Source organism: uncultured Brachybacterium sp. (assembly GCF_947500705.1).
Classification (GTDB): domain Bacteria; phylum Actinomycetota; class Actinomycetes; order Actinomycetales; family Dermabacteraceae; genus Brachybacterium.
On record NZ_CANMSY010000012.1, the window covers coordinates 55530 to 113200 of the forward strand.

Genomic DNA, 57671 nt, shown 5'->3' on the forward strand with positions numbered 1-57671 from the left:
GTGTGGGCGATGCGCCGCGCGAGCTCCGGAGCGTGGGTGATCAGCGGCTGGGCGCTGAGCAGGGGAGCGGTCTGCGACTCCGGCAGGCCCCAGGAGAGGAACATGCTGAAGGGCACGTGCACCCAGCACATGTCACCGGTGCGGGAGTCGACGAGGCCATGGGGCTGCGCCGCCCAGAACACGGCGATCTCGCCCTCGCGGATCGTCAGCGGCTGCCCGCCGAAGAGGTAGTGCAGCTGACCATCGAGCACCACGTTGATCTCGACATCGTCGTGGCGGTGCATCGAGACCATCGGCGGCGGGGACCCGCGGCGGATCCATAGGCCCGCGGGCATCTCCTCGACCGCGTCGCTGAGCGTCCACTGCGTCATTCCCGCACCATAGCCCGGCACCTGCCACGAGCACCGTAGGATCCTGGAACCTTCGCCAATGATCCCGGGAGACCTCCGGCCCTCTGCGCCCCTAGCGTGAAGGCATGACAACGACGTTCGTGAAGAACCCCAAGATCACCCTCATCGGCGCCGGCGGTTTCGTGTTCCCGTTCCGCCTCATCGGGGACATCCTCTCCTTCCCCGCGCTGCGCGATTCGACCCTCACCCTGATGGACGTGAACCCCGACAAGCTCGGCCCCGTCGCCGCCGCGACCCGCGAGCTCGTGGACCACCACGGCTTCGGAGCCACGGTCCAGGAGACCACCGACCGCCGCGCGGCGCTGGAGGGGGCGGACATCGTGATCATCACCTTCCAGGTGGGCGGGGTGGAGTCCTATAAGCACGATGTCGAGATCCCGCGGAAGTACGGAATCGACCAGACCGTCGGCGACACCGTGGGCCCCGGCGGCGTGTTCCGCTTCCTGCGCTCGGTGGCCGCTTACGACGAGATCGCGGCCGACGCCCTCGAGGTGTGCCCGGACGCCACCTTCATCAACTACGCCAACCCCATGGCGATGGCCACCGCGTACCTGAACGCGAAGGGACTGCGCACCGTGGGGCTGTGCCACAGCGTCCAGGGCACCACCCGGATGCTCGCCCGCACCCTGGGCCTGCCCTACGAGGAGATCTCCTACCGCTGCGCCGGCATCAATCACCAGGCCTGGATCCTCGAGTTCATGCACGGCCAGGAGGATCTGTACCCGCAGGTCCGCGAGGTGATGGCCGCGAAGCATCAGCGCGGCCGCGGCGCTGAAGACCTCGCGGGGGATGACGGCGACCACTCGGAGGCGGCCGACGCAGCCAGCACCTACGAGGGCGGCAACGAGCAGGTGCGCACCTCGATCATGAACGCCTTCGGCTTTTTCCAGACCGAGTCCAGCCACCACGCCTCGGAGTACTTGCCCTACTTCCGAAAGACCCCCGAGCTGGCCCGGGAGTTCATCCCCGAGCGCTGGGACTACTTCGAGATCTGCGTGGCCCACGACGACCAGGGCGATATCGACGCCCAGATGACGAAGCTGAAGGCAGAGCTCGCGCCGAGCGTCGAGTACGGCGCGCAGATCGCGAACTCGATCGTCTCCGGCACCCCGAGCGTGGTCCACGGCAACGTGCCCAACCACGGCGCCCTGATCACGAACCTCCCGGCCGATGCCTGCGTCGAGGTGCCCTGCCTGGTCGATGCCCGCGGGGTCCAGCCCACCGCCATCGGGGACCTGCCGCCGCAGCTGGCGGCGCTGAACCGCACCAACGTCAACGTGCAGACCCTCGCCGTGCGCGCGGCGCTCGAGGGGAACGTGGAGAACGTCCACCACGCGGTGGCGCTGGATCCGCTGACCGCCGCGCTGCTCACCCTCGAGGACGCCCGGGCGATGACCGACGAGATGCTCGCCGCGCATGCGGACCGGCTGCCGGAGCGGTTGCGGCAGGGCTGACCGAGCAGCTCGCGTGCCGTGAGTAGCGTCGAGCTGAAGCCGATGGCGGCCCCGCTGAGGGTCGGCTGGCCGAGAGCGCGTCAGCCCTGCTCCAGCTCCCTCCGCGCGGTCTCCAGCACGGCGTCCGTGAGCGCATCGAGCAGCGCTGAGGGGGTCTTCGCCACCTGCCAGAACAGGGCGGAGGTGACCGGGTCCCCGCCGATCGCGAACAGCTCGCCGCTCGCGAGCTGGGGTTCGGCCTGCATGGTCAGCAGCATCCCCCAGCCGAGCCCGGCGAGGACGGCGCCCGCGAGCTCGTGCGTGGAGGGGACCAGATGGCGCGGGGCGAGCGCGGGATCCACGCCCTGCCGACGCAGCCAGGTGGCCTGCAGGTCATCGCTCGCGTCGTAGTCGATCCGCGGAGCCCGGGCGAGAACGTCCGGGCCGACGGAGCCTGTCGACGTCCCGGACCAGCGCTCCCGCCACGCGGGGGAGGCGACCGCGACGTAGACGATGCTGCCCAGCGGCAGCGAGCGATACCCCGGCGGGGCCGAGGTCGCGGAGGTCACGGCCGCGAGGGCAGCCCCGGTGGTGAGCAGGCGTGCGGTCTCGTCCTGGTCCTCGCGCTGCAGCTCCAGCTGCGCGTCATGCTCCTCGGCGAACGTCGCGAGGGCCGGCACGAACCAGGTGGCGAGCGAGTCGGAGTTCACGGCGATCCCGATCCTCGGCTGCTCTCCCTGCGCCTCGAGCCCGAGTGCCGCCCGTGCCTCCTGCTCGAGGAGCGCCTGACCGCGGGCGAAGCGCACCACCACCTCGCCGGGCGCGGTGAGCCGCACCGGCTTCGCCCGCACCAGCAGGCGCTGGCCCAGCTGCTGCTCGAGCAGCCTCACCCGCTGGCTCACGGCCGACGGGGTCATGTGCTGGCGTCGAGCCGCGGCCTCGAGCGTGCCCTCTTCGGCGACGAGGCGGAGCGTCTCCGCGAGGGCAGGGTCGATACGCATGCCTGGATCGTAGATGAAGCACTGCTTCAACTGGTGCAGGAATGTTCGCTGGTGCTTCATCATGGGTGCCTCTAGTGTCGATCAGGTGACCATCGCACTGCACGGCCTCCTCGCCGGCCTCACTCTCATCATCGCGATCGGCTCCCAGAACGTGTTCGTGCTCCGCCAGGGCATCCGGCGTGAGCACGTGCTGCCCGTGGTGGCCGTATGCATCGCCTCGGACGCCGTGCTCATCACGGCCGGCGCCGGCGGACTCGGCGCCCTGGTACGGGCCGTGCCCGAGGTGGTCGTCGCCGCGCGCTGGGCCGGCGTCGCCTTCCTCCTCGGTTACGCCGTGCTCGCTGCGCGCCGGGCGCTGCGCGGCGGCGAGTCTCTGCAGGCCGACGGGGCCGGGCGGGGTAGCGGGCTCGGCGCCGTGGTCGCCACCGCGCTCGCGCTCACCTGGCTGAACCCGCACGTGTACCTCGACACCGTGCTCCTGCTCGGCTCCATCGCCGCCACCCACGGCGCACAGGCGTGGCTGTTCGCCGTCGGGGCGGTGGTCGGCAGCACGATCTGGTTCACGGCGCTGGGGTTCGGGGCGCGAGGGTTAGGGCGGGTGCTGTCGAGTGCAAGGTCCTGGCGGGTGCTCGACGGGCTGGTGGCGGTGACGATGGTGATGGTCGCGATGATGCTTGCGCGCGGGTGAGCTCCCCGCTGGCTTCCCCGTCGCGGTGACTGTCAGCTGGCTCAGGCGCCTCACCTCCGACAGACTTCGCGATACTGCCGTTCCATGATGATTACGCTGGCCGAGGGCCCGCGAGGGCTCTGAGCACCCCGCGTGCTCGACCACCAAGGCGAAGGAGCACCCACAAATGCGCGCACCACGGAACCCTCGATCGGCGCGGGCCGTCGACGCCTTCGCCGAGATCATGGGGAGAAAGCACGTCCTCACCTCGGCGCGCGCCACCGCCCCCTACGCCACGGGCGACCGCTTCGGCACGGGCGAGGTGCTCGCCGTGCTGCGACCGGGCTCGCTGGTGGACATGTGGCGCGCCCTGCAGGTGTGCGTGGACCACGACCTGATCGTCATCACCCAGGCCGCCAACACCGGGCTCACCGGCGGCTCCGGGCCCGGCGACCAGGACTACGACCGCGACATCGTCATCCTCTCCACCCTGCGGATCGACCAGATCCATCTGCTCCACGACGCCCGTGAGGCGATCTGCCTGCCCGGCTCCACGCTCTTCGCACTCGAGGAGACGCTCGCACCGCTCGGACGCGAACCCCACTCGGTGATCGGCTCGACCTCGATCGGGGCGAGCGTGGTCGGCGGGATCGCGAACAACTCCGGCGGCACCCAGATCCGCAAGGGCCCGGCGTACACCGAGCAGGCGATCTTCGCCCGGGTCGATGAGCACGGGAAGATCCAGCTGGTGAACCACCTGGGCATCGACCTCGGGACCGACCCCACGCACATCCTCGACCGTCTGCAGCGCGGCGAATGGGACGCCGCCGACGTCACCCCGCCACCGCCGGACTCCACCGGCACCGCCTATGCCGAGCACGTGCGCCAGCTCGCGAGCACCCCGGCCCGCTTCAACGCGGATCCGACCTTCCTCCACGAGGCCTCGGGCTGCGCCGGGAAGCTGATGGTGTTCGCGGTGCGCACCCGCACGTTCCCGCTCGAGAAGGACAAGGCCACCTTCTACATCGGCACCGACCGTCCGGCGGACCTCGAGGGTCTGCGCCGCGCCTTCCTCGCCGCGGACGCCCCGCTGCCGATCTCCGGGGAGTACATGAGCGCGCACGCCTTCGATCTTGCTGTGACGTATGGGAAGGACACGTACGTCTCCCTCAAGCACGCCGGCTCCCGCACCCTGGTGCGCATGTTCGCCCTGAAGGGCTGGGCGAACGGGGTCTTCTCGAAGGTGCCGGGTCTGGGGCCGTCGGTGGCCGACGCGATCTCCCAGAAGCTGTTCTCCCTGGTGCCGGAGAAGCTCCCGGCGCGCCTGGTCGAGCACCGCGACCGGTACGCCCATCACCTGCTGCTGGTGGTCAGCGGCAGCCAGCGGGAGGCGACCGCGCAGCTGCTGACGGAGTTCTTCACCGCGCCCGAGCACGAGGGCGCATTCTTCGAGTGCGACGCCGACGAGGCCGAGAGCGCCACCCTGATCCGCTTCGGCGTGGCCAGCGCCGCCAGCCGCTTCTTCGTCATGCACCGCAGCGAGGCCTCGGCGATGGTCACCTTCGACGTCGCCCTGCGCCGGGACGATGCGGACTGGCTCGAGGTGCTGCCCCCTCAGATCGCTGACCAGCTGCTGGAGAGCGTCTACTTCGGTCACTTCTTCTGCCACGTGCTGCACCAGGACCACGTGGCCAAGAAGGGCGTGGACCCGGTGGCGCTGAAGAAGATGATGACGGCGCTGCTTCAGAGCCGCGGCGCCGCCGTGCCGGCCGAGCACAACTTCGGCCGCATCTACCCGGCGCCCGAACCGATGGTGGAGCACTTCAAGCGGCTCGACCCGCTGAACATGTTCAACGCCGGCGTGGGGGAGACCTCGCCGCGGAAGCGGTGGGCGTGACGGCGGCGAGGATATGGGTGGTGAAGGGTCAGACCAGCCTCGAGTTCTTCCACCTGTCCCTGATGGCGATCTAGACCAGAACCCCGTGTGATCCCGAGCAGTTGTTCGCTCTTCACGGACGCGAGATGGATGCTCCTCCTCTCCGGGTGAGTGGAATGCCGGTCCGTGCTGGTGGCGGCCGGCGCGGGACCGATCCGCAATCGGCCGGCCGCACGCGGCGCTCGAGAGGCGCTCTGAGCGATCGGCGTGCCGGAACTGCTCATCCAGGGCAAGCTGGGCGCATGCGGACACTCGGCGTGTTGAAGCGGTACCCGGCTGTTCTCGTCACAGTCGTCGCCCTCGGCGGGGTGCTGCTCCTCCTCGCCGTCGGCGAGGAGCCCGTCGCGGCGAGCGTCGCCACCGTCTATGCGGCGGCCTTCGTCGCGTGGACCCTGGTGGGGATGGTCCGGGACGTGCTGCGCGGCCACGTCGGTCTCGACATCCTCGCCGTGGTGGCGATGGTCGCGACTCTCGCCGTCGGCGAGTACCTGGCCTCGCTGATCATCGTGCTGATGCTCTCCGGCGGCGAAGCACTCGAGGACTACGCGAGTCATCGCGCGAAACGAGACCTCTCGGCGCTGCTGGACCGCTCGCCGCGCATCGCGCACGTGCTGACGCATTCCCAGGCCTCCGATGCGGACACCACCGAGGACGTCCCGGTCGACGAGGTGAGGGTCGGCGACGTGCTCCTCGTGCGCCCCTCGGAGATCGTGCCGGTCGACGGCGTGCTGCTCACCGCCACAGGCTCGTTCGACGAGTCCTCCCTGACGGGCGAGAGCATGCCCGTGTCCCGGGAGGCCGGCGGCGAGGTGCTCTCCGGTGCGGTGAACGGGGCGCGCGCGGTGCGGATCCGTGCGGTGCGACGCAGTGCCGACAGCCAGTATCAGCAGATCGTCGCGCTCGTGCACGCCGCCGAGAAGTCCCGGGCGCCCGTCGTGCGTCTCGCCGATCGCTTCGCGATCCCCTTCACCGCGGTCGCTCTCGTCCTGGCCGGCGCGGCCTGGGGCATCTCCGGTGATCCGACCCGATTCGCCGAGGTCCTCGTCCTGGCGACCCCGTGCCCGCTGCTCATCGCGGCTCCCGTCGCCTTCCTCGGCGGACTCTCCCGTGCTGCCAAGGCCGGGGTGATCATCAAGGGCGGCGCAGTCATCGAGCAGCTGGCACGCGTACGCTCGGCGGCGTTCGACAAGACCGGCACCCTGACCCAGGGATCACCGACGCTCGTCGACGTCCGCCCCGCACCCGGCGTCACGGCCGAGGAACTCCTCATGCTGGCCGCGTCCGCGGAACAGTACTCCTCGCACGTCCTCGCCGCGGGAATCCGCAGCGCCGCCGCCGACCGCGGCCTCGTGCTGCGTGCGGCGAGCGAAGCGAGCGAGGTCGCGACGAACGGGGTGACGGCGGTCGTCGACGGCCGCACGGTCGTCGTCGGCAAGCCCGCCTACGTCGCCTCGGTCGCGCCGGAGACCGTGCGTCCAACTCTCAGCACCGGGGAGGCGGCTGCGTACGTCGCGGTCGACGGTCGGTTCGCCGGTGTTCTCATCCTCGCCGACGCCGCACGGCCCGAAGCCCCGGCCGTCGTCTCCTGGCTCCGCCGGAACGGTGTGGAGGACGTCATGATGCTCACGGGCGATGTCCGGTCGACGGCCGAGGCCATCGGCGACCAGGTGGGCATCGAGGACATCCACGCAGACCTCCTGCCGCCCCAGAAGGTGCAGCTCGCGGGGGAGTTCGAGCCGCGTCCGATCATGATGGTCGGCGACGGGGTCAACGACGCCCCCGTCCTGGCTGCCGCCGACATCGGCATCGCCATGGGTGCACGAGGCGCGACGGCGGCGGGCGACGCGGCCGCAGTGGTCATCCTCGTCGACTCCCTCGCGAAGGTCGTCGACGCCGTCTCCATCGGACGGCACACCCTGCGCGTCGCGCTCACCGCGATCTGGATCGGCATCGGGCTGAGCATCGGTCTCATGCTGATCGCGATGACCGGCCTCATCCCCGCCGTCGTCGGGGCACTGGTGCAGGAGGTCGTCGATCTGGCGACGATCCTGTACGCCCTGCGCGCGCTGCGCGGCCCGCGAAGCACCCTCGGCTCAGCCACGTAGGGTGCCGTCCGGTCCCGATCGACCTCATCGCGGGGGTGAGCTCCTCGAGCGGGACGGTGATCCTGCCCGGCGGCCGGCTCAACCCGTGCGAAGCCCGTCGGACCGCCCGAACGGCTGTGTCAGCCGTTCATCGCCATGACGACGCGGCCGTCGATCCTTCCGGCCTCCATCTCGGCGAAGATCTCGTTGCTGTCCTCGACGTCGACGGCCACAATCCGCAGCCCCATGGCCACCGCGTACTGGACAGCGACGTGGCCCAGCCCACCGATCCCCGAGACGAGCACCCACTGTCCCGGCCTGGTGTCGGTCACCTTCAGGCCCTTGTCGACGGTGACGCCGGCGCACAGGGCAGGGTTCCGGTGCATCGGGGAGCGATCTAGGATCAGGCGAAGAGCATCGACGCCCTGTCCTGTGCCGCGAAGTCCGCCTCCCTCAGCTGAAGGACCACGAGGCCGCCGAACGGGGCCATCGCAGAGGAGACCTCTATGAACAGCGGAAAGAAGCGTCATTGGAAGGACCTGACCGCGGGCCAGCAGGCAGCAGTGCTGACCTTGGCCTCGGTGCAGCTGTCCCTCGCAGTCACTGCCTGGACCGATCTGGCGATCCGGCCGGCGGACCAGGTGCGCGGCGGCAAGGCGACGTGGGCTGGCATCATCGCCATCAACTTCCTGGGCCCCGTCCTCTATTTCACTCGCGGTATCCAGCGCCACTGACCGCGCGATGGGTGCAGGGACGCTCTGCTCTATCGCCGGGGAGTCGACCGAGCGCACACTCGAGCCGCCCTCGTCCTGACCCACCTGAGCAAGAACGCGCGCATGCTCATCCTGGGCGACCGCGACAGCGCTGAGTCTTATCGGGGTTCGAGGTCGCGGCGCCGGAACAGCAGCAGCGCGGCGGCGCCGGTCGGGACCGCCAGCGCCGAGCATGACCGTGGAGGCCATTGCTCGGAGTCGGTCCATTCCGCTCGGCAACCCCGTAGTGAGGGGCAGGAGCGGATCGCCGCGACAACGGCTCCCACGCTGCCCCCACCGCATACCGGGCCGGGTGCGAACCCGGGTCGACGGGGAGCGCTCGTGCAGGATCGGACCTCGTGCCCCCGGCGCCGGCCCCGTCCGGTGGGGACCTCGGCCCCTTCCCAAGGAAGTGGTCGAAGCAGACAATCAAGGCATGAGCGATCACACATCGAAGCACCGCATCATCGTCGGCGTCGACGGCTCCGACTCCTCCATCGTTGCGCTTCAGCAGGCGGCCGAGCTCGCTGTCGCCCTGAACTGTCCCCTTGAAGCGATCATGACCTGGGACTTCACCTACGGATACGACCCGCGAGACTCCCAGTGGTCACCCGGCCGCGAGACATACCCCCAGAGTGAAGCAGAGAAGGCCCTGGCTGCGGCCATCGCGCGAGCGTTCCCGGAGGACCCCCCGCTCCCCATCGGCGCGCAAGTGATGCGCGGTCCCTCCGCCGGCGTCCTGATCCACGAGAGCAAGCGCGCGCGCATGCTCGTCCTGGGCAGCCGCGGCCACGGCGGCTTCATGGGGCTGCTGCTCGGGTCGGTCAGCGCAGCGTGCTCCGCCCACGCCCAGTGCCCCGTACTGATCGTCCACGCGCCGTAGGGCACCGACGCCGTGTCGACGGCCGGCCCTGCGGGCTGCTCACCGCGCCGAGGCCGCGTCCAGGTGGCGCAGCGTGGCGCGGGCGACCTCGTGGGGCTGTTCCTCGGGGGCGAAGTGCCCGCAGTCCTCGATCACGTGAAGACCGCTGCCGGGGATGGCGTCGCGGAGCCGGTGGGCCCGTTCGAGGACCTGCCAGGTGTCCTGCGCTCCCCAGATGAGCTGCACGGGGATGTCGGCCAGGCGGAAGAGGCGGTCGCTGATCTCCATGGTGTGTTTCGGGTCGTAGTGGGAGACCTGGTGCGCGAAGAAGCTGGGCTGCCCGATCGGTCCGCTGATGAAGTCCAGATACGTCTCGAGGGCCTCCGGGTCGAACCGTTCGGGCCTGGCATGGGTGGAGCGGAGCCACTCGCGGAAGTGCTCGCGGTGCTCGCCGTCGGGCGTCCTCGCCAGCGTCTCCAGCCCCGCGGCCATCTGCTGCCGGGTGCGGGAGGAGGGGTAGCTGTCGAAGCTGACGACGTCGATGAGGGTCAGGCTGCGGAGCCGGGGGGTGGACTCGACGGCGAACCGCTGGGCGATCCCGCCGCCGATGTCGTGGGCGACGAGGTGGAACGTCTCCAGCCCCCAGTGCTCGAGCAGCCCTTCCAGGATCGCGACGTTCCCGGTGATCGAGGTGTCCACCGCAGGGTCCGCGGGCCGCTCGGACACACCGTAGCCCAGCAGGTCGAACACATGCGCCCGGTACCCGGCGGCCACGAGCTCCGGCACCACACCGCGCCAGATCAGGGACGAGGAGGGGGTGCCGTGGAGCAGCACCACCGGCTCGCCCTCGCCGTGGATGCCATGGGCGATCCGGTGCCCGGCGATGACGGCGTGCTGATCGACGATCTGTTCCATGCGCGCTCCTCGGTTCCTCCGTGCCCCTCCCGTGCCACAGAGCGTGATTCCGGCTCTGCTGCACCGGCGCCGGCGCGAGCGCCGTCCGTCCGTCCACGATAAATAGACTGGTCTACCCAGCGCAATCACCCCGTACGACCTCGGCAGCAGCGCCCCGATCGCGATGCCGGAGCTCTTCTCCGCGGACGCCGCGGCGGTGGTCCGGGCCGGAGAGCGGCCACGCCTCCCGGTGACCACAACGGAGCCCTCCGCGGGCACGTCAGTGCGCGCAGAGGGCTCCGAGATGGCCTCGAGACCTGGCCGGGGTCAGCGTCCGAGGAGGCGGGCGAAGAATCCGGGGCGGGGGGCGTCGTCGGCGTGGCCGGGGCAGCGATCCCGGGGGGCGACGTTCTTCATGACCTGGTCGACGTGCTGGCCGCAGCCGGCCCAGGTGGTCTTGCCGCAGGTGCGGCAGGTGGTGGCTCGGCACATGGGGTGCTCCTTGAGGGTTGGGGAGGGGTCAGGCGGTCTGCGCGGGTGCCTTCTCGAAGAGGGCTGCGAGGGAGGGGTCCGGTGCGACGCGATTCCAGGGCATCTTCGAGAGGACCGAGGCCATGGCGCAGGAGTCGCCGAGGGCGGAGTAGGTCAGGCCCGCGCCGATGGCGCCGGCGACCATTCCCAGGCGGGGGTGGATCAGCTGACCGGCCAGGGTGCCGAGCAGGACGAGGGAGCCGGCCGTCATGCGGACCTGGCGGTCCATCGCCCAGCGGGTTCCGCGTCGCACCACGGTGCCGCCGGCTGCCTGGTAGGCGGCGATGCCGCCCTCGAGGACGTCGACGGTGTCGAAGCCGGCCTCGTGCAGTGCCGAGCAGGCCTTGCTCGCCCGGGCGCCGGACTGGCACACCAGCACGACGTGGTCGTGCATGCGCTCGGCGAGGGCCTCGGTGTGCTCGGTGAGGAGGTCCAGGGGCACGTTGTAGGAGCCGCGGATGTGGGTGGTCTCGAACTCGCCCGGGGTGCGGACGTCGACGATCATCAGCTCCGGATCCTCGGAGAGGCGTCGGGTGAGCTCGGCCGGCGCGACGGTACGGGGGGCGTTCTGTGCGGGGGTGGTCATCGGGCATCCTCCCCGGTGGTCGCGAGGTCGTGCTGCTGCGCGGTCCACTGGGACCAGCCGGCGTAGCTGCCTTCCAGCTCGACCACGTCGTGGCCGGCGCGGCGCAGCGCCGCGGCGGCGACGGAGTTGCGCAGACCGGACTGGCAGAAGGTGATCAGGCGGCCCGCACCGGGATCGGGCAGGTCGTCCTGGTGGAAGAGCACCTTCCCGGCCGAGAGCTGCTCGGCGCCGGTGATGGTGCCGTCCGCGTGCTCGCTGCGGTTTCGCACATCCAGCAGCAGGGCCGTGGAGTCCTTCGCGCGCAGCGCCTCAAGATCGGCAGGGGAGACCACCGCCGGGACCGTGGTGGGCAGGCCGTCGAGGGAGGTGACATAGCCGGTCAGGGAGTCCACCCCGACCCGCACGAAGTGTTCGCCGTACTCGGCGGCGTCCTCGGCGCCCTCAGCAAGCACCACCAGGCGGGCGTCGTCGCTCTCGGGATCGAAGGCCCAGGCGATGTGGGTGGCGGCCTTGCCGAGCGAGGGGATGCTCAGCGCGCCGGGCACCGTCCCGGCGTGGACCTGATCCACGCCCCGGGTATCGACCAGCGCGAGAGTGCCGTCCTCGAGGCCGCGCTCGAGCTCGCCCGCGTCCATCGGCCGCGGGGCGGGCCGGTCGCCGAGGATCGCGGGTCCCTGCTTGTTCTGGCGCTTCATCCGTGCGAAGTAGGCGTGCGCGTCGGGCTGCCCGTCCAGCAGTTCGTCGATGAAGCCCTGCTCGTCGTCGCGCTCGAGGTAGGTGGCCCACCAGGCGAACTTCCGCTCATAGCCGACGGTCGTCGACGGCAGAGCGCCCAGCGCCTTGCCGCAGGCCGATCCGGCGCCGTGGCCGGGGAAGACCTGCACATGGTCGGGCAGGGTGAGGAAGGCGCCCTTCAGCGAGGCGAACAGCTGCTTGGCGCCCTCGAACCGGGTGTCCTGCATGCCGGCGGCCTCGTCCAGCAGGTCCGGACGGCCCAGGTCCCCGGAGAACACGAAGTCACCGGTGAGGTAGTAGCCGGGCTCGTCGGTGAAGGCGCCATCGGTGATCAGGTAGGACAGGTGCTCCGGGGTGTGGCCCGGGGTGTGGCGGGCGGCGACGGTGATGTTGCCCAGCTGGATCGTGTCGCGATCGTGCAGCAGCTCGGCCTCGAAGCCGTAGGTCCAGTCCTCTCCACCCTCGCCGGAGACGTACGCGGTGGCACCGGTCGCGGCGGCCAGCTCACGGGTGCCGGAGAGGAAGTCGGCGTGGATGTGGGTCTCGGTCACCGCGGTGATGGTCATCCCGTGGTGGGCGGCAAGGTCCAGGTAGACCTGGATGTCGCGCCGCGGATCCACCACCAGCGCCACGCTCTGGGACTGGCAGCCGATGAAGTAGCTGGCCTGGGACAGGTCCTCGTCATAGATGCGTTCGAGAAGCATCGTTCCTCCTGAAAGAAGTGGTCTGCAGTATTGCGCTTCGTATACCCCCCAGGGTATCAGGTACCCCCGGGGGTATGCAAGGCGGCGGTGGAGAGTTGGTCGATCGCTGCGGGTCTCCTCGCGGCGCGATCCGGAGTCCCCGGGTTCGTGGCGCGCACCGTTTCGAGCATCCTCGTGAGGCGGGAGGCGCGGAGCCCGCCCTGATGGGTCCGCGCCAGCAGTCCGTCACGGAAGAGCATCAGTGTGGGCAGGGCCCGGATGTTCGCGGCAGCGGCCAGTCCGGGCTCGGCCTCGGTGTCGACGGCGGCGAACAGCACCTCCGGGTGCTCAGCGGCGACGGCAGCGAAGATGGGGGAGAAGCGCCGGCACGGGGCGCACCAGGAGGCCCAGAAGTCCACCACGACCAGCTCATGGGAGCGGATCGCGGAGCCGAACGTGGCCTCCGTCAGTGCGAGGACGTGCCCGGGTGCGTGGGGAGCGGAGGCGCTCATGTGGTTCTCCGCGTCGCGTGCAGGGGGCAGCTCGGCAGCAGGAACCAGCATCCGGCAGCCGCGAGGGCGAGCAGCACCGCTACCGCGCCGGCGATGGTGCCGGCGATCCCCGGCAGCTCCTGGACCAGGACGAACGCGCCCATGACCAGGACGAAGATGCCGAAGCCCTTGCGCAGGACGTTTTCGGGGATCCGCCCGGCCAGGCGCGATCCGAGCAGTGAGCCGAGGATCGCGGCGAGGGTCACCCCGCCCACCAGGGCCCAGTCCAGCGAGACCGAGGTGAGGTAGCCGGCGAGCCCTGCGAAGGACTTCATCGCGATCACCACCAGCGAGGTGCCTACGGCCACCGGCATCGGCAGTCCTCCTAGCAGCGCCAGGGCGGGCACCACCAGGAACCCTCCGCCCGCGCCGACCAGGCCGGTGGCGAGTCCGACCGCGAGCCCTTCGGCCACGATCTTCGCCGTGGGCAGGTCGCGCGGGGAGGGGTCCTCTGAGCGGGCGCTCTTGCGGCCGCGGATCATCGCGATCGACGTCGCGACCATCATCAGCGCGAACGCGATCATCAGCACGGTGCCGGGGATGTAGCCGCCGAGGAGGCCGCCGCCGAAGGCGCCGACCATCCCCGCTGCCCCGAAGATCAGCCCGGTGCGCCACCGCACCCGGCCAGCGCGGGCGTGGCTGATGGCGCTGACTGCCGAGGTGGTCCCGACGACGAACAGCGAGGCGGCGATCGCCTCTCTGGGCGGGAGCCCTGCCACATAGGTCAGGATCGGCACTGTCAGGATGGAGCCGCCGCCGCCGAGCAGTCCGAGCGAGACGCCGATCAGGACCGCCAGCAGCAGGGTGAGGACGAGGGTGAACGTCATGAAGGCCTCCTTCTGGGCTGCGGAATCAGGCCGTGGGCAGGCCGGCGGCGTGCCACGCGACCATCCCGCCACCCATCGTCGCGGCATCGAATCCGGCCGCCTCGAGCTGCTCCGCCGCGCGGGCGCTGCGCTGCCCGCTGCGGCACACCGTGATCACCGGCCGCTCCCGGTCCAGCTCTCCCGCTCGCGCGGCGAGCTGTCCGAGCGGGATGTGGATCGCGCCGGGGATCATCCTCTCGGCAACCTCCTCGTCCTCGCGGACATCGACGATCTGGTCCCGCACGCGACGGACATCGGCCTCGGCAACGGTGATCTCGGGCATGACTGCTTCCTCTCCACGTAGTCAGTCGCCCCCGTGGCCGGGCTGGCGACCGGCGGGTGCACTGCGCCCGCGCCACAGAGAATGACACATACCCCAGGGGGTATGCAAGACACCCCCGGGGGTATAGGATCGGGCCATCACCTTCAGTCAGGAGAACGCCATGGAACTCGACCCCTCGGACATGACTCCCGTCATCCATCGCCTCAAGCGGGCTCAGGGACAGCTCGCCGCTGTCACCCGGATGATCGAGGAGGGCAGTGAGTGCAAGGACGTCGTCACCCAGCTCTCGGCCGTCTCCAAGGCGCTGGACCGCGCCGGATTCGCGATCATCGCCAGCGGTATGGAGCAGTGCATGACCAGCCCGGACAAGGATCTGGACCGCAAGGAACTCGAGAAGCTGTTCCTGACCCTGGCCTGAGACTCAGGACCTCGAGATGATCGAGGTCCGGCACGACGACCCGAAGGAGAACGCGATGACCTACACCCATCACCTCACCCTCGACCAGCCGTACGCGCAGGCCGTCGAGAGCGTGCGCGCAGCGCTGTCCGAGCAGGGATTCGGGATCATCACCGAAATCGATATGCGGGCCACGTTCGAGAAGAAGCTCGACGCCGACGCGGCCGAGGAGATCGGCGACTACATCATCCTCGGCGCCTGCAATCCCAGCCTTGCTCGCCAGGCCCTCGGCGCAGAGCCGCAGCTCGGCGCACTGCTGCCGTGCAACGTGATCGTCCGGCGCGGGGCCGACGACGGCCACAGCATCGTCGAGGCGATGGATCCGAAGGTCATGGTCCAGCTCAGCGACAGCGATCAGGTCCGGACTGTCGCTGAGGACGCCGACAGCCGACTGCAGGGCACCCTGGCGGCGTTGCGCCGCTCCGCCTGACGTCCCTGAGCCCTCCCCGGCCAGCCGACCTGAGCACCGGACCACTCACTGACGACGTTCACCCGCCGAGAATCTGGAGGGCCTGCATCAGGCCCCGTGGCCTCTGCCGAAAGGGGAGGGTTCCCTCCGGTGGTCCGACCATGCGGGCAGCGATCACGCAGAGCGCCATCCACGCTTGTGGCCCGTGGTCAGCCCGCCATGGGCAGGCCGGCGCCGGCGGCGTCGTCGAAGTTGCCGTCGATGTGCACGACTTCGCGACCTTTGCGCTCGAGCAGGCTCGCAGTAGGAAGTCAGTCCGCACCCGGCAGCTCCGCCACGTCGGTGAGGCCGGCGGTGGCACCGCCCACGGTGTCGGAGGCCGCGGCGATCCGCTCCGCCATCACCGTGGAGGCCTGCTCTTCGACGGTGTCGTCGGTGTAGGCGATGTGCCACGAGGAGACCTGGTGGCAGCGATGGGTGCGCGCGGTGATTCCGGTTCCGGCCGTAGATCGTGGCGACCTCGAGACCGGTATCGCGCAGCCGCTCGCCCATCACCTCGGCGTCGTCGCGCGGCTCCACGACTCCCGCCGCGCGTAGCCCGGGGAGCACCGCGACATGGAGGCCTCGTCATGACCGCTCGCTCTGGAGAGCCCACTCACGAACCGTTCCCAGGACCTGGAAATCCGCCGGTCCCGCAGCTCGAGGACGACGAGACGACGGCGCCCCGCCCGGAGGAGGAGATCGCGGATCGGCTGCGGTCCGAGCCCGATCCGGACGGCCGCCCTCACGACGGCTGAGACGCACCGCACCGCACGAGCGCTGGTCGCTCCGGTGCTGTCGATCAGCTGTCCCGCACCGCCCGGACGGAGCAGGACTCCTCTCGCGGCGCAGCAGCACGCCATCTCGCGGCCAGGTTCTCGAGCGTCACGGCACGTAGCACGCTCCGGACACGGTGCGGGAGTCGCTGGCTCTGTTCCGGGGCGGCATGGGCGCGTTCTCAGTGGGCGAACCGATAGGCTCGATGGCGTGAAGGAGATCCCGCTGAACTCCCCGATTCGCATCGCACGCCCGTCCAGTGATCTTGACGCGGCCGAACGTTTCTGGGTCGAGGGCGTCGGCCTGCAGATGCTCTGGCGATCCGGCAAGGACGTCGAGGGCGGGCATCGGCTGACAATGGTCGGCCAGCCCGGTGCTCCCTGGCACCTGGAGCTCGTCGACGATCCCGAAGCGGCGGCGGCTTCCATGCCCGGCCCCGAAGACCTGCTCGTGATCTACCTCGGCGAGCCCGCGGATCCGGAGCTTCTCGACCGGATCACGGCCGCGGGCGGCCGCCTGGTGGCCGCTCGCAACCCCTATTGGGACCGCTGGGGTGTGACCATCGCCGATCCGGATGAGCACCTCGTCGTCCTGAGCGAGCGCACTTGGGGATAGTGACGAGCCGTCGACGCAGCATCTGAACGGTCGACGCCAGCCGCATCGCCCCTCTCTTCGACGGCGACGGTGCTGTTCGGGTGGAGCTCGGCGCTGGTCGTGGAGATGGCGGTGGGAGCGCGGTCGGGCACGGAGTGAGACGGACCTGCCCGTTCTTGGCTCACCGCGCCGAGGCCGCGTCCAGGTGGCGCAGCGCGGCGCGGGCGACCTCGTGGGGCTGTTCCTCGGGGGCGAAGTGCCCGCAGTCCTCGATCACGTGAAGGCCGCTGCCCGGGATGGCGTCGCGGAGCCGGTGGGCCCGTTCGAGAACCTGCCAGGTGTCCTGCGCTCCCCAGATGAGCTGCACGGGGATGTCGGCCAGGCGGGAAAGGCGATCGCTGATCTCCAACGTGTGCTTCGGATCGTAATGCGAGACCTGGTGCGCGAAGAAGCTGGGCTGCCCGATCGGTCCGCTGATGAAGTCCAGATACGTCTCGAGGGCCTCCGGGTCGAACCGTTCGGGCCTGGCATGGGTGGAGCGGAGCCACTCGCGGAAGTGCTCGCGGTGCTCGCCGTCGGGCTCCGACAGGGAGGCGAGCACCAGGATAGTTCGAGGCGGGGATCCGTTCAGCGGGCTCAGGGACGGCGCGCTTTCGTCGTGCCCGGTGTGGCGCCCTGCCTCACCCCACCCAGCTCAGGAACTCCTCCGCCGTGATCACGGGCTTGTCCCACTTCGCGGCATTCTTCGCCTTGCCGGACTGCGAGCCCGCCTCGGCAACGACCAGCACGTCGGTGCGGGTCTTGGTCAGCGTCGGCACGGCCACGAGCCCCCGTGCCACGGCCATGGCGTGGAGATCCTCCTTCTCCAGCCACCCGTGCCCCGGCGAGTGGACCGTCCCCGAGAAGCACACCCGCGCCCCGGCCACGAGCACGTCGGCCGCCGCCACGGGTCCGTCGGCCGCGAACCCCTCGGGCAGCACCTGCACCCCGAAATGGCGCTCCACCGCGCGCAGGCGCTCGACCACCTCGTCGTCGGGGGAGAGCACCCGCTCCCACGTCCCACCGAGCAGACGCGCGAGGACCTCGGCGGAGTCGTCCTGCGCACCCAGGTTCCCGCCCACCACGAAGCCCGTCGGCTGCGATACCCCGCCGGCTCCGGTGGTCCGCGCGAGCAGGTACCCGTGCCCGGTGACGACCTGGCGGAACGCCGTGCCCGTCCCGGGCAGCTCGGCGCCCGAGGCGCGCACACGCCGCACCGCATCGCGCACCGCCCGGGCCCGTTCGAGCGCGGTCGGCGCCGTCAGCCCCGTGCGCTCGTCCTCGGTCAACAGGCGGTGGGGGAGGTCGAGCCCGAGCGGTATCGGCTCCACGATCCCGTTGCGCTTGAGCTCGAAGTCCACGTGCGCGAGCTGGCGGTCCACCCCGGCGCCCACCGGCACCCGACCGGCCAGCAGCGCGCTGAGCGCGGGCCAGGCCTCGGCCAGCAGCGGCGCGAGCTGCACGTCCCGCGCGGTCAGGCCGAACTCGTCGCGCGCGGAGAACAGGTCCTGGGTGGGGTTCAGGACGGTGGTCGCCTCGTCCCCGTCCTCGGTCACCACCGCGATCTCCACCGGTCGGGGTCGCCAGCGGTCGCCGTCGGTGCCCACCGTGAGCACCGACAGGTAGGCCTCGCCGAGCGCGTCGGTGCTCGCCGCTCCGGTCGCGAGGTAGCGGCGCACCCGCTGGTCCGTCTTCAGGTCCCGCGGCAGCACCTCGCGCCGGAGCACCAGGCCCGCGAGACTCGTGCAGCGCGAGAGCGCCACATACAGCTGGCCGTTGGCGAAGGTGCCGCCGGTGAGGTCCACGACCACGCGATCCAGGGTCTGGCCCTGGGACTTGTGGATGGTGATCGCCCAGGCCAGCTTCATCGGCAACTGGGTGAAGGTCCCGACCTTCTCGTGCCGGAGCGAGCCGCCCTGCACGCTGGGCCGCGTGATCTCCCAGGTGTGCTCGCGCACCTGCTCGGTGCTGCCGTCGCGCAGGAGCACCGTGATGCGCGGCCCGTCCTCGTCGGCGCCGATCGCGGTGATGCGGCCCAGGGTGCCGTTGACCCAGCGGTTGCTCGGGTCGTTGTTCAGCAGCATCACCTGCGCGCCGACGGCGAGCTGCAGCATGTCGTCGGTGGGGTGCTCGAACCCGTCGGTGTCCCCGGTGATCCGGGCGCTGAAGGTGCGCGCCGGATCGGGGAGGCGCTCGAGCAGCTGGCGGTTGCGGGCGCCGACGATCCGGTTCGTGGTGGCCAGCGTCAGCCAGAACTCGTCCTGCGCCGGCTCGAACTCCGGATCGGTGCGCTGGTTCAGCTCGGCCCGGGCGTCCTCGAGCAGCGTCCCGTCCCGCACAGCGTTCAGCAGGGTCACCAGCTGATCATCGCCCTGCTGGCGGAACACGGTGCCGAGCTCGACCACGGGGAAGGTCGCCGGGTCGAAGGAGTTCGCGGAGAAGAAGAACGGGGTCCCGAAGCGCTCCTCGATCCACGCCGCCTCCGCATCCCTCACCACTGGCGGCAGCTGGTACAGGTCGCCCACCAGCACCAGCTGGACCCCGCCGAAGGGCGTGCCCGGCTTCGGACCGAAGCGCTCGAGGGCCGCGGTGAGCGCGTCGAACAGATCGGCTCGCACCATCGAGGCCTCGTCGACGATGAGAGTGTCCAGCTCCTTGAGCGCCCTCGCGAAGCGGCCCGGGTAGTAGCCGCCGCCGCGCACCGTCTCCTCGGTGACCCCGAGCGGGAAGGAGAACAGGCGGTGGATCGTGTACCCGTCCACGTTCAGCGCCGCGATCCCGGTGGGCGCGACGGTGATCGTGCGGCGCTGGGCGGACTCGAGGTAGTGGCGGATCAGCGTCGACTTGCCGGTGCCCGCCTTGCCCGTGAGAAACAGGTGATGGCCGGCGTGGAGATGGTCGAGCGCCGCCTGGAACTCGGGGGTGATGGTGAAAGCGGCGGCCGACGGGGCTGGTGCGGCCGCCGGGTTCGGTGCCTCCGAAACGGCAGGTGCGGCCGCCGGGGCGGCGGGGGCCGCATCGGCCGGGGCGGCGTGCGTCCGGGTGCGCCGGGGCAGCGAGTCTGTGGTGGGGGCAACGACCGCCCTCGGGGTTCCCACCGACGGGTGGTCCTCCCCGTCCCTCGCCGCGCGGTACTGCGCGACGAGCGCGGCGCTCAGCCGCCCGCGCTCGCCGACGGCGATGCCCTGCGCACGGGCCCAGGCACGGATCGCGGTGGGGGAGGCGTCGGCGGTGCGGGGGTCGACGGGCGTGGCAGGAGGGGCGCTCGCCGGCGGTGGGGTGCGCGGGGCAGCCGGCGTTGGCATCTGCGCCTGCGTCGGCTCCTGCGCCTGTGGAGCCGTCTCGACCACGACCGGGCGGGCAGCGGCCCGCGTTCCCGCGTCCAGCGCACGCGTCGCGGTGAGCGGGCCGTCGAAACCGGTCTGCGCATCCATCGCGAGGTACCGCGCGAGCAGGTCCGCGGTGGCGAAGGAGTCGCCGAGTGCGGAGTGGGCGCCCTGGAGCTCCACCCCGAGCGCCGCGCAGCAGTCCGACAGTCTGCGCCGCTGCAGTTGCGGCAGGTACAGCGTGCTGCCCTGCAGGGTGCAGTACGCCTGGAAGCGCGGCATCGGCAGCTCAGCGCGGGTGAACTCGGCGCGCAGGAAGGCGACATCGAACTCGGCGTTGTGTGCGACGACCACGAGATACTGCAGGGCCGTCCCGACCGCGACCGCGAGGTCCCGGAAGCGGGGCGCGGTGGCGACGGCAGCATCGGTGATCCCGTGGATGTGGGTCGCGCCGACGGGACCGTCCGGATGGAAGCGCGCCGTCCACTGGTCGAGCACGCGCCCGTGCTCGTCCGTGCGCAGGATCGCGAGCTCGAGGATCCGGTGGCGGTCGGGGTCGAGCCCAGTGGTCTCCACATCGATCACCGCGAAGCGCGGGATGGCGGGCGGGGTCAGCGAGTCGGCCTCCGCCGGGGCGGGAGGACGGCGGCGCAGACGATTCAGCAGCCCCACGGGAGCCCCTTCCGAAGCGGAGAGCATAGTGCCCTCGATCATCGCAGAGCGGGCTGACGATGCAGGACGCTCTACACGAGCTGGAACGGCGGCGGAACTGGCCGAGCGCGTCTGCGGCGGCGGATCGCCGGCGGTCCGCCGAGCATGCCCGTCGGCTGCCAGCCCCAGCGCCCACGATGATCCGACGACGACCACCCCCGACGAGATCAGCGAGGACCGCTCATGGGCGCAGAATGGCCCGGCATCCTCGATCCCGAGGTGCGAGCTCATCGAGGAAGGGTTCGTCTGGGCCGCTGGTGACCGCTCCGCTGTGTGACTGTTCCTGCCGGTGCTGCCGTACGTGGCGGTGAACGGACTGCGAGCGTGGATCACGGCTGGCAACACCGTACCGCCGATCCTTCTGTCGGCCGTCGAGCATCCGGAGTTCCGCACTCTCATCGATCTGATCACCCACCCGGGCGCTGCCGTGGACGCGACCTACGTGGACGCGCTCACGTCGGAAACAGCGGGACCGGAGCACCGCGAGGCGAGGAGCTCCGGTCGCGGCCGCTGAACGTCACGGCACCCCGGCTCAGGCCGGGTCGACGCCCTTGCCGGAGGGGGAGACCAGGATCTTCACGGCAGTCTCGTTGCGATGGATGAGGGTGTCGAACCCCTTGTCGATCAGATCCTCGAGCTGGATGCGCCCGGTGATGAAGGGAGCGAGATCGATCTTGCCGCTCTCCACGAGCTCGATGACCGCCGGGTGGTTGTTGACGTATCCGATCGATCCACGCAGGTCGATCTCCTTCATCACCAGCTTGTGCATGTCGAAGTCGGAGCGGTGGCCCCAGATCGAGATGTTCAGCAGCACCCCGGTGGGTCGCAGCGCATCCATCAGGGTGTCCAGCACCGCCTGCACGCTGGTGGCCTCGAAGGCGATGTCCGCGCCCTTGCCGCCGGTGAGGTCGTGCACCTCCTGGGCCACGTCGACTGCGGCCGGGTCCAGTGCGTGATCCGCGGCGCCGGAGTCCAGGGCCTTCTGGCGGCGCAGCGAGGAGAGCTCGGAGATCACCACTGTCACGCCCAGGGCCCGCAGCACCGCACCGGTGAGCAGTCCGATGGGGCCGGCGCCGCCGATCACGGCGATGTCACCGGCCTTCGCGCCGGAGCGCTGTACTCCGTGATAGGCGACGGCGAGCGGCTCGATGAGCGCGGCCTGGTCCAGCGGGATGCTGGGATCGATCTTGTGGACCCAGCGGCGAGGGACGGCGAGCTTCTCGGCCAGACCGCCTCCGCCGCCGCCGAGGCCGATGAAGTTCATTCCCTCGGAGAGGTGGTAGTCGGTCGAGTCCGGACCGGTGTCGGTGCCGTCTTTGAGGATGTAGGGCTCGACGACCACCGTGTCACCCACCTCGAGGTCGGTGATGCCCTCGCCGAGCGCCGCCACGACCCCGGAGAATTCGTGGCCGAGCGTCACCGGAGCCGTCTCTCCGGTCCAGGACGTCGGCGTGTCCGGGGTGGGGCAGAAGATCGGACCGTCCAGGTACTCATGCAGATCGGTGCCGCAGATCCCACAGAAGGCGACGTCGATGAGCACCTCGCCAGCGCCGGCGGTGGGTTCGTCGATCTCCTCGATGCGGATGTCCTTGTTGCCGTAATAGCGTGCTGCGCGCACGGTGATCAACCCTCTCGACTTCGCTCTCTGGTCGCTTCTCGCCCGGGGAAGTGATGGCATCGATCGTAGCGAGCCGGATGAGATGCGGAGGGGGACCAACGTCGCTCAGAGCGGAGCGGCACGATGACCTGAGGACGACAACCCCCGACGAGATCCGCGAGGACCGCTCATGAGCGCAGAATGGCCCGGCATCCTCGATCCCGAGGTGATGAACGAGAGCATCGTCGAGGCGTCCCACCGCCTCGCCGACGCCGCGAAGACCGGCCGCTGGGATGTGGTGCTGGACCTCCTCGAGTCGGGGCAGGCGCAGGACGCCAACCAGTGGCGGTTCGGCGAGACGTCCTGGTTCACCCCGCTGCACCAGGCGGCCTGGCTCGGCGCTCCGGTCGAGGTCGCCGAACGACTGCTCCGCCTCGGCGCGTGGCGCTCGCTCCGGACGGCCGACGGCGCCCGGGCGGACGATCTCGCACGGACGCGCGGCCACCACTACCTGCTCGAGATCCTCGCCGTCCCGGAGCTGACCGAGCGGGAGCAGCAGAAGTTCACGGCGTGGGATCAGCATCTGGCGGCCCTGATCGCGGAGCGCACCCGGAGCCTCGATCCCGTGCGGTCCCGCCCGGTGCCCACCGAGGTGATCGCCCTGGACCGGCTCGAGTCGCTCTGGTTCCCGTATCCAGGGATGTACGGCGGCTTCACCTTGTCGATCCGGGAGGACCGGCTCGTGGTGGCGAGCTGGAGCCGGGTCGTCGACGGCTCCGGGCAGAGGCACGTCATCACCGAGAGCGGGTGCGAGCTCGTCGAGGAAGGGTTCGTCTGAGCCGTCGTCGGCACGTCGGCGTGCTCGCTCCTCCCACCTGGTCCGCCGCTCCCGCCGCGCGTAGCCTGGGGGCACCACGACAGGGAGGCCTCGCCATGACCGCTCGATCCGGAGATCCCACGCACGAACCGTTCCCCGGCCCCGGGGAACCGCCCGTCCCACAGCTCGAGGACGATCAGACCGCGGCGCCCCGCCCGGAGGAGGAGATCGCAGACCAGCTGCGGTCCGAGCCCGCTCCGGACGGCCGCCCGCACGACGGCTGACACGCGCCGCACCGCACGAGCCGAGGTCGCTCCGGTGGGACCATGGCTCCATGGCGCACACGGAGCAGCTTCTCGTCGAGATCAGGGGTGCCCTCGGCCAGCTGTCCCGCACCGCACAGGCGGAACGGGACTCTTCTCGCGGCGCGGTGGCGCGCAACCTTGCGGCCACGTTCTCGGGCGTCACGGACCGCGGCACGCTCCGAGACGCGGCACGGGAATCGCTGCCCCTGTTCCGAGGCGGCATGGGCTCGTTCCAGGACGTCGGCACCGCGCCCATGGCGGACGCAGTCGAGCGGCTGCACCGCGCGCTGTCCAGGGCATCGCAGCGCTGGTGACCTCGTGCCTCCACTCGGATCTCGACCCCGGTGATGGCGGTCGTCGCCGTCGGCGTCCTCGTGCTGGGGATCGTGGGATCCGCTTGACCGGCGAGGACCCTCACTCCGGCGCGGGCAGCCAGATCCATCCTTCGTCGGCCGCGGCCGCGGCGAGTTCCGCTCGTGGAGAGATCGCCCTGCCAAGCAGCACCTCTCGGGCGACCACCGCGGCGATCACGGCGTCGAGTGCATCGTCCGATGCCGCGCACACGCCCTCGTGTCCTGCCCAGTCCAGCCACGGCCACCGGGCGCTGAGCGCTTCGACGAGCTCGCCACGCACCAGAGCTCCGGCGGCCTTCTTATAGCGCTGGGCTCCGAATCCCCAGGCGGCGAGCGCGGCGCCCGGGTACACCTCGCAGGCCACACCGCTTCCGTCGCGCGGTGTGGGGATGTGCTGCTCCCGCAGGCGCGCGGCGATCGCCGCCCAGCGGATGGCAGGGTAGGCGATCTTGTCCGCTGCGACGCTGAGAGGCGTCTTGCCCACCCGCCTGCGCACCTCGAGATCCGTCTCTCGGAAGAGAACGGCCCGACGCCAGTCCGGTCCGGTGTCCGCCGGGGACTCGAGGTCGCCGGCCTGGTGCCCGGCGACCAGATCGACGAAACGGCGCGGCCATCCGAAGGGCACGTCGACGCCGGCTTTCGAGGCGGGAATGATCGCCGCGAGAACGTCGTCGTCGCTCGCCCCCACGTGGACGTCGTCGATGCGGACCACGTGGTTCTCCTCGCGGAGCACCGCGAGACCTGTCCTGCGCGGGTCCGCCGCGAGATCGATGCCGGCGAAGAGCCGAGGGGCCACTGTTCTCACCCGTCCGACCGCGAGAACCGGTTCGTCATGTGGGTGCTCGCGGTGGCGAGGACCTCGCCCAGCAGCGCGTCCGTCGCGGTGCGGATCTGCACGGCGATCGTCGTGTTCGCCCCGGCGAGCAGGGCAGCTACCTGGACGTCGTTGGCCGATGACGCCGCCGCGGTCGCCGCGTGCACGGCCGCGTGACCAAGCGCCAGGGTGCGCTGCTGGTAGCGCTCGATCGCGGGGAGGGTCTCGGCGTGGTGCGCGTCCGCGAGGGCCGCGATCATGCGTGAGGTCCAGTAGAAGCTGTCCGTGCTGACGTTCGCCCCGGTGGTCGTGAGGTAGCCGGGTGCTTCCTCGACGTTCGTGAACATCGGGATCAGCGTGGTGAACGGGAGCGAGGCGTAGGCGACCCATTGCAGCGCGCGATGGGACGGGGGCAGGTCCGGGCGGATCTGCAGGATCGCGAGCGCGTTGTGGCGGTTGATGCCGATGGGGCGGAACGCCGTGCGCTCCGCCTCGGTGCCGCGGGCGGAGTACGGGTCGAAGACGGTGCCCTGGTAGTGGGAGCTGAGCACGTCTTTGACGTCCTCGATCGTGAGGAGGCGCTCGGGCCGCCGGCTCCACGGGAGATCGTCCGAGTTTGGGCTCGCCCCGGGCAGGCCCGCGTCCCAGTCCTCGCTCGTGGGATTCAGGGTGCGCTGCATGGACCAGGCGCGGGGTGTGTTGTAGACGTGGTCCGCGGACGTGTGGGAACCGAAAGCAAGGCGAGGGTTGAACACCGACGGCGCCGGATCGTCCACGTCCCGCTGCGTGAGGTCCAGGTGGTGGGTGGTGAGGAACTCCCGCAGGTCGGGGCTCGCCAGGTGGTCGCGGCCCGGCCCTTCCGCGTCGTCGAGGTCGAAGGAGTCGATGCCCAGCTGGTTCGGCATCGTCACGTAGTGGTCCTCCGGGACGCGCCGCGCGATCCAGTGGTGCCCGCCCACCGTCTCGAGCCACCAGATGTCCTGCTCGTCGCTGAAGGCGATCCCGTTCATCTCGTAGGTGCCGTGCTCCGTGAGCAGCGCGCCGAGGCGCTCCACCCCCTCGCGCGCGGTGCGGATGTAGGGGAGGACCAGCGTCACGAAGTCCTCCTCGCCGAACCCGCCGGGCGCGCCGGTGGCCGGGTCGTGCCTCACGAGCGGGTCCGCGCCGAGCACCCACGGGTTGCTGGTGATCGTCTCCGTGGCGCTCATGCCGACGTTCGCCGCGTTGATGCCGGCGCTCGGCCACACCCCGTTGACCCCCAGCGCATCCGGGATCGCGGTGTACCGCAGCGGATCCTCCGTGACTACAACGTCATGGCCCGCAACACCTTGGCCAGCCAGCGTCGGACGGAATCCTTCGAGATACCCTCGTGGCGGGCGACCGCGGTAACTGCGGCGAACTGGGAGGGGTACTCCTGCTGGTGTTCCCGCACGAGCCACACGCACCTCGCGCGCAACTGGGGATCGATTGTCTTCGACATGCTTTCTATCCTCTCGGACACAAACAGCAGCGGCGACAAACCTGGGACGGTTCATAATGTATGAGTGGACTCAAAACGGAGAGTCATCGCCCTTCCGATCTTGGTCCTCTCCTGCAGGTGACTCCGCTCCATTGTCTTGCGGCTCAGATTGATCGTTCCCCCAATCCTCACGGATCGCGACGATCAGCTCTCTGTCGACACCCAGATCTGCGATCACCTTCTTGAAGGCCTCGGTGCGCCCGCCACCCGTTCCAGTGAGTCCACGCGAGACAATTTCAGCAAAAGTCGTCCGACCAATATACTTAGTGTTGTTGTAAGTTACCCTAAAGCCGCCCCTTGGGCCTGAATTAAGGTCGTCCCCCGCAATTGCTAGACGCAACCACTCTGCCGGTACATACATGCCTTTTAGTGACTTCTCATCGAGCTTCGCAGCGGCGTCGCCACGGACGAACTTAAACCAAAAAGGCGTCCCAAAAGCGCGCCAATCTTCGGCGGTAGTAGCTTTCTCAATCCCGGCAGGCATTAGGTTCAGTTGTTTCAAGAGCTCACCCTTGCGGCGATAGGTCCAATCGTTGAGCGCATCGGCGCGGCGCGACTCCTCCCTTTCGAGCCGCTTGTATTGCACAAAGGTGAAAGAATCGTGGACCCGATCCCAGTATAGGAGGTCGATTCCAAGCTCCTCCTCGAGCGGCTTCTTGTTTACCGACATAACAACTAGCCGCTTCTTGCCGCCCCGGTCTTCGAACACAGTGGTACTTGCGCTGCGCGGATTGGGCGTGAGCTTCCCATCGAATCTCCCCAGGTCAAGCGGTAGGAGCTCCTCCTCGAGATCGCGCTCGTAAGCCCTGTTGAGTACCGTATCCAATAGTGTATCGTCACTTGTTTCACGATGGGTAACAATAAAGGTGTCTGCCGGGAGTTCCAACTTCGCGATTTGTGCGGCTAACACCACAGCGTCTCGTGCCTCCGCCCGCGCCTGCTCGACGGAGGGTGCATACCTTTTTGCAATTGCGAGCGCGCCGTTGAGCCAAGGCTTCAGGTTTTCGCCACGCTTCTCGAGGACGTCTATAAGATGGACGGCCGTGGAACGAGATGCCGACTGCGCGAAGAAAGGAGGGGGAGCCTCGCCGACTTGAACGCCTTGCGTGACCAAATCTGTGAGGGTGACCGGCTGATTCAGCAGATGAACCGGAGAAAGCATTGCGCGTACAGTTCCGGTCGCCACGCCCGCACGCGATTGCGTGACCGCGAATCCGTACAGAACCGGAGCGTCTTCGAACTCGCTAGTTACGTCAACTAGTGCGCAAATAGATCTCCTCGAGGGAGAGCTATCTTTATCGAATGCTTCCGAGAGTGTATCTGCACCATAAACACGTACCCGATTGGCCCCCTGTGTGGTTACGATCCAGAGAGCGAACCGGGGAAGGTTTGTATCCTTTGGCGGCATGCGATTATACTAGCCGAACCGCTACGAACAGGCGGGACAGGTCGCGGAAGGCGCGCGCGAGCGGGACTGTCGCACGAAAAGGTGACAGTTGGGGTGTCAGGCCGCGAGTGCGACCGGGTTCATGATGGTCTCGTATTCGATGGGGGTCAATCGGCCCAGGCCAGCTTGGCGGCGGCGTTGATGGTAGGTCCTCTCGATCCAGGTGATGATCGCGATCCGCAGCTCTTCTCGGGTTCGCCAGCGCTTGCGGTCCAGGACGTTATTCTGGAGCAGCGCGAAGAAGGATTCCATGGCGGCGTTGTCTCCGGCAGCACCGACTTGACCCATCGAGCCGATGAGGTGATGACGGTTCAGGGCGTGCACGAATTTCCTTGATCGGAACTGAGATCCGCGGCCCGAATGCACGATGTAACCAGCCGCGTCGCGACGCCGGGATACTGCGTTGTCCAGGGCGTTCACCGCTAGACGGGTCCTCATCCGGTCGCTGATCGAGTAGCCCACGATGCGGCCGGAGAAGACGTCCTTGATGGCGCAGAGGTAGAGCTTGCCCTCGTCGGTCCAGTGTTCGGTGATATCGGTGAGCCACAGTTCGTTGACGTCATCAGCGGAGAAGTCCCGCTTGACGAGGTCGTCATGGACTGGCGGGCCGGGGCGTTTTCCGTTCTTGCCACGCTTCTTCCCGAACACCGACCACCACTGGTTGTCTCGGCAGATCCGCCACGCGGTCCGCTCGCACATCTCCTCGCCGGCCTCTGCGGCTTCGCCGACGAGGAACCGGTAGCCGAACTCGGGATCGTCGTGGTGGGCGTCCAGCAGTGCGTTGGCGCGCTACGCCTCGACGAGCTCGGCTTTGGTGACCTGGTCTTTGAGCCAGCGGTAGTAGGGCTGGCGGGAGAGCTTGAGGACCCGCAGGGACACCGCGACGGGGATGCCGTCAGCGGCGAGCTCGCTCACGAGCGGGTAGAACCTTTTCCCGGCAGGTTCGCCTGGGAGAGGTAGGCGGCTACGCGGCGGAGGACCTCGTTCTAATGCTCCAGCAGCCGTTTGCGGCGGCGGAGGTCGCGCAGTTCCGCGGAGTCCTCACGGGTTTTCCGGGGCGGTTGCCGTCGTCGATGTCTGCTTGGCGGATCCATTTGGGGAGCGTCATCTCGTGGACGCCGAAGTCCTTCGCGATCTGCGCGAGAGTGATGCCGTCCTCACGGGATCGGGCCACTCGCACGACATCTTCGCGGAACTCCTGGGGGTAGGGCCTGACTTGCACAGGTTTAGTGTGTCAGCGCGTTGAGGACGTGTTGGGCGTCGTCGGTGAGGTCGGGCTTGGCGGTGATCTGCTGGCCGGCCAGGGTGATCGTGACGTCCTGCAGCGGGCGGAGGATGCGGATGATCTTGCGGATGCTGAACCCGGTCTTGTGCTGCAGGAAACGGGCGATTGCGAGCGCGGTGAAGACGATGGTGAGGTGGGCTTCGATCGCGTCGCGCTGATGATGGAACATGGGCCTGGCCTGGAGGTCTGTCTTGCTCATTCGGAAGGACTGCTCCACGTGCCAGAGGTCGTGGTAGCTGGAGAGCGCCTCCGGCGCGGCCATGGTGCTTGCGGGAATGTTGGTGACGTAGCCCTTCAGCCCGACCAGTTGCCGTGCCTTTCCCAGCGACTCCTCATCCAGTTCCTTGCCGGTCTTGGTGGATTTGATGAACCGGGTGCCCTTGACTGAGGCGTCGCCGGCGATCACGGCTCTCGCTCTGTTCTCCTGCTGCGTGAGGGTGTAGTTGTCGTGGACTGCGCGTTTGCGGGAGTAGGACCAGACCGCGCGCCAGTGACCGGGATACTCCTCGGGATCCCAGACCGGCTCTGTGCGGCGCCGCTTCGTCTCGGTCTTGGTGGAGCCGTGGCGCGGGGTGATCGTGTCGATTAGCTGCCCATCGTTGAACACGTCCCCGTTCCAGTGGAAGTGATTGGCCAGGTCACCGGGTGCTTTCTTCGGCCGCGAGCCGACGATGAACTTCAACTCCGCCTCGGCCAGAGCGTTCAGGTTCGCCATCGAGAGCATCCCGGCGTCCGCGACGACAACCATGTCCGCCAGGTTGTGCCGGGCCTGGAACCGCTTGATGATCGGCACGATCGTGAGGGTCTCCGCCTTGTTGCCCTCGAAGCAGCCGATCTCCAGGGGGAACCCTTCACGATTGACCAGGAGGCCGACCACGATCTGCGGATCGACCCTCCGCTCCTTGCTGAAGCCAACCTTCCGGAGCTCGTCTTCCTTCGGGGCCTCGAAGTAGAGGGTGGTGACGTCATAGAGCACCAGGGAGATGTCTCCGCTGGTCGAGGCGTGTTTGAAGCACCTCGTGGCAATGCGATCTCGGTACTCACGCTCGGCGCAGCGCCGTAGAGCGGCGTGGAAGGTGTTGCGGTGGACCGGCTCCACCCCGACCTCGGTGAGGACGCGGCGGGAATCGCTCATCGACGTTGGTTCGATCAGCCTCGCGGCGACGAGTTGGAAGAACGCCTCATCCTCGATGACATCGAAGCCGAGCACGGACCAGGCCGAGCGGAGCGTCTCCACCAGCAGGCGAGAATGTTCCGAATTCACCACCGCAGACTGGGGATCCTGGGAAAGGTCGAGGTCAAGAGCCAGTTGGCCAGCGTGGATCTTGTCCCTGCCGACACTCATCAACGCGGCGAGCTCCGCTTCGGTGCGGGCGGAGCCAAGGTGCTCGAGCACCACGTCCCGACGGTTCTTCCGCTCAGCGATCTGCACGGCCGTCGCACCCGAGGCCGTGGTCACCTTCCGTAGAAACACCACCCCGTTAGTGTGTCACTTCCTCACTACGCGATGCGCTCACCAGCACGAACACTCACGAATCTCCAGAATCGGCTCTCACCTGTGCAAGTCAGGTAGGGAGCGGGCATAGTGCACATCCTTCCAGGCCGCCCTGCGGGCAAGCCAGATCAGATGTCACCTATCTGTGCGGCAGTCCCTCGACGGGTTCTCCCGCCTGGCCTACACCGAAGCGCTCGAGGACGAGAAAGCCGCCACGACCATCGGGTTCTTCCATCGCGCCCGAGTGTTCTTCGCTGCCCACGGCATCACGACGATCTCCCGCCTGGTCACCGACAACGGCAGCAACTACACCGCCAAGGTGGGCAGGCCCACTAGGCCGTGGCGTGCTCCGACCGACTCACGAGAACTCGATCGAGCAGATCGTCGGAGTGGAACTTCGCGAAGTTCGAGGGTCCGCGGCGCATGAGTCCCAGTGCCATGGAGCGCGCCGCCGCCAGCACGCTGGTACGCGACAACATCTCCGCGATCTCCCCGCCCGCCACGGTGATGGTGGTGCAGTCGGGGTAGCTCCGGTAGAGCGAATGTCGCTCCGCCATCAGTTCTCGGTGATCCGTACGGTTGATGATCCGTGAGTCGACGTTGAGGATCCCGAACATCTCCGAGGGATTGCTGAACTGCATCAAGTAGTACAGCTCGACGTTGTGCGCGTTCACGGTGAAGAGACGCCTTCTGTCGCGTGTTCGTGACGTGGACGGCATCGCCGAGACCCCTCAGTACAGGCCGCCCGTCGCGGAGGGCCACGGAATGACCGCGTTGACATAGGCGGTGAGATCCCCGAGTGCAGTGGCCTGTGCAGGGTGCGCCATGAACTCGTCGAACTTCGCGCGATTGCGGATCCGACGCTCTGCGGCACGGGTGCGTTCGTCCAAGGGGTAAGAGGGCTGCACTCCTTCGAGCCACTCCGCCTGCTGCTCCTTGTCGACGACGAGGTCGATCTCCGCCTCACCGGCAGGCATTCGCGTGAGCATCTTGTTCCGGATGCGGAAGGACCGCTCGGTCTGGGTGATCATCGTGCGTTCCAGCGCATCGAGTTCGGCGTGGCCGCACTCGATGAACGAGATCGCGATGATGTCGTCCCAGCGGCGGCGATGGGACGCTATCCGACTGGTCAGATCGACTGTCTTGCCAACGTACTTCTCGCCGCCCTTGAACTCGAGCGTGTAGACGCCTGTCAGCTTCCGATCGATTCCGAAGTAAACGCTGGGGGCGACATCGTTGGTGACCTCCCAACGCCTTTGGGTCTTGGGACGTTTCATGTCGATCACCTCGGATGTCTCTCTGAGTGCGCGCTTACGACAGACAGGGCTCTGACGAAGGGATGGAGGGCGCGCGCCGCCAACGGGCGATGGGGGCCACTTCCGCCGACCAAGGGGGCGACCGCCTCTGTTGTACTTCGAATGTCTCCGAAGAAGGGCGGCTTGTTCCGAAGTCAGAGAAATCCGTGGACGATGGTGCTCGCCGTTCGAGGAGACCGGCCGAAAGCTCCAGCGCCACCCATCGTGCCGGTCGGGGCCCGTTCCTTGATCCCCGGCCCGGTGACTACAACGTCGTGACCCGCAACAGCTAGGTCCTGTGCGTCCTTGCCGAGTTCGAGGTCGGCGGCATGTGCGGAGTCGAGGAACTCCTCGACCAGGTCGGTGCCGTCCTCCAGGATCCACGGCGGGTGCTCCGGGATCGGATCGCCGGCGGAGAACCCGCTGAGGAGGTCGTCCTCATACCCCGTGCCGCCGTCCGGCAGCAGCCCGACTGCGAATTCCACGAAGGACCGCAGCATCGGCCACTGCTCCCCGATCCCGGCCTGCTCGACGTCCGCCGGAGTGCTGGCGAGGGCCTGACGGAAGCGGGCGCCCGCATCGGCCGGGGTGACGGTCTCGAGCATCTCGTCCAGAGAGCTCCCGTCCCGCGCCATGATCTCCCGGTATGTGCGGGTGACCTCGTCCATCGACTCGCCGATCACGAAGGCGTCCTTCATGTACGGGACCGGGCTCCACTCGATGTAGGTGATGAGCACGGCGCGCACGCCGCGAGGGAGCAGCAGCTCCATCATCAGGTTCTCCCCGGCGCCATCGGAGAACGCGAGTGCCTCGGTGACGGAGGCCTGCGCGAGCCCGGACACCTGCGGCGGCATCGGCTGACGGCGGGTGGTCAGCCCCGCCTGTGCCCGGGAGCGGAGGCCCTCGTCGGGGCTCATCGCCGCGACCATGTGCAGCAGGGCAGTGGTCTCTGCGATGTCGATCTCGAGGAAGGTGTCCAGCAGGTCCACGCCCTCGGGCAGCTCCTCGGGATGGTTCTGCGGGTCCGCCATCTCCGTAAGCAGCGGCGCGGCGGCGACCCAGAACGCCGTCGGGTCCTCGGAGCGCAGCGCCGGGCGGAGCACCTGGATCAGCGGGTTCTCGGCCGCCGGCTCGACGGGGGCGGAGGCTCGGCGCGGGGTATGCGGCGCGCGGCGGCTCGCGCGGTGGCGGGCGGCGCCCTGCCCGAGCGGGTTGCGGCCGTGGCGACGTGGGCTTATGGGGACATTCCATCAGGTGCCGGCCGACGGGGCGAGACGACGGGGTGCGCGATCGGCGGCTCTCAGTTCCGATTCAGACCGAAGGTCCGTGACATGAGCGCGTCCTTGGAGTGCGCCTCCGAAGCGTGGACGTCCGCCTACGGGTGTCGCGAGCTGTGCAGAGGCGGACGCTGCTCCCCGGCGGCTTCTCAGCCCGATGCAGATGAAGCTCGCGAGTCGCCGACCGAGTCCCCACGGAGGAGCTTGTCCGGAGATCCTCGCTAAGCCGGGTGGAGGTCGCCGAGTGAGCTGGTGGTGTCCTGAATGCTCCGCTCCCGCACGTGATCCCTAACCGTCACTGTCCTCTCCTACTCCTGACGGGTCGCCGGTCAGCCGACACGCATATAGTCGGCGCCGTGATTACGGGAGAGCTGAAGAGCCGCATTGATCGGGTATGGGACACGTTCTGGTCCGGAGGCATCTCGAACCCGCTCGAGGTGATCGAGCAGGTGACGTACCTACTGTTCCTGCGCCGGCTCGATGAGAAACAGACCACTGCGGAGCGCGAACTGCGACGGCTCGGCTCGACGAGCAAGGCGATGCCGTTCTCTCCTGCGAAGGAGCATCTGCGCTGGTCGCGCATGAAGGCCTCGGGCGACACCGCCGCGATGCACCAACTCATGAACGACGAGGTTTTTCCGTTCCTGCGCTCGTTGGGCGATGACATCGCGGGCGAGACGACCACGTACGGCGGGCACATGCGCGATGCGCGCTACACGATCCCGAGCGCCGCGCTGCTCGGCAAGGTCGTCGACATGCTCGATGCGATCTCGCTCGATGATCGCGACACCAACGGCGACCTCTACGAGTATCTGCTCTCGAAGATCGCCACGGCCGGCAGGAACGGCCAGTTTCGCACCCCGCGCCACATAATTCGGCTGATGGTCGAGATGATGGCACCGAAACCGGGCGACGAGATTTGCGATCCGGCCTGCGGCACGGCAGGGTTCCTGATGGCCGCGAGCGAGTACGTGCGCGAGAAGCACCCTGACGCCTTGGTCGACCAGACGCAGTCCCGGCACTTCCATCACTCGATGTTCCACGGCTTCGATTTCGACTCGACGATGCTGCGCATTGGCAGTATGAACATGCTGATGCACGGCGTGAACGCACCGGACATCCGCTACCGCGACTCCCTCTCGGAGGGTGCAGCAGGCGAGACCGAGCGGTACTCGATGATTCTCGCGAATCCGCCGTTCGCCGGATCGCTCGACTACGAGTCGACCAGCAAGGATCTGCAGCGCGTCGTCAAGACGAAGAAGACCGAGCTGCTCTTCCTCGCACTGTTCTTGCGCCTGCTGAAGACGGGCGGGCGCGCCGCGGTCATCGTGCCGGACGGTGTCCTGTTCGGCTCCTCGAAGGCGCACAGGGAGCTGCGCCGCACGCTCGTAGAGGACCACAAGCTCGACGCCGTCGTGAAGCTGCCCTCGGGCGTCTTCAAGCCCTATGCGGGAGTCTCGACCGCGATCCTGTTCTTCACGAAGACGGGCGCCGGCGGCACCGGCAACGTCTGGTTCTATGACGTCGCCGCCGATGGGTTCTCGCTCGATGACAAGCGCAGCCCGATCACCGACGACGACCTGCCGGACGTCCTATCCCGCTGGCAAGACCTCGACGCCGAGCGCGACCGTGCCCGCACTGATAAGAGCTTCCTGGTGTCCAAGGCTGACATCATCGCCAAGGGCTACGACCTCTCGATCAACCGATACAAGGAGGTCGTGCACGAGGAGGTCAAGCACCGCGCAATGAGTGACATCCTCGCCGATGTGGAACGGCTGAACGATGAGATCGCAGAGGGCGTGGCGCGACTGCGGGCGGTGCTCAGGTGAGCACTAACGAATGGGAGACTGTGGAGCTGGGTGACGTCACCGAGCGTGCCGCATCTTGGAACCCAAGAAAGGTGCCGGACGCTACCTTCACTTACCTTGACCTTAGCGCCGTCGGAAACCTCTCGAAATCAATTGTTTCGTCGTCCAAGATTCTCGGCAAGGAGGCTCCCAGTCGCGCACGCCAGCTCGTCCAAACGGGCGACATACTCGTTTCCACTGTCCGGCCGAATTTGAATGCCGTGGCTCCGGTCACGACAGAATACGATGGTGCTACAGCATCGACGGGATTCACGATCTTGAGGCCGACACTGCGTGTCGCTCCAAGTTTCCTCTTGCATTGGGTTCGTAGCCCATGGTTCATCGACGACATGGCGCGGAAAGCAACGGGTGCTAGTTACCCGGCAGTGTCGGACCGCATCGTGCGGGCCTCTCTCCTGCCCCTTCCCCCGCTCCCCGAGCAGCGCCGGATCGCATCGATCCTCGACGAGGCCGACGTGATCCGTGCGAAGCGCCGCGCCCAGCTCGCCCACCTCGACGAGCTCCCGCAGTCGCTGTTCCACAAGATGTTTGACGCAGAGTCTGGCACGGCACAGCACGTAACCCTCCGAGAGGTCGTACCGACGATCGAGAACGGCATCAGCGCAGTCTGCGAAGCTCGGCCTGCGGAAGGCGACGAGTGGGGAATCTTGAAGCTCGGAGCCGTCACTTATGGCGACTTCCGCCACGAAGAAAACAAAGCTTTCTTGGGTGACGCGGCACGCATGACTCGGAACGAGGTGCATCCGGGCGACGTTCTCATGACGCGGAAGAACACTCGCGAGCTAGTCGGGGCAGTCGCGGTGGCGGGTTCAGAAGTGCCAGCGCGACGCCTACTTCCTGACCTGATTTTTAGGTTGCGCCTTGACGCCAGTCGAGTCGACGCCTCCTACTTTCAGACGCTCATGATGGACGAGTCCACCCGTACAAGAGTGCGCAACTTATCTTCTGGTTCAGCAGCGAGTATGCCGAACATTTCTAAAGCCCGGCTGAACACTTTGAAAATTCCACTCCCTCCCCTGAGGGACCAGCAGGAGTTCGCCACCAAGGTCGACGCCATACGCGTCGAGCGCGACCGCGTTGCCCGTGCCCTCGAGGCCGACGACGAGCTGTTCGCCGCCCTCCAGTACCGAGCCTTCCGCGCGGAGCTCTGACCGGTCTTGCTGTGCAGTAGGCGCGCTTAGCCCCACGCCGATCTCAGCGGATAGGCCATCTCAGGCGTACGCGCACTCGCATGGCCGGGGCCAGCACGTCAACTTGCTCGAGAGTGCGCGAGATGTCAGGAGCGGTCGGGAACGTATCGGCGGAGAGGGTGAACAGGACGACCTGGCGATGCCCGGTGACCGTGGAAGGGACGAGGAATCCGTCGATCTGATCCCTGAGCTGCTCATGGGTGGCCGAGGCCAATGCGCGGCAGGTGCTCTTTGGGGCTTGCCCTAGGGAGACAGACGACCCGTGCTGTACGGCCTAGTTGCCGCTGCCCTCCCAGCCGGTTAGGTTCAGCAGCTTCACGGGGCGTACGGGTCGCCATCCGGACAGCGCCCGGCCGCTCGTGAGGGTGATCGCGTGGTCGCCCTGGAAGAACTCGGCGAAGTCGGTCGAGTAGTCGGGGACGGCGTCGGAGACGCACGCGGTCGAGCGAGCAGTTAGCGAACCCGGCTGCGGATCCCATCGATTGTTGCGCAGCGGCCCGTTCCAGCGCAGTTCGTCCCACGCCACCGGATGCTTCCCAGCCACGGTATGCCCCCTGCAGGGGTCCGTCGTGCCGGGTGACGACCTCCGGGAACAGTGTGAGAGGGACAGCCGGGCGACTAGGATTCTCCGCCGGTGACCGGCTCATTCGTACCCCAGCTCGTCCACCAGGGTCACGACGATGTCCACAGGGCCTCCCCGGAGCAGCACCTGCACAGGGGAGCGCGCGTCGAACTTGTCGTGCGGCGACGTCACGAATCGCTGGATCGAGAGGGGGAGGAGGTGCGCAGGGAAGGCGGGCTCGATCTCTCGGGGTCCCGGGACCACCTCCCGGCCGTCAAACTGCCAGGCGGGGAACCGGGTAGTGCGGCCGCTGTCCGAGGGCAGGGCATAGAGATCTCCGGCCGCTTTCGAGCGGCGGATGCTCGTGTCCTTGCGACCGAGACGCTCCGCGACCTCTGTTGTCGTCGGCCCATCAACTGTGTCCCTCCATGCACGGCGTTTCCCATGATGAGTAGCGAGGCATTTGCAGAAACACTCGCCCACAACTCCCTCCCACCAGCGGATGCGCCACTGCTGTGGGGAATGCGTCCGTCGGCCCCTTCGCTACACTGACTAGGGGAACGACAGGGGAGGCGAAGTGAGCAACTTCGAGTTCATCCGGGCGCAGTGGCCCGAGCTCTACGACGTGAGTCAGCGGGCGGAGTCCTATGCCCTCTCCGATGCGACCGCCGCCGCGTTCACCGCACGCATCGCCGTCGAGAAAATCGTCGACTACCTCTTCGTCGAGGTGTTCGGGCTCCCTGAGGGCTACCGGTCAGACCTCAACGCCCGAATGAACGATCCGGCATTCAAAAACCGCACGGCACGCATCAACAACCAGCTAAACCTGATCCGGCGTCGCGGCAATGACGCCGCCCACGGCAACCGCCGCCTGGCCTCGCAGGAGGGCATCGCCACCTTGCGGGACCTGTTCGACGTGATCGTCTGGACGGTGAAGCACTGTTCGACGTTTCCTGAGGCTGCGCCGCTCGGTACGGCCTTCGACGTCACGATCGCCCAGCGGCGCGCTCCGCTGGGCCCGGCCGAGCTGAAGCAACTCGCCGACCGGTTCGCGCAGCAGCAGGAGGATGCCTGCCGCACGATCGCGCAGCGAGACGAGAAGCTCGCCCAGCAGGAGGCCGAGCTCGCCGGCCTCAGGAGGCAGATCGCCGCAGCGCAGGCCGCCGATGTCACCGCCGACACCCACGACTACCGCGAGGACGAGACGCGCACCGCGCTCATCGACGAGCTGTTGCACGACGCCGGCTGGGCACTCCGCTCCCCCGAGGACCGGGAGTACCCCGTCGGGGGCCTGCCGATCCTCCCCGGCAGGAACGAGACCGGCACGGGCCGCGTCGACTACGTGCTGTGGGGCGAGGACGGCCGCCCGCTCGGCATCGTCGAGGCCAAGCGCACCCTGGTCGATCCGTCGGTCGGCGGACCCCAGGCGAAGCTCTACGCCACAGCGCTCGAAGAGCGGTTCGGGCAGCGGCCCGTGATCTTCCTCAGCAACGGCTACCGCCACGAGATCTGGGACGACGCTGCTGGCTACCCGCCGCGAGAGGTCTCTGGCTTCTTCACCCGCAGTGAGCTCGACCAGATTGTCCGGCGCCGCGCACTGCGGCAGCCGCTCACCGGGGCCGATGCCGACCCCGAGATCGCAGGACGGCCCTACCAGCAGCGCGCGATCGCGAAGGTCGGCGAGCACTTCGACGCCCACCAGCGGCGTGTCTTGCTGGTAATGGCTACCGGCACCGGGAAGACCCGCACCACGGTCGCCCTCGTGAAGCAGATGATGGAGCGAGGCTGGGCCAAGCGCGTGCTGTTCCTCGCCGACCGTGCAGCACTCGTGAAGCAGGCCCAGAAGGCGTTCTCGAACCTCTTACCCGACGTCGCGAGCGTCAACCTCACCGCCGACAAGGAGACCGAGGCGCGCGTCTATCTGTCGACCTACCCGACGATGATGAACCTCGTCGACGCAGCGCGCGACGGCGACCGGCGCCGCTTCGGCCCCGGATTCTTCGACCTGGTCGTAATCGACGAGGCGCACCGCTCCGTCTACCAGAAGTACGGTGCCCTGTTCGACTGGTTCGACGGCCTGTTGCTCGGCCTCACGGCGACACCGGTCGACGACATCGCTCGCAGCACCTACCGGCTCTTCGAGCTCGAGCCCGGCATCCCCACCGACTCGTACCCGCTCGACCAGGCCATCGCCGACGGCTACCTCGTCGGCCCCCAGAACCTGGTCTACGACTACGGGTTCCACCGCAGCGGCATCCGCTACGACGACCTCCCCGACGACGAGCGCGAGAAGTGGGAGGAGATCGACTGGGACACCGTCGACGGCGAGGAGCACGAGCCGGAGGACATGCCCACCCAGGTCGAGGCGCCACGCATCTTCCGATCACTGTTCAACGCCGACACCGCGGACAAGGCCCTCGCTGAGCTGATGCGCAGCGGATTGAAGGTCGCCGGCGGAGACCGCCTCGGGAAGACCATCGTCTTTGCGATGAACCACCGGCACGCAGTGTTCCTGAAGGAGCGCTTCGACGCCCAGTACCCCCACCTCGGCGGCGACTTCGCGCAGGTGATCACGAGCCATTCCGCCTACGCGCAGGACCTGATCGACGCCTTCGCGCAGCCCGACAAGGCTCCCCACCTTGCGATCAGCGTCGACATGCTCGACACCGGTATCGATGTGCCGGAGGTGCTGAACCTCGTGCTGTTCAAGCAGGTGTTCTCGAAGACGAAGTTCTGGCAGATGATCGGCCGGGGCACGCGCCTTTCCCCTGGCATCTATGGCGACCGCGACAAGGACGCGTTTCGGGTATTCGACTTCTGTGGCAACATCGACTACTTCGCGCAGGAGCCCACCGACAGGGCAGCGAGCGTTCAGGTGCCCCTGTCGCAGCGGTTGTTCGCGGTGCGGGCCAGGCTCGTGGCCGGGATCGATCTCGCCGGCGGCGACGTCGACGTGCGCACCGACGCGGTCGACTGGCTGAGCTCCTTTGTCGCCGGGATCCCGACCGGGTCGTTCCTCGCGCGCAAGCACGGCAAACTGATCTCCACGTACGGCTCGCCCGCTGGGTGGGTGGCTCCGCTCCCGGCCATCGCAGCCGATGACGCCGCAGTCGCTTTGGGGTCACTGCCGACCACCGCGAACGTTGATGACGAGCAGGCCAAACGCTTCGACCTCGTGGTGCTGCAGCGCGAGCTCGCGCAGCTCGAGGGGAACGACGAGATCGCGGGACGCACGCGCTCAAGCATGCAGGACGTTGCCTCCCAGCTGCTCGAGAAGCAGACGATCCCTCAGGTCGCGGCGGCTACCGAACTGCTGCAGGACGTCGCCGGGGAGGATTGGTGGGAGGACGTGACCCTCCCGATGCTTGAGAGGGCGCGTCGCGGAATCCGCGCGCTCGTGCAGTTTCTCGACAAGCGCAAGCGCCACGCAATCGTCACCGACTTCGAGGACGACCTCGGCGAGGCACGCTCCGCCGACCTTCCCCTCGTCGCGGTCGGGGTCGACCAGGCACGGTTCCGCGAGAAGGTCACCGCCTATATCCGGGAGCACCGCGACCACGTTGCGATCCAACGGCTGCGACGCAACATGACCCTCACCGAGACCGACCTCGACGAGCTCGAACGAATCCTCATCGAGCAGGGCGACGGCACACCGGAGGCGTTGGCGAGCGTGAGCGGCGAGCGTGGCCTCGGCATCTTCGTGCGATCCCTGGTCGGCCTCGACCGCGTCGCAGCTGAGGGAGCCTTCGCCGAGAAGATCGCGTTCGGCGGGCTGAATGCCACCCAGATGGAGTTCCTGGCGATGGTGATCGACGAGCTGACCCGCCGCGGCGAGATGCAACCCTCACGGCTGTACCAGTCGCCGTACGAGGACAGAGCCGCGACCCGAATCGACTTCGTGTTCCCGAACGAGGACGAGGCCGACGCCGTGATCCGGGTGCTGCACGATATCGAGCGTGCGGCGGCACCTGCCGAGGGAGATCAGGTGCGTTCGCTGGCCTGAGGCTCCTGGCCGGAGGACCAAAGACGGACGGTGCCTCCATCTCAACCGAGCCCGAGACGTTCCCGTGGGCAGGTCTTTGCCTACCGCGACGGGGGCGGGTCCAGTCCGCGGTGCGCTCCTTCAGTGCCCATCATGCCTCGAGCACCTCGGTCGTCGCCTCGCCGCCCACGGTGGCATGTTGACTGCATGATGCAGAGCAGGTCTAAGGCGTCGCAGGGCAACTAGCTGACGCTGACAGTGCCGGCAGTGATGGCGTCAACCAGGTCTTGTCGTGTGGCATCGGCGATCTGCACGAGCGCGCGGGCGGAGTTCTGCAGGGCGCGGACCTCGGCGAGGCGGTTGGCGACCTGCTCCTGGTGCTGCCGGGGGAGCAGAGGAATCTTCACGTCCTGCAGGCGGAGACGGGAGACTGCGGTGCCTTGGGCCTGGTTCCGATTCTGGGTGCTGACTAGGAGTTCGGCGAGGTAGTCGGGCCGAAGCACGTCACCGTTCAAGCGCAGGAGATAGGCGCTAGAACCGGTAAGTACACGGCCGCCCTCGATGTCCACGCGAGCAGACAGTTCTCCGGCGTTCTGCACCAGCACATCCCCGACCTGAGTGATCACCGGCTCCCTCTCGAGCAGGCTGAGGTCGATCGTGCGCGGTTCCTCTAGCCCACGGATCCACGGTCCGGTCACGGCCGGGGAGCCCCCGATGCCATAGTCGTCCGCGCGCAGCGTTTCGAGCGCTCGAAGCACCTTCAGGCTTCCTGCTTTCTCGAGATCGGTGATCGAGACCAACTTCGGGGCCCGTTCGCTGCTGACCAGGGAGGAGGCGGTGAGCGTGGTCAGGCGGGGCATACTCGTTACCACGCTGTCCAGCGACTTGACCGCTGCCCGCACCGTCTGCAGATCCGGGGACTCGACGTTCGATGCGATCCCTCGGCGTGGATCCAAGTTGGCGTCCTCCGCAAGGAGCTCGGCGACGGTACGTGCTTCGGCCGGCACGGTCGCAGGAATGGTGCGGTGTTCCCGCCACTCCCGCAACGCGGTGGCGATCGCTTCGGAGTTGATGTCCGAGGTGCCCCTATGATCGATGAGCAGTACCCGGTCTGAGTCGCTGGTCTCGCCGGGGCGGGCAAGGACCCAGAGATTCAAAGGAATCGACGTGCGCGAGGCCAGGCCCGCCGGCAAAGCAACGATCGCTTCGATTGTCCCGGCCTGCAGCATGGACATGCGAATCTTCGCTTCTGCACCTCCCCGATAGGCGCTTGCCGCGGCCTGGAGGACGAAGGCGCGTCCCTGGGCCCCGAGGTACCACACCGCCAGCTGCGGCCAAGCGAGGTCCATACGCGATCTTGGCGGGACCCCGTAGGCGAGGCGCGGATCTAGGTAAAGGTTCCCCGTATCGACTGCCGTCTGACCGTAGGGGGGATCCATCACCACCACCTGCGCCAGGCCCGGTCCGAAGACGTCGTGCTGGAGGACGTCGCCCTGGCGGATATTGACATGGGTATGCCCGGCGAGCACCGCGCGCTGCGTAGCCTGGACGCAGGCGCTGAGCTGGACATCCTGACCGGTGAGCTGGGAACGGTCCGCGCCACGGCTGGCCGTGGCCATCAGCATTCGACCAGAGCCCACCACCGGGTCGTGCACAGACCCGGGAATGCTCTGGGCGACGGTGGCGACGAGGGTCACCAGTGTGTCGCTGCTCGCGCTCTCGTCGTACCCACGTCGCGCGGAGCGGGTTAGGCGGTCCTGGAAGGCGTTGTAGACAGTGCTCAGCTGGGTCACGTCCAGGTGACCGACGGCGTCCAGAGCCGACTCCAGGAGGCGCGGCTGGCGACGCGCTTCCACGAGTAGGCCATGATGGTCCCCGTGAAGCGCGGCGAACAGCGGTCCCCATTCGGGATGCGTGCGTTCGTAAGCCTCCATCCCTGCCTCAACCCGTTCCGCGAGCTGAGCTGAAAACTCCGCGTTCTTCACACGCAGCCAGCGGGCCGAGGTGGGTAGCTGGTCATCGAAGCCAGCACTGTCAGGATCCGAGACGTAGCGCCAGGTGATCAGGTCGGCCACGAGGGCGCCAGCGTGTTCAGGCGCGGCGATGCTACGCCAGTGATCGAGCACGCTCCAGAGCATGCGGTCGGCGTCGAGGTTCTTCATCTTCTTGCCGTGCTTCTGCAACCATGCGCCGACCTCGGGGGCGGCGAAGCGGAGACGGGTGCCCTCGCCGTCGACCGGCTGGGGGAAGTCGGAATAGCGCTGGCGCCAGTTGCTGACTGTGGAGCGGCCGACGTCGGCCAGTTGCGCGATGTCGCTTGCGCTGAGGGTGCGGGTGGGGTTGGAGGGCGTGCTCATGCTGCATCCTTCGTACGGGTGAACAGGTTGATGATGGTGGCCGGGATGGTCGAGCCGAGTGGGGTGACATCCGCTCCGGCGACTCGGCGCAAAGCCGAGGAGAAGCCGAGGTCTGGGCGAATCACGAGGACCTCGACGCCAGCATTCTTGAGTGAGGTGACGGCGAAGGTGAAGGTGTGGTCGCCGGAAGCCAGCACCACACGCCCGTAGCGCTCGGCGACCCACGAGACATCGGCGACAGCCGCCAGCAGGGCCAAGTCTGCTCCGTCCTTTCCACTGCGCACCACGCGCTGGGCAGGTCCGGCCCAGCCGAAGTGCATGGCTGCTGCGTTGTGGTGGCTGGCCGCGATCACAGTGTGGTCGCCGGCGCTGGGTTCGATCGCTCCCTCGATGCGGCGCTGGGTCCTGGAGACATCGCCCTGTGAGAGCTCAGCGCTGCCCACCATGTTTTCGATGTCCACCAGGTAGAGGGTCCGCTCGCTCCACCCGCGAGCCTTGGATACCCCTGCGGGGCCGTGAGTCGTTCTCATGTTCTTGCCTCTCCGCTGGGCGACCCTGCGAGTCGCCGTCCGATCTGATACCGGAGACTGTAGATGAGATCCCAACGTAACGCAAGTGCAACATCGGTTCACAACCTACAGAGTTTGGTGCTCAAGGTGTAGAGCTTGTGAACTAGAGCGGCGGCTTACGGAGCAATAGTCCTGCGACCTGCGGCTCAGCTGGAAAGTTGCACCACGAGTACCGGCTCGTGACTTGGAGCAGATCAAGGGCCTGCTCATCTGTCGGGACCGTCGCATCGATAGGTGGCATCTGTTCTGGCTTGCGCGTCGGGCGGCCTGGAAGGACGGGCGGCCTGGAAGGAGGTGAACTATGCCCGCTCCCTACCCCCAGGAGTTCCGCGACGACGTCGTGCGGGTGGCCCGATCCCGTGATGACGGCATCACCATCGCGCAGATCGCGAAGGGCTTCGGCGTCCACGAGATGAAGCTCCATAAATGGATCCGCCAAGCAGATATCGACGACGGCAACGGTTTCGGCAGGACCGGGAGAGACTGCCGCACCGTTCGGTGACACGGCGACCTGACCTATCCGCTCGGCGGCCCTGTGGATCGCTGAATTGTCTCGTACTTTCGACGACCGACCGTGCACCATGGACCCATGCCTTCCACCTTCGCCTGGCTCGCCGTCGACGCCGAGCAGCGTCGCAGGATGATGGAAGCGGTGGATCAGTTCCGCGACGAGACAACGATCGACGATCTCGGCGTCGGTGGCATCCGCGACGCCTTCTCGGACACGTTCTTCCCCGGCACCTCCACCCTGCACACGCGGCTGCGCTACGTGCTGTTCATCCCGTGGCTGATGCAGGAGGCCTCAACCCGCTCCACCGCGGAGGAGATGGCCACGAGGTACCACGACCTCGAGCGGGATTTCATCGGCGCACTAGAACGGGGGACCGACGAGGGGGAACAGGGCATCATCGGCCGGCGCGCGGGCAAGGCCCTCCAGCGTGTGCCCTCAGTGCTGTACGGCGGGATGCTCGTGCAGTGGGGGATCCTCGAGCCGGGACTCACCGCTCGCGAGCACTTCGCGCGCATCGAACAGAACCGGCGCCTCGACGCAGATTCTCCCCGCGTCGAGGACGAGGGACTCGGCAGCGCACGCATCCCTGACGGCCTCGATCCGAACCTGCCGCTCCGCCCGGAAGGTCTGCTGAAGAGCGCCGATTTCGCACTCACCTCGCAGGAAGTTGGGTATCTGAAGGAGACGATCACCCGTAACAACGCGGGCACCCTCCTTGCGCGGCTCGCCCACCGTCGGCCGTTGAGCTGGACAGCCAACGGCACGATGCCGTCGGCTCCATGGGCCGACGACGTTCTCGACCTGCTTGACCCCGTCGCGGACCGGGGCCTCCGGACCACGCTCGACCTCGCCGAACGCTTCAGCCTCTATACCCAGGGTGCGAACCTGCTCTACAACCTGTTGCTGGCCGAAGCGACGTCCGGCGATCCGGATCGCTTCCGGGATGACCGCGTCGAGCACTACCGCGAGCGTCTCGCGCAGTGGGCCGACGAAGCTGCTGCACACCGCCCGTTCGACGCTGCGGATCTGCTCGGCCTCGGTCAGCTGATGGCCGCGCGTCGCCGCAACTTCCCGGACAGGACCCGCACCTTTCTGGAGAACTGGTTCGACGAAGCCCGCTCACCGCGGACGGTCACGGACTCCCGCAGTGCACGCGAGCTCATCTCTCGACGAGAGCGCCTCGTCAAAGGGGCTCGCGCACGCCTCCGGCCCGGCAACCTCAAGGCGCTGAATGCCTGGAGCGGCGCCTCCGGCACCGCGCGGATGTACTTCCGGTGGAGCAATGTCACCACGCTCCTGAAGGACCTCTACGACGGAGAGGGGCGCCACTGATGCTGCAGCCCGACACGACGGTCCTCCTCACCGAAGCACTCCGGCCCCCGCCCGGGTACGAGGTGGACGTCGCCGTGACCACCACGTATTCGTTGAATCTCACCGCGATGCTGATCGCGCCGATGACCTTCGCCTTCGCGTCGATGGACGAAACGTCGGGCATCGACGACCGCGACCCCGCCCAGCTGCTCGATGCGATCCAGCGCTTCATGGGACGGACCACCGTGTTCTGTCAGGCGGCCGGCATCCACGTGCCCACCACGCACAGCCGCATCCACACCTTTCTCGAAGGCTCCCTCCACCAGGTGGAGCCCCCACGCGAGGGCGCCCTGTTCCACCCCAAGCTCTGGGCCATCCGGTACCGCCGAGCGGTGGACGGCGCGCAGTTCCACCGCGTCGTCGTCGGCAGCCGCAACCTCACCCTCGACAGCTCGTGGGACACGGCCCTGATCCTCGACGAGGAGCCGGGCGGCGCGATCGATGCCGCCCCCGCCGCTGATGCCGTCGTCGCGGTGTCCGGGATGGTGCTGGACCCGATGAGCGAGGAGCGGAGGGAGTCGATCCTCGACCTCGCCTCGACGCTGCGCACTGTGCGCCTCGAGGCACCGGCGCCGTTCACGGGAGGCCGACTGCTCGCCCTCGGGCTCGACGAGGGCCGCGACCACTGGCCGTTCCCCGAGCGCCCCCGGAAGGTTCTCGCCATCAGTCCGTTCCTCTCACAGGGCACCCTCGCCAGGCTCCGTGCCGGTACGGAGGACGCCACCCTGCTCACCCGCGCGGACTCCGCCGACCTTCTCGGCGCCTCCGCGACAGCGAGCTGGGATGCCAACGTCCTCGACGCCGCCGTCGACTACGAGGAGGCGGGTGAGCAGGGAGCGGTGGAGGAGGACACCGCCGACGAGCGGAATGTCGCACGCTCCACCCTCGTCACGCTCACGGGGCTGCACGCGAAGACGGTCATTCTCGACCGAGCCGACGGCCGGTCGGAGGTGGTCACCGGCAGCGCGAACCTCACCCGCCAGGCATGGGACCTCAACGTCGAGTTCGATGCGATCCTCACCGGTCCCACCCGCAGCTGCGGGGTTGACGCGGTGCTCGGCGACGGCGGCAAGGACATGGGCCTCCGCACGATCATGGAGCCCTACACCCCGTCACAGGACGCGATCGACGACCCCTCCTTGCACACCGGCTATGAGCTCGAGGAGTTCCATCGGAGCATCGCGAGATCCGAGCCGCGACCGCAGCTCGACATCACCCGCACCGGCGACGACGCCGTGGCCGCGCGCCTCACGCTCGCCCTTCCCGACGCTCCCGTCGGCGAGACCACGATCTGGCCCCTCACCGCGCCGGCCCTGCGCAGGCCGCTCGCCGACCGCTCCGAATGGACGCTCTCGCTCGACGAGATCACCCCGTTCATCGCAGTGGAGACCACCGCAGGGAAGGGCGCAGCCCGAGTCACCCGGCGCTGCCTGCTCAAGGTGCTGCTCGTGGGCGATGTCGTCGACCGCGAACAACGTGCCCTCGCCACCATGCTCAACAGCCGTGACCGAGTGCTGCGCTATCTCGCACTCCTCCTCGGCCTCGACGAGCCGGCGACCACCCACGCTCAGGAGACCGACGTCGAGACTCTCGAGACGACGATCGACAGCATCGCCGGGACGGAGACGCCACGCCAGCTTCCACCGATCGTGCTCTTCGAGCCTCTCGTGCGCGCGGCCGGCGCAGACATCGACCGCATCCTCTCGGTCCGCAAGCAGGTCGAGGCCGTCCTCGACCTGCCGAGGGCCGAAGAGCTCATCCCGCCGGAGTTCCTGCAGCTGTGGGACGTCGTGCTGAAGTTCTCCCTCGGCAGGAGGAATGCATGAGCAAAGCACACCCCGTCAGGACCGAGAGCGGGCACTTCGATCTCGACGGCGTGCTCTCCCGGCTCAAGCCGTTCCAGCTCGCCACCGTGAACCACGCCTTCCATCGGCTCTGGACCGACGACGAACCCGTGAACCGCTTCCTCGTCGCCGACGAGGTGGGACTCGGCAAGACCCTCGTCGCGAAGGGCGTCGCCGCCCGCGCCATCGATCACCTGCGGCGCACGCGGGAGGGTGCCGTGACGATCGTGTACATCTGCTCCAACAACCAGATCGCCGGCCAGAACCTCGAGCGGCTGCGGGAGCTCACCGGGGGAGAGGCGCAGCAGAACGCCGACCGCATCACCATGCTCCCGCAGACGATGGGACGGGGAACGGCCGACGGGGTCAACCTCATCGCCTTCACCCCCGGCACGTCCTTGAAGCTCGGCTACGCGACCGGTCGCGTGGAGGAGCGGGTCCTGCTGCACTGGATGCTCAGCCACGTCGTCGACCGCCTCTGGTTGATGCAGGACGCCGTCATCGACTTCTTCCGCGACTCCGTCGGCTATGACCGGTTCGCGAACCGCCTGGACTGGGACTGGAGCCGGCCCACGATCGACGATGACCTCATCGCCGACTTCACGCAGCACATCACCACCGACCGCGGACCCTTCGGCGGGACGCTGCTCGAGGATCTCCTTGAGGAACTCGACCGCTGGCTGGACCGCGACACAGTCACCGACGACTTACGACGTCGCCGCACCCAGATGATCGGCGAGCTGCGGATGACCATGGCCCATACGGCCGTGTCCCGTCTCGCCCCGGACCTCGTGATCCTCGACGAGTTCCAGCGCTTCAAAGATCTCTTTCCCGGGGCTCGCAGCGGCGGCGACGAGGACTACACGGACGCGCAGCGCCTCGCCCAGCGGATCATCACCCACCCCGGTGCGAAATCGCTCGTCCTCTCCGCCACCCCCTACAAGATGTTCACCCTCCCCGACGAGCTCGACGAGGAGGAGCACCACCAGGACTTCCACGACACCATCGCCTTCCTCGCAGGACCCGCTCGGGCCCGGCGCGTCGCAGAGCACCTCGCCGAGGTGCGGCGAGGCATGCTGCTGCGCACCGACGAGGGGAAGCACATTGCCGAGTGGGCGACGACGCAGGCGACCGCGGAGCTGCAGCGCGTCATGTCCCGCACCGAACGGCTCGGTGCGACCGCCGTCGCCGACGGCATGCTCCAGGAGATGGAGATGCCCTCTCTCGAGCTGCGCTCGCAGGACCTCGAGATCTGGGCCGCGAACGACCGCATCGGCCGCCTGGCCCACGGCATGGACATGTTCGAGTTCTGGCGCTCGAGCCCCTACCCGGTGAACCTCATGGACCCCTCGGCGTATCAGTCCCAGCGCCGTGTCATGGATCTGGCCTCGGAGCAGGACGAGGAGCTCGCCGCCCTGTTGCACCTCCACCGCCGGGGCCTCCTGGACTGGAACGACATCCTCGAGTTCCGCGAGATCGATCCCGGGAACCCGAAGCTCCGCGCGCTGATCGATGCCGCGATGGAGCGGGGCGTGTGGAAGCTGGCCTGGCTGCCGCCCGCGCTGCCGTACACCACACCGGGCGGCCCCTTCGCCGCCGACGGCGCCCGCACCTTCACCAAGCGACTCATCTTCTCTGCCTGGAGCGTGGTGCCGAAGGCGATCGCCGCGCTGTTCAGCTACGAGGTGGACCGTCGGCTGAGCGAGTTCTCCCGTCAGAACGACGGCTCGAGCACCCGGTACGACTCCACACGACCCTCCCCGCTGCTCCGCTTCGCCGTGTCCGACGAGAAGCTGCTCAACCTCCCCCACCTCGCGCTGCTGTACCCCTCCGTCGCGCTCGCTCAGCTCGGAGACCCCGTCGCGGTCGCTCGGGAACTGGGCGAGGAGCTGCCGCTGGATCGGGAGCGCTTCCTCGGGCTGGTGGCCGAGAGGATCCAGGAGAAGCTGGACGGCCTCGACCTGCCGCGCGGGGAGAAGAAGGGGCAGACCGCTGGGTGGTACGGGGTTGCTCCCTATCTGCTCGACCAGGCGCTGAACCTGAAGGATCTGAGCCCGCGCGGAGCCGTCGGCGACGAGACGGATGGCGAAGAATCGATCTCCCGCTACGGCGACCACGTCTCCTTCGCCACGAACCCCGACTGGGACACTCTCGGCTCCCCGCCGAAGGACCTCGCCCAGATGCTCGCAGTGATCGCGGTGGCGGGCCCGGGGGTCTGCGCGCTGCGTGCCCTGAGCAGAGCGACCGGGGGAGCGAAGTCGCTCGAGGACGACGGGGTGCGCCGCGCCGCCCTCACGATCAGCGAAGGGCTCCGTACTCTCTTCAACCGGCCCGAGATCATGGCGGCGGTGCGAGCCTCCACCGGAGTGAGCTCCGGGGACGCCGACGGTTATTGGCAGCTCGTGCTCGGCTACTGCCTCGACGGCAACCTCCAGTCCACGCTCGACGAGTACGTGCACACGCTCGTCGACTCCCTCGGACTGCTCGGCGATGCACCGGCGGACCGCGCCGCGAAGCTCGCCGAGAAGATCCGCGCCACCGCCGGAATCCGCACCGCAGCGAACGAGGTCCACGACCTGCGTTCACGCGGAACGAGGATTGACGTCGGCGTGCATCGCGTCCATTCGCACATCGCCGCCCGCTTCGGACGCACGCAGAGCTCCGAACAGGCCGACAAGCGAGAGACCTCGGTGCGCGACAGCTTCAACTCGCCGTTCTGGCCCTTCATCCTGGCCAGCACCTCGGTGGGGCAGGAAGGCCTGGACTTCCACACCTACAGCCACGCGATCGTGCACTGGAACCTGCCCGGGAACCCTGTGGACCTCGAGCAGCGTGAAGGGCGCGTGCACCGGTACAAGGGCCACGCCATCCGCCGGAACGTCGCTCAGCGACATGGCAGCGCAGCGCTTGCCGAGGGTCACGATGACCCGTGGGCGGCGATGTTCCACGCCGCAGAATCCGCCGAGCCGGAGGACAGCGACGGGATGAGCCCGTTCTGGCTCTACGACGGATCGGCCAAGATCGAACGCTATGTGCCGGCCATGCCGCTTAGCCGCGAGTCCCGCCAGTACAGGCGACTGCAACGCACGCTCGGGGCGTACCGGTCAGTCATGGGGCAGCCGCGACAGGACGACCTGATCAAGCTCATGGGGGAGGACGTGGACTGGCCGCGGATCGACCTGCGGCCGCCGCGGCCGTGATGACGGGCGGGGCGTGCAGTGTGATGACCGGGGAACTCAGTCCTTCGTTGGTGGCTTCAGAGCGAACCACTCCCGAAGTGCCTCGACTAGGAGTGCACCTACCTTGTCCTCCTCGCCCCCACGTGCATCGGCTTCGGTGCCCAGGTCGTCGAGCATCGACTCGGGGGTGACGTCCTCCGATTCAGGGGCAGTGGTCGACAGGCCCCGAGCGTCCAGGAAGATGAGGAGCTCAATGTCGTCGGCCTCAAATTTTCGGCCTTCTGCCTGCGAGAGCTCGTCAGCCCACTTCTGGAGTAAGGCAACGTATCGCGTGTAGCTCTCCGCGTCCCACCAGGAGAGGTTGAACGTACCGGCGCCGGGGGCGTTCCGCTGGAGCCAGCCCGTGACGACGCTATCCATCACCGGAGTCGTCACGATCCCACTTGCCTTGGAGAGGAAGTAGATGAACTTCGTCCCGAATGCCGGTCCGAGGTACTTCAAATACGAGCGATTGGAACGGCGAATGTTGGCGATGTGCTCGAACGCTGCGACTCCGCCCTCCGAGCGCACCATGTCGGCGACTCCGCGGAGCTGGTCGATCACGATTTCGTCGTGGACGGTCCCGTTGCGGGTGAGTACACGCTGGGTGCGATACGGACCGTAGCCGACCATCCCGTATCCCCAGATCATCGACGCGAGGAACGCCGTGACGACCGCTTTCTTGGCCTCCTGACCGTTCTCTGTGTGAAGTGCGTCAGAAGCGGCGAGCTCGGCTGCGAGCTGTCGCCCGATTCGGGGACGGTCGCCGGTCGAAGCATCGGTCGACTTGGCTTCGATGGCTTCGAACAGAGCCCTGTAATCGTGGCTCTGAAGGTGTCCGGAATCCTTCGGGAATCGTCGGAGCCACGCCCTCGGCTTCCACGCCATGGACTTTTGGACGAGGTCGCCTTGACCGCGCAGACGGTCGACGCGATCATGAAGCCGATTCGGAATACTCATAGCTCACCATAGGCCGATGACCGGCACGATTGTCATCAATCGCAGCAGGTTGCCCTGCCAGTTCAGCAGTCCCCGAGGCAGCATCTCGCGCCTCAGCACCAGCCCCTCGAGGCTCGTGCAGCGTGATAATGCCACAAGCATCTGACCGTTCGAAGTTGCCGCCGGTGAGTTCCATGACCACCCTGTCCAGGGCCTACCCCTAGGACTTATGGATCGTGATCGCCCACGCCCCCGCATGCGTTATCTACAGATGCGTGAAGCGGAGTGCCCGGCACGCGCGCCGCGATGCTCTGGCGGTACGCCACTCCGACTGGAAGGGAACTACGCCGCGATGCCAGGCGTGCTCGGGGCGGGGCGACGTGAAGTTCTCGGTCCGTGTGCCTCGGCGAAGGTTGCTGCTCAGCAATCACTCGGACTAATACGCCGTGCCCAACCGCTACCTCCACGTGCCCCTCGTACCGAGGGAGGGCGAGGAGTTGCGGGAGCGGCGATGGACTGCTCTCGACGAAGCTTTCGCCGCTCGCGCCGAGCCCGACGAGACACTATGACGATTCGTTCTCATCGACTGCATGTCAGCGTGGACTGCATAATGCCCGTCAATTGAGGCGCGAGGTCGCGCGATTGGTCAGATGTTCTCCCATGTAGCCGACAATAGCGACGAGTTCGCCATCCGGATTCATTGTTTCCATGAAGTGGATCCGGGGATCCTTGTTGGGTATCTTGGCGAGTTTGAGGTGGGGGCACATCGTCTGTTGTTCGCTGCTGTCCACCCAGCTCGGAACAGGGAACTGCCGCTCGTCGCCATAATTGTTCTTGGTGTACCCGGTCTCGGTGTGGGCAAACTTGTTAGCCGGGTAACTGGGGAAACCCCAAGGTGGGTCGTGGAGGTAGCTCCTCAAATCACGTTCGTGAAGATCTGCCCGTCGGGCGCGGATGTATCCACTCAGAGCCCGCAGTGCGTCAAATGCAGCGTTGAGAGCTTGACCATCGAGATCGATGTTGTCCAACTTGCACACTGCGTGCTGGTCAGCGGTGATGAGGGGCCCATATTTTTCCCATTCGCCACGCCGCTCGTAGAGACTCTCCCACGACACCGGCGGCATCGGTGAGATCGGGTCGTGTTCGGTCTCGGTGCCTAGGGACCACGGATCGATTCCCTGAGACGACAGCGCTTGCCGGAGCTTGCGGAGCTGTTCCTCGGAGTTGCGTGCGCGGTCTGCACTGTCCGCCGCTTCGTCCTGGTACTCCGCGACAGCTTGACGAAGTTCGGCTGTCTCGTCCTCGAGGTCGTCAGAACGTTGTTGCAGAGACTCCAATAGTCCTCTCTGCTCGTCCAACACCTGAGGATCTAGCGCAGGCCGAGTTGCGTCTTCGGCGAGGCTGAGAAGTGTTCCTTCGTAGAGGTCAGGTAGGCCGAGCGTGACTCGGATCCGTTCCAGCTCATCGTTGGTCGAAGGCGTCTTCTCGACCGCTCGCGCAAGTCTTTGAGGAACAGCGAGCCGGTCGACTACGTCGCTGTTACGGAGACGGTCGAAGGTACGGTTCCAGCGGTAAATAGGGTCAGGGACCGGCGTAGAGGTCACGTGTCGTCTGGCAAAGAGGCCAAGGAGCTGGCGCAGGCGCCAGTCCGGCGTTTCCAGCAGGCTCTCCGTTCCGAGGATGCGGTGTCGGTGCGGGGCAGAGTCCTCGCCGAGAGACTCGATCCCCGGAGCGAAAGTACGGATGGTGCCTGGTGCGACGCGGAGTCCCCCGGCGCGAGCGGAGAACTCTTTGGTGGCGTCCGGAGTCAGAATGCACACCTGCGCCATTCCGACGGTGTCTCGGAACCAGGCATCGTGCTTGTCCGAGAGCAGTCGAGGCGGGATGACGTCTGAGGTGCCCATGGCGAAGACGCCGCCACGCCGATGCGGGTCAAGGAGCCGGGACTCGAAGGCGTCGAGCGTCCCCGGATAGATGACCTCGGGACCTCTGCTCAGCGTTGAACTGCCATCCCGAAGAGTTGCTCTGTCTAAAAGGTTCCTGGCGAGACGCGGGGAGGGAATAGTCCTTCGTCTGTTGTTGGCGACCCGGACCATGAGCCACGGGTCGTGAGGGTCATCGACGCCGAGGACGGTCGTCGAGAATCTACCGTCGTCGCCGTCCTCCGTCATCCCGAGCCTGAACGACGTGGCAGAGGAGTTCTTGTGGTGACGAGCGGTGACTGTGCGATCTTGACTCGAGAACCTGCTGTCTCTCGACAGGTCGATATCGATGCTCTTGGAGCGCAACCATGTCTGCGTTTCATCGATCAGGCTGTCCAGCCAGCTTGTCCCTTGGGGCCGAAGCACCATGCGGTAGACGCCGTGGTCCAGGGACTGGTCGTCGAGGGGATTCATTGGTGCTCCTCACTTCATTGTGGTGCGCCTGGTGGCTGGCGCCGCTCCTACTGGCTATGACCATCCCACCTGCAAGTGACATTCGGAGGAGATTTGGTGTTTGCCTTGACCGGTGGGGAGCAAGGCCCCGGGGCTCCGTGACGTAGGCAGGACCCGGTCGCTCAGCGCCTCACTATGCAGAGGTGGAACCCGTGCGGCTGATTCGCGACCGAATCAAGCGACCACTGCTCTCATGTCTGCTCGTTCCCGTACCCTGCCACCATGGTGAGAAGAAGAACGCTCGAGCAGCACATCGCAGTCTTCGGCGAGAGCGGAAGCGGCAAGACAGTCCTGCTGTCTTCCTTCTTCGGATCGATGAGAAAGCCCGGGCAGTCGGCGAAGCGTCGATTCGCTCTCGTCGCTGACAAGCCGGCACAGGGAACTCAGCTCCTGAAAAAGTATTACGACATGCGCGATAACGCCAAGGCTCCAGCACCCAACAAATACCGAGCTGACGCATACAAATTCAGCCTTAAAGTGAAATCTGCCCAGGGATCGGCCGCACACTTCGATGCTGTCCGTATGGTCTGGCATGACTACCCCGGCGAATGGTTCGAACAAGACGTCAGCGGGGAGACTGAAGCGCGCCGCCGGGTCGACCTCTTCCGCTCCTTGCTCCGCTCAGACGTAGCGCTTCTGCTCGTAGATGGCCAGCAGCTGCTGGACCATGCGGGATCGGAAGAGCGCTATTTCGGAAAGCTGTTCGGCAGTCTCAGCAATTGCCTGCTCGCGATGAAGGACGATCTGCTTGAGGACGGACAGCCACTGGTCCAGTTCCCACGGATCTGGATGCTGGGACTCTCGAAGGCGGATCTGCTTCCTGAGATGACGGCCTCGGCATTCGAGGAACTCGTCATTAGGGATGGAGGCCACCACCTGAACGAGTTGCGCGAAGTCATCCAAAGCATGGTCGCCGGAGATCAGGCGCTCGCGGTCGGTGAGGACCTCCTCCTTCTCTCTTCCGCGAAGTTCACACCCGGGCAGATCGACGTGAACGAGCGAGTGGGCGTCGATCTCATCCTTCCCTTGGCTGCGGTCCTCCCGTTCGAACGTCATCTTCGCTGGGCGAAATCGAAGGAACTCCCGGCCAGGGTTGCCCGCGAGCTGCTAAGTAGCTCGACGACCATCCTCGCCGTGCTCGGGTGGGCGAGCGGGGTGCTGAAGAACCTCAAACTTCCGGGGCCCCTGGGGGCGGTCGCGGTGGGAGTCTCGGCTCTTCTCGCCTCCCGCGCGGCCAACGAGATCATCGACATGGCGGACAAGAGGCTCGAGGAGGCACTTGAGAACGCTGTTCAGAAGCATGACGATCTCGGCGCCATCCTCACTCAGTTCCGAATCGACCTCGAAGAGGCTGAGGAAAGCGGTGTGCTCGTCCGGAGCAAGAACTGATGATCATCTGGTCGACCCGGGGCAAGGTATGGGGACATCGGTTCCTCCTCACAGGAGGTTCACCGGACCCCCTGATCGAAAGGGATCGAGCGTTCGAAGGCGCTGACCCGGAGGCAGAAGTATGCCATCGTCACGGTCCGACGCTCGCCCTGCGATTCATCGATCCCGAAAACCGTAAGGATGCAGCGGGTCGGCCGATCCTCCACGAGTTGGTGGTCAGCGGGCCGGAGTCCAAAGGGCCCATGTCGCTCGAAGAGGGAATCGCCGCTTTTTGGCCCGCACTTGCGGACGAGTACTCGCGGGTGTGGGATCTTCAGGCCCCTCCCCACACCATGGGATGACGGTCGCTTGCTAGGTCGTCACGTCGCGATCCCGCCCTTCCGAGGGGGCGGATGCGCAACGAGGAAACGGCTCCACCGGAGGTGCCGACCCAGAAAGCTTCATCGCCTGCGACAGACACAGGTACCCTCGCCGCTCCTTTCATCTCTCTGTCCGTACCCGACACTTGCGCTCGTTCCTCGCCGACCAGCCGTTTCATGATCGCTACGTTGCCCGTTGCCACGACGCTCAGGTCGGAATCCTTGGTAGCGGATTCGCGAGCGTATTCGTCGAGGATTCTGCTTTTCTGCACCTCGCAGCTCCATTACTCGCGGGTCTACTCCCTCGTCGGAAAAGAGTAGGTGCGCCTGCACGGACCGCTGCTGACCCATGCGGTAGCGGGTGATCGGCATGTACGCCGAGCGACAGGTCGAGCTGCGACTGACAACTACGGCCTGGCCGTCGTCAAGGAAGCGTTGCTGAAGGGCATGACCGAACCGCTGGCCATCAAGACGATCGAGTCCCTAGGGCGTGTAGAGCCAGCTCGGGCATGAAACGGGACTTCGGGGCCCGGACTGCATCGTGTAGTCCGGCCCCGTCGTCGAACGGCCTTGAACTGGCTCTTCAAGGTTCGTGGTGAAGGAGAGCGTCGCGTCGCTGGCGTAGAACGGCCCGTGGTCCTGCTGTGATGGGTGTTGTCAAGACATCCACACCTCAGAGGACCACGAGCCTGTGCACGAGAATACTGGTTCGCAGCGTGATGCTGCGAGCACGATCTTCAACTTGCCCGATTACCGCGTCACAGACGCGATCGACCTGCCCGACGGAGGCCGTCGAGTGGTGATCGAATCCATCGAGCCGCCGGGCTGTCCGTCCTGCGGGGTGCTCGCGACCAAGGTCCACTCCCGCCGGTCCCAGAAGGTGCGCGACGTCCCCGTGGCCGGGGCGGTGGAGGTGGTGTGGGCCAAGCGGCGCTGGTTCTGCCTCGAGCCGGCCTGCGCCCGGCGCACGTTCTGGGAAGCCACCGATCAGGTCCCTTACCGTGCGCGTTCGACGACCCGGCTGCGGGATCAGGTCGTCTCCGCGGTGCTCACCTCGGGCCGGGCTGCCTCCGAGGTCGCCCGGGCCCATGGCGTCTCGTGGTGGCTGGTCCAGTCCGCGCTGGCGGCGGCCGCAGTGGTCCTCCCCGCCGCCGAGGACGTGCCAGTGACGCGCCTGGGCATCGATGAGCACCGCTACCGGTCGGTGCGCTGGTTCCGCACCGATGAAGGTGCCTGGAGACGGTTCGAGCCATGGATGACGACCCTGGTCGACCTGACCACCGGACAGGTCCTCGGCGTCGTCGACGGCCGGGACTCCACCGCCGTCGGTGACTGGCTTGCCCAGCGCTCTGAGGACTGGCGGGAGCGGATCGAGATCGTCGCGATCGATCCCTCGGCCGCGTTCCGCAAAGCACTGCGGACCTACCTGCCCCGCGCTGCGGTCTCGGTCGACAAGTTCCACCTCGTCAAGCTCGGGAACGACATGGTCACCGCCGTGCGGCAACGCCTGGCCCGCACCCATCACGGTCGCCGGGGTCGGAAGGATGACCCGGCCTGGGCGCACCGGATGCTCCTGCTGCGCGGCGCTGACACCCTCACCCCGAGGGCGTGGGAGCGGTTGGAGAGGGTGTTCCGCACCGATGACCCCACCGACGAGCTCTCCGCCGCCTGGGGCATCAAGGAGCAGCTCCGTCGCCTATTGGCGACCGACACCCTGGCTCAGGCCTGGGAGGAACGGATGCGGATGGGCTACTTCGTGCAGATCGCGAATATGCCCGAGGCGACCAAGCTCTACGACACCGTCGTGACCTGGTGGGACGCGATCGAGGTCCTCATCGTCACCGGCGCGACCACCGCTCGAGTCGAGGCCGCGAACACCGGCATCAAGAACATCAAACGCATCGGCCGTGGCTTCCGCAACGCCGAGAACTACCGGATGCGTATCCTGCTGACCAGCGCCGCGAAAACCGTAGCGTGAATACCCGCCACAGCAGGGTCATTCACCACGAACCGCGAAGAGCCCTTGAACTGCTCCGTGACGTCGGCGGTTCCGGCAACCTGGCCTCATGGGGTCAAGTCCCCGGAAGTGGTGTAGCGATCCTTCGGCGATAGGGATCAGGCTGTCAGCGCGGGCAGGGCATCGGTGTTCACCTCGTTCACGGGATTGGTGGTGAGGGTGAGGCGGCAACGGGCCAGGACGTCGAGGCCGAGGTAGCGGCGTCCTTCGGCCCATTCGTCGGTCTGCTC

48 protein-coding genes and 3 pseudogenes (2 of these 51 cut by a window edge) are annotated in these 57671 nt (G+C 67.4%); 23 read left to right on the forward strand and 28 right to left on the reverse strand.

Annotated elements, in window-relative coordinates:
• Positions 1-371 carry the beginning of a helix-turn-helix domain-containing protein gene (locus tag Q0937_RS16280; protein ID WP_299305823.1) on the reverse strand. Its footprint begins 511 nt before the window's first position, so the window shows 371 of its 882 coding nt (coding positions 1-371); it begins with the start codon at positions 369-371; the stop codon falls past the left edge of the window.
• A gap of 104 nt (positions 372-475) precedes the next feature.
• On the opposite strand from Q0937_RS16280, the gene Q0937_RS16285 reads away from it, so the two are divergent.
• Positions 476-1864, forward strand: coding sequence for an alpha-glucosidase/alpha-galactosidase (locus Q0937_RS16285; protein WP_299305824.1), 1389 nt, complete (start codon positions 476-478; stop codon positions 1862-1864).
• Positions 1865-1944: 80 nt separating this feature from the next.
• Here Q0937_RS16285 and Q0937_RS16290 read toward each other — a convergent pair whose 3' ends face one another.
• Positions 1945-2844 (reverse strand): ArgP/LysG family DNA-binding transcriptional regulator, encoded by a 900-nt coding sequence (locus Q0937_RS16290; protein WP_299305825.1) that lies wholly within the window; start codon positions 2842-2844, stop codon positions 1945-1947.
• A gap of 85 nt (positions 2845-2929) precedes the next feature.
• Between Q0937_RS16290 and Q0937_RS16295 the strand changes: the two genes are divergently transcribed.
• The 3 genes from Q0937_RS16295 (at position 2930) to Q0937_RS16305 (ending at position 7552) form a co-directional block, all read left to right on the forward strand.
• On the forward strand, positions 2930-3532 hold the full coding sequence (locus Q0937_RS16295) for a LysE/ArgO family amino acid transporter (RefSeq protein WP_299305826.1): 603 nt from the start codon (positions 2930-2932) through the stop codon (positions 3530-3532).
• Between the two features lie 166 nt (positions 3533-3698).
• A complete protein-coding gene (gene dld, locus Q0937_RS16300; protein ID WP_299305827.1) occupies positions 3699-5408 on the forward strand; it encodes a D-lactate dehydrogenase in 1710 nt (569 codons plus the stop codon).
• A gap of 281 nt (positions 5409-5689) precedes the next feature.
• Positions 5690-7552 (forward strand): heavy metal translocating P-type ATPase, encoded by a 1863-nt coding sequence (locus Q0937_RS16305; protein ID WP_299305828.1) that lies wholly within the window; start codon positions 5690-5692, stop codon positions 7550-7552.
• A 197-nt stretch (positions 7553-7749) separates the two neighbouring features.
• Here Q0937_RS16305 and Q0937_RS16310 read toward each other — a convergent pair.
• Positions 7750-7899: pseudogene (locus tag Q0937_RS16310) on the reverse strand (zinc-dependent alcohol dehydrogenase); the annotation flags it as partial.
• 138 nt (positions 7900-8037) lie between these two features.
• On the opposite strand from Q0937_RS16310, the gene Q0937_RS16315 reads away from it, so the two are divergent.
• Both Q0937_RS16315 and Q0937_RS16320 read left to right on the forward strand, forming a co-directional pair.
• The gene (locus Q0937_RS16315) at positions 8038-8265 is read left to right on the forward strand and encodes a PLDc N-terminal domain-containing protein (RefSeq protein WP_299305830.1); all 228 of its coding nucleotides are present in this window, start codon (positions 8038-8040) and stop codon (positions 8263-8265) included.
• A 454-nt stretch (positions 8266-8719) separates the two neighbouring features.
• Positions 8720-9166 carry a universal stress protein gene (locus Q0937_RS16320; RefSeq protein WP_299305832.1) on the forward strand — a complete coding sequence of 149 codons (447 nt, stop codon included), beginning with the start codon at positions 8720-8722 and terminating at the stop codon, positions 9164-9166.
• Between the two features lie 39 nt (positions 9167-9205).
• Here the strand turns inward: Q0937_RS16320 and Q0937_RS16325 are convergent, their stop codons facing one another.
• The 7 genes from Q0937_RS16325 to Q0937_RS16355 form a co-directional block, all read right to left on the reverse strand.
• Positions 9206-10060, reverse strand: coding sequence for an alpha/beta fold hydrolase (locus tag Q0937_RS16325; protein ID WP_299305833.1), 855 nt, complete (start codon positions 10058-10060; stop codon positions 9206-9208).
• A 306-nt stretch (positions 10061-10366) separates the two neighbouring features.
• On the reverse strand, positions 10367-10531 hold the full coding sequence (locus Q0937_RS16330) for a hypothetical protein (RefSeq protein WP_299305835.1): 165 nt from the start codon (positions 10529-10531) through the stop codon (positions 10367-10369).
• A 28-nt stretch (positions 10532-10559) separates the two neighbouring features.
• Complete coding sequence (locus Q0937_RS16335) at positions 10560-11156, reverse strand: rhodanese-like domain-containing protein (protein ID WP_299305837.1); 597 nt, start codon at positions 11154-11156, stop codon at positions 10560-10562.
• Entirely contained in the window at positions 11153-12595 is a 1443-nt protein-coding gene (locus Q0937_RS16340) for an MBL fold metallo-hydrolase (protein ID WP_299305838.1), read from the reverse strand. The genes Q0937_RS16335 and Q0937_RS16340 overlap by 4 nt, the downstream gene beginning before the upstream one ends.
• A gap of 56 nt (positions 12596-12651) precedes the next feature.
• On the reverse strand, positions 12652-13086 hold the full coding sequence (locus Q0937_RS16345) for a co-chaperone YbbN (protein WP_299305840.1): 435 nt from the start codon (positions 13084-13086) through the stop codon (positions 12652-12654).
• Positions 13083-13952, reverse strand: a complete 870-nt coding sequence (locus Q0937_RS16350) for a sulfite exporter TauE/SafE family protein (RefSeq protein WP_299305842.1) — start codon at positions 13950-13952, stop codon at positions 13083-13085. Before Q0937_RS16350 ends, Q0937_RS16345 begins: the two co-directional genes overlap by 4 nt.
• A gap of 25 nt (positions 13953-13977) precedes the next feature.
• Positions 13978-14274: a rhodanese-like domain-containing protein gene (locus tag Q0937_RS16355; RefSeq protein WP_299305843.1), complete on the reverse strand. Its 297-nt coding sequence runs from the start codon at positions 14272-14274 to the stop codon at positions 13978-13980.
• A gap of 160 nt (positions 14275-14434) precedes the next feature.
• Here Q0937_RS16355 and Q0937_RS16360 point away from each other — a divergent pair, with 160 nt between their 5' ends.
• The 4 genes from Q0937_RS16360 (at position 14435) to Q0937_RS16375 (ending at position 16571) form a co-directional block, all read left to right on the forward strand.
• Entirely contained in the window at positions 14435-14692 is a 258-nt protein-coding gene (locus tag Q0937_RS16360; protein WP_299305844.1) for a metal-sensitive transcriptional regulator, read from the forward strand.
• Positions 14693-14708: 16 nt separating this feature from the next.
• Positions 14709-15161: a DUF302 domain-containing protein gene (locus tag Q0937_RS16365; RefSeq protein WP_363323241.1), complete on the forward strand. Its 453-nt coding sequence runs from the start codon at positions 14709-14711 to the stop codon at positions 15159-15161.
• A 608-nt stretch (positions 15162-15769) separates the two neighbouring features.
• Positions 15770-15937, forward strand: coding sequence for a hypothetical protein (locus Q0937_RS16370; protein WP_299305845.1), 168 nt, complete (start codon positions 15770-15772; stop codon positions 15935-15937).
• 229 nt (positions 15938-16166) lie between these two features.
• Positions 16167-16571 carry a VOC family protein gene (locus Q0937_RS16375; protein ID WP_299305846.1) on the forward strand — a complete coding sequence of 135 codons (405 nt, stop codon included), beginning with the start codon at positions 16167-16169 and terminating at the stop codon, positions 16569-16571.
• A gap of 160 nt (positions 16572-16731) precedes the next feature.
• On the opposite strand, the gene Q0937_RS16380 is transcribed toward Q0937_RS16375, so the two are convergent.
• The 3 genes from Q0937_RS16380 to Q0937_RS16390 form a co-directional block, all read right to left on the reverse strand.
• Positions 16732-17151 carry an alpha/beta fold hydrolase gene (locus Q0937_RS16380; protein ID WP_299305848.1) on the reverse strand — a complete coding sequence of 140 codons (420 nt, stop codon included), beginning with the start codon at positions 17149-17151 and terminating at the stop codon, positions 16732-16734.
• A 79-nt stretch (positions 17152-17230) separates the two neighbouring features.
• Positions 17231-20587 carry a histone-like nucleoid-structuring protein Lsr2 gene (locus Q0937_RS16385; protein WP_299305850.1) on the reverse strand — a complete coding sequence of 1119 codons (3357 nt, stop codon included), beginning with the start codon at positions 20585-20587 and terminating at the stop codon, positions 17231-17233.
• A gap of 571 nt (positions 20588-21158) precedes the next feature.
• A complete protein-coding gene (locus tag Q0937_RS16390; protein ID WP_299305852.1) occupies positions 21159-22244 on the reverse strand; it encodes a 2,3-butanediol dehydrogenase in 1086 nt (361 codons plus the stop codon).
• Positions 22245-22413: 169 nt separating this feature from the next.
• On the opposite strand from Q0937_RS16390, the gene Q0937_RS16395 reads away from it, so the two are divergent.
• From Q0937_RS16395 to Q0937_RS16405, 3 genes are all read left to right on the forward strand, one after another.
• Complete coding sequence (locus Q0937_RS16395; protein WP_299305854.1) at positions 22414-23061, forward strand: hypothetical protein; 648 nt, start codon at positions 22414-22416, stop codon at positions 23059-23061.
• Between the two features lie 95 nt (positions 23062-23156).
• Positions 23157-23324, forward strand: coding sequence for a hypothetical protein (locus tag Q0937_RS16400; protein ID WP_299305856.1), 168 nt, complete (start codon positions 23157-23159; stop codon positions 23322-23324).
• Between the two features lie 50 nt (positions 23325-23374).
• Positions 23375-23659 (forward strand): hypothetical protein, encoded by a 285-nt coding sequence (locus tag Q0937_RS16405; RefSeq protein ID WP_299305858.1) that lies wholly within the window; start codon positions 23375-23377, stop codon positions 23657-23659.
• A 100-nt stretch (positions 23660-23759) separates the two neighbouring features.
• Here Q0937_RS16405 and Q0937_RS16410 read toward each other — a convergent pair whose 3' ends face one another.
• From Q0937_RS16410 to Q0937_RS16435, 6 genes and pseudogenes are all read right to left on the reverse strand, one after another.
• Positions 23760-24494 (reverse strand): DUF429 domain-containing protein, encoded by a 735-nt coding sequence (locus Q0937_RS16410; protein WP_299305860.1) that lies wholly within the window; start codon positions 24492-24494, stop codon positions 23760-23762.
• A 5-nt stretch (positions 24495-24499) separates the two neighbouring features.
• The gene (locus Q0937_RS16415; protein ID WP_299305901.1) at positions 24500-25852 is read right to left on the reverse strand and encodes a C69 family dipeptidase; all 1353 of its coding nucleotides are present in this window, start codon (positions 25850-25852) and stop codon (positions 24500-24502) included.
• Entirely contained in the window at positions 25816-25992 is a 177-nt protein-coding gene (locus Q0937_RS16420; RefSeq protein WP_299305905.1) for a hypothetical protein, read from the reverse strand. The genes Q0937_RS16415 and Q0937_RS16420 overlap by 37 nt, the downstream gene beginning before the upstream one ends.
• A 70-nt stretch (positions 25993-26062) precedes the next feature.
• Positions 26063-27217 (reverse strand): hypothetical protein, encoded by a 1155-nt coding sequence (locus tag Q0937_RS16425; RefSeq protein ID WP_299305862.1) that lies wholly within the window; start codon positions 27215-27217, stop codon positions 26063-26065.
• Between the two features lie 318 nt (positions 27218-27535).
• Positions 27536-28700: pseudogene (locus tag Q0937_RS16430) on the reverse strand (IS3 family transposase).
• A gap of 4 nt (positions 28701-28704) precedes the next feature.
• Positions 28705-30222 carry an IS1634 family transposase gene (locus Q0937_RS16435; protein ID WP_299305864.1) on the reverse strand — a complete coding sequence of 506 codons (1518 nt, stop codon included), beginning with the start codon at positions 30220-30222 and terminating at the stop codon, positions 28705-28707.
• Positions 30223-30412: 190 nt separating this feature from the next.
• Between Q0937_RS16435 and Q0937_RS16440 the strand changes: the two are divergent.
• A pseudogene (locus tag Q0937_RS16440) lies at positions 30413-30577 on the forward strand (IS481 family transposase); the annotation flags it as partial.
• A 13-nt stretch (positions 30578-30590) separates the two neighbouring features.
• On the opposite strand, the gene Q0937_RS16445 reads toward Q0937_RS16440, so the two are convergent.
• From Q0937_RS16445 to Q0937_RS16455, 3 genes are all read right to left on the reverse strand, one after another.
• Complete coding sequence (locus tag Q0937_RS16445; protein ID WP_299305907.1) at positions 30591-30932, reverse strand: hypothetical protein; 342 nt, start codon at positions 30930-30932, stop codon at positions 30591-30593.
• A 57-nt stretch (positions 30933-30989) separates the two neighbouring features.
• A complete protein-coding gene (locus tag Q0937_RS16450; RefSeq protein ID WP_299305866.1) occupies positions 30990-31535 on the reverse strand; it encodes a GIY-YIG nuclease family protein in 546 nt (181 codons plus the stop codon).
• 173 nt (positions 31536-31708) lie between these two features.
• On the reverse strand, positions 31709-32656 hold the full coding sequence (locus tag Q0937_RS16455) for a hypothetical protein (protein WP_299305868.1): 948 nt from the start codon (positions 32654-32656) through the stop codon (positions 31709-31711).
• 455 nt (positions 32657-33111) lie between these two features.
• Here Q0937_RS16455 and Q0937_RS16460 point away from each other — a divergent pair, with 455 nt between their 5' ends.
• On the forward strand, positions 33112-34659 hold the full coding sequence (locus Q0937_RS16460; protein ID WP_363323242.1) for a class I SAM-dependent DNA methyltransferase: 1548 nt from the start codon (positions 33112-33114) through the stop codon (positions 34657-34659).
• On the forward strand, positions 34656-35849 hold the full coding sequence (locus Q0937_RS16465; protein WP_299305870.1) for a restriction endonuclease subunit S: 1194 nt from the start codon (positions 34656-34658) through the stop codon (positions 35847-35849). The genes Q0937_RS16460 and Q0937_RS16465 overlap by 4 nt, the downstream gene beginning before the upstream one ends.
• A 313-nt stretch (positions 35850-36162) precedes the next feature.
• Here the strand turns inward: Q0937_RS16465 and Q0937_RS16470 are convergent, their stop codons facing one another.
• The gene (locus Q0937_RS16470) at positions 36163-36432 is read right to left on the reverse strand and encodes a hypothetical protein (RefSeq protein ID WP_299305872.1); all 270 of its coding nucleotides are present in this window, start codon (positions 36430-36432) and stop codon (positions 36163-36165) included.
• Between the two features lie 595 nt (positions 36433-37027).
• On the opposite strand from Q0937_RS16470, the gene Q0937_RS16475 reads away from it, so the two are divergent.
• Positions 37028-40453, forward strand: a complete 3426-nt coding sequence (locus Q0937_RS16475; protein WP_299305874.1) for a DEAD/DEAH box helicase family protein — start codon at positions 37028-37030, stop codon at positions 40451-40453.
• A 221-nt stretch (positions 40454-40674) separates the two neighbouring features.
• On the opposite strand, the gene Q0937_RS16480 is transcribed toward Q0937_RS16475, so the two are convergent.
• Entirely contained in the window at positions 40675-42789 is a 2115-nt protein-coding gene (locus tag Q0937_RS16480) for an N-6 DNA methylase (protein WP_299305876.1), read from the reverse strand.
• Positions 42786-43319, reverse strand: coding sequence for an NYN domain-containing protein (locus Q0937_RS16485; RefSeq protein ID WP_299305878.1), 534 nt, complete (start codon positions 43317-43319; stop codon positions 42786-42788). The genes Q0937_RS16480 and Q0937_RS16485 overlap by 4 nt, the downstream gene beginning before the upstream one ends.
• Positions 43320-43659: 340 nt before the next feature.
• On the opposite strand from Q0937_RS16485, the gene Q0937_RS16490 reads away from it, so the two are divergent.
• The 4 genes from Q0937_RS16490 to Q0937_RS16505 all read left to right on the forward strand — a co-directional run bounded on the left by Q0937_RS16490 (position 43660) and on the right by Q0937_RS16505 (position 50284).
• Positions 43660-43860 carry a transposase gene (locus Q0937_RS16490; RefSeq protein ID WP_299305880.1) on the forward strand — a complete coding sequence of 67 codons (201 nt, stop codon included), beginning with the start codon at positions 43660-43662 and terminating at the stop codon, positions 43858-43860.
• 87 nt (positions 43861-43947) lie between these two features.
• Complete coding sequence (locus Q0937_RS16495; protein ID WP_299305882.1) at positions 43948-45201, forward strand: DUF6361 family protein; 1254 nt, start codon at positions 43948-43950, stop codon at positions 45199-45201.
• Positions 45201-47066: a phospholipase D family protein gene (locus Q0937_RS16500; RefSeq protein WP_299305884.1), complete on the forward strand. Its 1866-nt coding sequence runs from the start codon at positions 45201-45203 to the stop codon at positions 47064-47066. Before Q0937_RS16495 ends, Q0937_RS16500 begins: the two co-directional genes overlap by 1 nt.
• Positions 47063-50284, forward strand: coding sequence for a helicase-related protein (locus Q0937_RS16505; protein ID WP_299305886.1), 3222 nt, complete (start codon positions 47063-47065; stop codon positions 50282-50284). Before Q0937_RS16500 ends, Q0937_RS16505 begins: the two co-directional genes overlap by 4 nt.
• 36 nt (positions 50285-50320) lie before the next feature.
• Here the strand turns inward: Q0937_RS16505 and Q0937_RS16510 are convergent, their stop codons facing one another.
• Together Q0937_RS16510 and Q0937_RS16515 are read right to left on the reverse strand one after the other, a co-directional pair.
• Positions 50321-51262, reverse strand: a complete 942-nt coding sequence (locus tag Q0937_RS16510; RefSeq protein WP_299305887.1) for a hypothetical protein — start codon at positions 51260-51262, stop codon at positions 50321-50323.
• A gap of 596 nt (positions 51263-51858) precedes the next feature.
• On the reverse strand, positions 51859-53637 hold the full coding sequence (locus Q0937_RS16515) for a hypothetical protein (protein WP_299305889.1): 1779 nt from the start codon (positions 53635-53637) through the stop codon (positions 51859-51861).
• Positions 53638-53898: 261 nt separating this feature from the next.
• Here Q0937_RS16515 and Q0937_RS16520 point away from each other — a divergent pair, with 261 nt between their 5' ends.
• Positions 53899-55065 carry a TRAFAC clade GTPase domain-containing protein gene (locus Q0937_RS16520; protein ID WP_299305891.1) on the forward strand — a complete coding sequence of 389 codons (1167 nt, stop codon included), beginning with the start codon at positions 53899-53901 and terminating at the stop codon, positions 55063-55065.
• Between the two features lie 1101 nt (positions 55066-56166).
• Positions 56167-57402 carry an ISL3 family transposase gene (locus Q0937_RS16525; RefSeq protein WP_299305893.1) on the forward strand — a complete coding sequence of 412 codons (1236 nt, stop codon included), beginning with the start codon at positions 56167-56169 and terminating at the stop codon, positions 57400-57402.
• A 137-nt stretch (positions 57403-57539) separates the two neighbouring features.
• On the opposite strand, the gene Q0937_RS16530 is transcribed toward Q0937_RS16525, so the two are convergent.
• The coding region annotated (locus tag Q0937_RS16530) for a transposase (RefSeq protein WP_299305895.1) crosses the window boundary (this coding region is incomplete at its 5' end): on the reverse strand, positions 57540-57671 show 132 of its 225 nt. The annotated region continues 93 nt past the right edge of the window.

Excerpts from the sequence above, each read along its gene's own strand:
- Q0937_RS16480 (WP_299305876.1), bottom strand. The coding sequence starts at position 42,789 with ATGAGCACGCCCTCCAACCCCACCCGCACCCTCAGCGCAAGCGACATC.
- Q0937_RS16420 (WP_299305905.1), bottom strand. The coding sequence starts at position 25,992 with ATGTCGAAGACAATCGATCCCCAGTTGCGCGCGAGGTGCGTGTGGCTC.
- Q0937_RS16315 (WP_299305830.1), top strand. The coding sequence starts at position 8,038 with ATGAACAGCGGAAAGAAGCGTCATTGGAAGGACCTGACCGCGGGCCAG.
- Q0937_RS16305 (WP_299305828.1), top strand. The coding sequence starts at position 5,690 with ATGCGGACACTCGGCGTGTTGAAGCGGTACCCGGCTGTTCTCGTCACA.
- Q0937_RS16330 (WP_299305835.1), bottom strand. The coding sequence starts at position 10,531 with ATGTGCCGAGCCACCACCTGCCGCACCTGCGGCAAGACCACCTGGGCC.
- Q0937_RS16520 (WP_299305891.1), top strand. The coding sequence starts at position 53,899 with ATGGTGAGAAGAAGAACGCTCGAGCAGCACATCGCAGTCTTCGGCGAG.
- Q0937_RS16505 (WP_299305886.1), top strand. The coding sequence starts at position 47,063 with ATGAGCAAAGCACACCCCGTCAGGACCGAGAGCGGGCACTTCGATCTC.
- Q0937_RS16515 (WP_299305889.1), bottom strand. The coding sequence starts at position 53,637 with ATGAATCCCCTCGACGACCAGTCCCTGGACCACGGCGTCTACCGCATG.
- Q0937_RS16345 (WP_299305840.1), bottom strand. The coding sequence starts at position 13,086 with ATGAGCGCCTCCGCTCCCCACGCACCCGGGCACGTCCTCGCACTGACG.
- Q0937_RS16350 (WP_299305842.1), bottom strand. The coding sequence starts at position 13,952 with ATGACGTTCACCCTCGTCCTCACCCTGCTGCTGGCGGTCCTGATCGGC.
- Q0937_RS16490 (WP_299305880.1), top strand. The coding sequence starts at position 43,660 with ATGCCCGCTCCCTACCCCCAGGAGTTCCGCGACGACGTCGTGCGGGTG.
- Q0937_RS16320 (WP_299305832.1), top strand. The coding sequence starts at position 8,720 with ATGAGCGATCACACATCGAAGCACCGCATCATCGTCGGCGTCGACGGC.
- Q0937_RS16355 (WP_299305843.1), bottom strand. The coding sequence starts at position 14,274 with ATGCCCGAGATCACCGTTGCCGAGGCCGATGTCCGTCGCGTGCGGGAC.
- Q0937_RS16365 (WP_363323241.1), top strand. The coding sequence starts at position 14,709 with ATGATCGAGGTCCGGCACGACGACCCGAAGGAGAACGCGATGACCTAC.
- Q0937_RS16325 (WP_299305833.1), bottom strand. The coding sequence starts at position 10,060 with ATGGAACAGATCGTCGATCAGCACGCCGTCATCGCCGGGCACCGGATC.
- Q0937_RS16370 (WP_299305845.1), top strand. The coding sequence starts at position 15,770 with ATGACCGCTCGCTCTGGAGAGCCCACTCACGAACCGTTCCCAGGACCT.
- dld (WP_299305827.1), top strand. The coding sequence starts at position 3,699 with ATGCGCGCACCACGGAACCCTCGATCGGCGCGGGCCGTCGACGCCTTC.
- Q0937_RS16485 (WP_299305878.1), bottom strand. The coding sequence starts at position 43,319 with ATGAGAACGACTCACGGCCCCGCAGGGGTATCCAAGGCTCGCGGGTGG.
- Q0937_RS16495 (WP_299305882.1), top strand. The coding sequence starts at position 43,948 with ATGCCTTCCACCTTCGCCTGGCTCGCCGTCGACGCCGAGCAGCGTCGC.
- Q0937_RS16510 (WP_299305887.1), bottom strand. The coding sequence starts at position 51,262 with ATGAGTATTCCGAATCGGCTTCATGATCGCGTCGACCGTCTGCGCGGT.
- Q0937_RS16500 (WP_299305884.1), top strand. The coding sequence starts at position 45,201 with ATGCTGCAGCCCGACACGACGGTCCTCCTCACCGAAGCACTCCGGCCC.
- Q0937_RS16450 (WP_299305866.1), bottom strand. The coding sequence starts at position 31,535 with ATGAAACGTCCCAAGACCCAAAGGCGTTGGGAGGTCACCAACGATGTC.
- Q0937_RS16400 (WP_299305856.1), top strand. The coding sequence starts at position 23,157 with ATGACCGCTCGATCCGGAGATCCCACGCACGAACCGTTCCCCGGCCCC.
- Q0937_RS16340 (WP_299305838.1), bottom strand. The coding sequence starts at position 12,595 with ATGCTTCTCGAACGCATCTATGACGAGGACCTGTCCCAGGCCAGCTAC.
- Q0937_RS16395 (WP_299305854.1), top strand. The coding sequence starts at position 22,414 with ATGAGCGCAGAATGGCCCGGCATCCTCGATCCCGAGGTGATGAACGAG.
- Q0937_RS16360 (WP_299305844.1), top strand. The coding sequence starts at position 14,435 with ATGGAACTCGACCCCTCGGACATGACTCCCGTCATCCATCGCCTCAAG.
- Q0937_RS16335 (WP_299305837.1), bottom strand. The coding sequence starts at position 11,156 with ATGACCACCCCCGCACAGAACGCCCCCCGTACCGTCGCGCCGGCCGAG.
- Q0937_RS16290 (WP_299305825.1), bottom strand. The coding sequence starts at position 2,844 with ATGCGTATCGACCCTGCCCTCGCGGAGACGCTCCGCCTCGTCGCCGAA.
- Q0937_RS16405 (WP_299305858.1), top strand. The coding sequence starts at position 23,375 with ATGGCGCACACGGAGCAGCTTCTCGTCGAGATCAGGGGTGCCCTCGGC.
- Q0937_RS16285 (WP_299305824.1), top strand. The coding sequence starts at position 476 with ATGACAACGACGTTCGTGAAGAACCCCAAGATCACCCTCATCGGCGCC.